Source organism: Streptomyces sp. WAC00040, from assembly GCF_056835925.1.
Genome location: NZ_JAKQZE010000002.1, coordinates 1,245,718 through 1,302,808 on the forward strand (window position 1 = coordinate 1,245,718; position 57,091 = coordinate 1,302,808).

The 57,091-nt window shown below is 70.3% G+C and carries 49 protein-coding genes (2 of these 49 running past the window's edge); 25 read left to right on the top strand and 24 right to left on the bottom strand.

Annotated features, from left to right (window positions below):
• The 3 genes from MDN94_RS25180 to MDN94_RS25190 form a co-directional block, all read left to right on the top strand.
• Window positions 1-1,106, top strand: partial view of a ribonuclease J gene (locus MDN94_RS25180; RefSeq protein ID WP_482728123.1) — the 3' portion only. The gene continues 580 nt to the left of window position 1, outside the view; only the last 1,106 of its 1,686 coding nucleotides appear in the window; the start codon falls outside the window, past its left edge; its stop codon occupies window positions 1,104-1,106.
• Between the two features lie 109 nt (window positions 1,107-1,215).
• A complete protein-coding gene (locus MDN94_RS25185) occupies window positions 1,216-1,944 on the top strand; it encodes a polyamine aminopropyltransferase (protein ID WP_482728124.1) in 729 nt (242 codons plus the stop codon).
• 164 nt (window positions 1,945-2,108) lie between these two features.
• Window positions 2,109-2,237, top strand: coding sequence for a hypothetical protein (locus tag MDN94_RS25190; protein WP_482728125.1), 129 nt, complete (start codon window positions 2,109-2,111; stop codon window positions 2,235-2,237).
• 139 nt (window positions 2,238-2,376) lie between these two features.
• Here MDN94_RS25190 and MDN94_RS25195 read toward each other — a convergent pair whose 3' ends face one another.
• Window positions 2,377-3,876, bottom strand: a complete 1,500-nt coding sequence (locus tag MDN94_RS25195; protein WP_482728126.1) for an FAD-dependent monooxygenase — start codon at window positions 3,874-3,876, stop codon at window positions 2,377-2,379.
• 80 nt (window positions 3,877-3,956) lie between these two features.
• Between MDN94_RS25195 and MDN94_RS25200 the strand changes: the two genes are divergently transcribed.
• The gene (locus tag MDN94_RS25200) at window positions 3,957-4,589 is read left to right on the top strand and encodes a TetR/AcrR family transcriptional regulator (protein ID WP_482728127.1); all 633 of its coding nucleotides are present in this window, start codon (window positions 3,957-3,959) and stop codon (window positions 4,587-4,589) included.
• Window positions 4,590-4,781: 192 nt separating this feature from the next.
• Here the strand turns inward: MDN94_RS25200 and MDN94_RS25205 are convergent, their stop codons facing one another.
• Window positions 4,782-5,222, bottom strand: a complete 441-nt coding sequence (locus MDN94_RS25205; protein ID WP_482728128.1) for a hypothetical protein — start codon at window positions 5,220-5,222, stop codon at window positions 4,782-4,784.
• A gap of 194 nt (window positions 5,223-5,416) precedes the next feature.
• Window positions 5,417-6,241 carry a class I SAM-dependent methyltransferase gene (locus MDN94_RS25210; RefSeq protein WP_482728129.1) on the bottom strand — a complete coding sequence of 275 codons (825 nt, stop codon included), beginning with the start codon at window positions 6,239-6,241 and terminating at the stop codon, window positions 5,417-5,419.
• 422 nt (window positions 6,242-6,663) lie between these two features.
• Between MDN94_RS25210 and MDN94_RS25215 the strand changes: the two genes are divergently transcribed.
• Complete coding sequence (locus tag MDN94_RS25215; RefSeq protein WP_482728130.1) at window positions 6,664-8,358, top strand: alpha/beta hydrolase; 1,695 nt, start codon at window positions 6,664-6,666, stop codon at window positions 8,356-8,358.
• Between the two features lie 25 nt (window positions 8,359-8,383).
• On the opposite strand, the gene MDN94_RS25220 is transcribed toward MDN94_RS25215, so the two are convergent.
• Window positions 8,384-9,076 (bottom strand): DUF4386 domain-containing protein, encoded by a 693-nt coding sequence (locus tag MDN94_RS25220; RefSeq protein ID WP_482728131.1) that lies wholly within the window; start codon window positions 9,074-9,076, stop codon window positions 8,384-8,386.
• A 172-nt stretch (window positions 9,077-9,248) separates the two neighbouring features.
• On the opposite strand from MDN94_RS25220, the gene MDN94_RS25225 reads away from it, so the two are divergent.
• The 4 genes from MDN94_RS25225 (at window position 9,249) to MDN94_RS25240 (ending at window position 14,765) form a co-directional block, all read left to right on the top strand.
• On the top strand, window positions 9,249-9,959 hold the full coding sequence (locus tag MDN94_RS25225) for a TetR/AcrR family transcriptional regulator (RefSeq protein WP_482728238.1): 711 nt from the start codon (window positions 9,249-9,251) through the stop codon (window positions 9,957-9,959).
• Window positions 9,960-10,462: 503 nt separating this feature from the next.
• Complete coding sequence (locus MDN94_RS25230) at window positions 10,463-11,710, top strand: choice-of-anchor Q domain-containing protein (protein WP_482728132.1); 1,248 nt, start codon at window positions 10,463-10,465, stop codon at window positions 11,708-11,710.
• Window positions 11,707-13,401 (top strand): carboxylesterase/lipase family protein, encoded by a 1,695-nt coding sequence (locus MDN94_RS25235; RefSeq protein ID WP_482728133.1) that lies wholly within the window; start codon window positions 11,707-11,709, stop codon window positions 13,399-13,401. Before MDN94_RS25230 ends, MDN94_RS25235 begins: the two co-directional genes overlap by 4 nt.
• Window positions 13,398-14,765 carry a phenylacetate--CoA ligase family protein gene (locus tag MDN94_RS25240; protein WP_482728134.1) on the top strand — a complete coding sequence of 456 codons (1,368 nt, stop codon included), beginning with the start codon at window positions 13,398-13,400 and terminating at the stop codon, window positions 14,763-14,765. Before MDN94_RS25235 ends, MDN94_RS25240 begins: the two co-directional genes overlap by 4 nt.
• On the opposite strand, the gene MDN94_RS25245 is transcribed toward MDN94_RS25240, so the two are convergent.
• From MDN94_RS25245 to MDN94_RS25265, 5 genes are all read right to left on the bottom strand, one after another.
• Window positions 14,749-15,405 carry a TetR/AcrR family transcriptional regulator gene (locus MDN94_RS25245; protein WP_482728135.1) on the bottom strand — a complete coding sequence of 219 codons (657 nt, stop codon included), beginning with the start codon at window positions 15,403-15,405 and terminating at the stop codon, window positions 14,749-14,751. The two genes, MDN94_RS25240 and MDN94_RS25245, sit on opposite strands and share 17 nt — an antisense overlap.
• Window positions 15,406-15,680: 275 nt before the next feature.
• Window positions 15,681-16,163, bottom strand: coding sequence for a potassium channel family protein (locus MDN94_RS25250; RefSeq protein ID WP_482728239.1), 483 nt, complete (start codon window positions 16,161-16,163; stop codon window positions 15,681-15,683).
• A gap of 636 nt (window positions 16,164-16,799) precedes the next feature.
• Complete coding sequence (locus tag MDN94_RS25255) at window positions 16,800-17,345, bottom strand: phosphatase PAP2 family protein (protein ID WP_482728136.1); 546 nt, start codon at window positions 17,343-17,345, stop codon at window positions 16,800-16,802.
• A gap of 459 nt (window positions 17,346-17,804) precedes the next feature.
• Window positions 17,805-18,758 (bottom strand): YihY/virulence factor BrkB family protein, encoded by a 954-nt coding sequence (locus tag MDN94_RS25260; protein WP_482728137.1) that lies wholly within the window; start codon window positions 18,756-18,758, stop codon window positions 17,805-17,807.
• A gap of 205 nt (window positions 18,759-18,963) precedes the next feature.
• Window positions 18,964-20,175 carry a phospholipase D-like domain-containing protein gene (locus tag MDN94_RS25265; protein WP_482728138.1) on the bottom strand — a complete coding sequence of 404 codons (1,212 nt, stop codon included), beginning with the start codon at window positions 20,173-20,175 and terminating at the stop codon, window positions 18,964-18,966.
• Window positions 20,176-20,474: 299 nt separating this feature from the next.
• Between MDN94_RS25265 and MDN94_RS25270 the strand changes: the two genes are divergently transcribed.
• From MDN94_RS25270 to MDN94_RS25280, 3 genes are all read left to right on the top strand, one after another.
• Entirely contained in the window at window positions 20,475-21,659 is a 1,185-nt protein-coding gene (locus MDN94_RS25270) for a PP2C family protein-serine/threonine phosphatase (RefSeq protein ID WP_482728240.1), read from the top strand.
• 201 nt (window positions 21,660-21,860) lie between these two features.
• Window positions 21,861-22,031, top strand: a complete 171-nt coding sequence (locus MDN94_RS25275) for a hydrophobic protein (protein WP_482728139.1) — start codon at window positions 21,861-21,863, stop codon at window positions 22,029-22,031.
• Window positions 22,032-22,366: 335 nt separating this feature from the next.
• The gene (locus MDN94_RS25280; RefSeq protein WP_482728140.1) at window positions 22,367-23,245 is read left to right on the top strand and encodes a SigB/SigF/SigG family RNA polymerase sigma factor; all 879 of its coding nucleotides are present in this window, start codon (window positions 22,367-22,369) and stop codon (window positions 23,243-23,245) included.
• 50 nt (window positions 23,246-23,295) lie between these two features.
• On the opposite strand, the gene MDN94_RS25285 is transcribed toward MDN94_RS25280, so the two are convergent.
• A complete protein-coding gene (locus MDN94_RS25285; RefSeq protein WP_482728141.1) occupies window positions 23,296-23,811 on the bottom strand; it encodes a MarR family winged helix-turn-helix transcriptional regulator in 516 nt (171 codons plus the stop codon).
• A gap of 322 nt (window positions 23,812-24,133) precedes the next feature.
• Here MDN94_RS25285 and MDN94_RS25290 point away from each other — a divergent pair, with 322 nt between their 5' ends.
• Window positions 24,134-24,580: an ATP-binding protein gene (locus MDN94_RS25290; protein ID WP_482728241.1), complete on the top strand. Its 447-nt coding sequence runs from the start codon at window positions 24,134-24,136 to the stop codon at window positions 24,578-24,580.
• On the opposite strand, the gene MDN94_RS25295 is transcribed toward MDN94_RS25290, so the two are convergent.
• Window positions 24,577-25,044, bottom strand: a complete 468-nt coding sequence (locus tag MDN94_RS25295) for a MarR family winged helix-turn-helix transcriptional regulator (protein ID WP_482728142.1) — start codon at window positions 25,042-25,044, stop codon at window positions 24,577-24,579. The two genes, MDN94_RS25290 and MDN94_RS25295, sit on opposite strands and share 4 nt — an antisense overlap.
• Window positions 25,045-25,318: 274 nt before the next feature.
• Here MDN94_RS25295 and MDN94_RS25300 point away from each other — a divergent pair, with 274 nt between their 5' ends.
• Both MDN94_RS25300 and MDN94_RS25305 read left to right on the top strand, forming a co-directional pair.
• On the top strand, window positions 25,319-28,813 hold the full coding sequence (locus MDN94_RS25300) for a HAMP domain-containing protein (protein WP_482728143.1): 3,495 nt from the start codon (window positions 25,319-25,321) through the stop codon (window positions 28,811-28,813).
• Window positions 28,810-31,299: a SpoIIE family protein phosphatase gene (locus tag MDN94_RS25305; protein ID WP_482728144.1), complete on the top strand. Its 2,490-nt coding sequence runs from the start codon at window positions 28,810-28,812 to the stop codon at window positions 31,297-31,299. The genes MDN94_RS25300 and MDN94_RS25305 overlap by 4 nt, the downstream gene beginning before the upstream one ends.
• Before the next feature lie 86 nt (window positions 31,300-31,385).
• On the opposite strand, the gene MDN94_RS25310 is transcribed toward MDN94_RS25305, so the two are convergent.
• Entirely contained in the window at window positions 31,386-31,985 is a 600-nt protein-coding gene (locus MDN94_RS25310; protein WP_482728145.1) for a DUF488 domain-containing protein, read from the bottom strand.
• A 388-nt stretch (window positions 31,986-32,373) separates the two neighbouring features.
• Between MDN94_RS25310 and MDN94_RS25315 the strand changes: the two genes are divergently transcribed.
• A complete protein-coding gene (locus MDN94_RS25315; RefSeq protein WP_482728146.1) occupies window positions 32,374-32,877 on the top strand; it encodes a hypothetical protein in 504 nt (167 codons plus the stop codon).
• A gap of 369 nt (window positions 32,878-33,246) precedes the next feature.
• On the opposite strand, the gene MDN94_RS25320 is transcribed toward MDN94_RS25315, so the two are convergent.
• Both MDN94_RS25320 and MDN94_RS25325 read right to left on the bottom strand, forming a co-directional pair.
• Entirely contained in the window at window positions 33,247-33,525 is a 279-nt protein-coding gene (locus MDN94_RS25320; RefSeq protein WP_482728147.1) for a hypothetical protein, read from the bottom strand.
• Window positions 33,526-33,646: 121 nt separating this feature from the next.
• Complete coding sequence (locus MDN94_RS25325) at window positions 33,647-34,372, bottom strand: TetR/AcrR family transcriptional regulator (protein WP_482728148.1); 726 nt, start codon at window positions 34,370-34,372, stop codon at window positions 33,647-33,649.
• 504 nt (window positions 34,373-34,876) lie between these two features.
• Between MDN94_RS25325 and MDN94_RS25330 the strand changes: the two genes are divergently transcribed.
• Window positions 34,877-35,437, top strand: a complete 561-nt coding sequence (locus MDN94_RS25330) for a hypothetical protein (protein WP_482728149.1) — start codon at window positions 34,877-34,879, stop codon at window positions 35,435-35,437.
• Window positions 35,438-35,700: 263 nt separating this feature from the next.
• Here the strand turns inward: MDN94_RS25330 and MDN94_RS25335 are convergent, their stop codons facing one another.
• From MDN94_RS25335 to MDN94_RS25345, 3 genes are all read right to left on the bottom strand, one after another.
• A complete protein-coding gene (locus MDN94_RS25335) occupies window positions 35,701-36,237 on the bottom strand; it encodes a GNAT family N-acetyltransferase (RefSeq protein ID WP_482728150.1) in 537 nt (178 codons plus the stop codon).
• Between the two features lie 9 nt (window positions 36,238-36,246).
• Window positions 36,247-36,822 carry a GNAT family N-acetyltransferase gene (locus MDN94_RS25340; RefSeq protein ID WP_482728151.1) on the bottom strand — a complete coding sequence of 192 codons (576 nt, stop codon included), beginning with the start codon at window positions 36,820-36,822 and terminating at the stop codon, window positions 36,247-36,249.
• A 154-nt stretch (window positions 36,823-36,976) separates the two neighbouring features.
• Window positions 36,977-37,888 carry an SDR family NAD(P)-dependent oxidoreductase gene (locus tag MDN94_RS25345; protein ID WP_482728152.1) on the bottom strand — a complete coding sequence of 304 codons (912 nt, stop codon included), beginning with the start codon at window positions 37,886-37,888 and terminating at the stop codon, window positions 36,977-36,979.
• An 86-nt stretch (window positions 37,889-37,974) separates the two neighbouring features.
• Here MDN94_RS25345 and MDN94_RS25350 point away from each other — a divergent pair, with 86 nt between their 5' ends.
• Together MDN94_RS25350 and MDN94_RS25355 are read left to right on the top strand one after the other, a co-directional pair.
• Window positions 37,975-38,514 (top strand): TetR/AcrR family transcriptional regulator, encoded by a 540-nt coding sequence (locus tag MDN94_RS25350; protein WP_482728153.1) that lies wholly within the window; start codon window positions 37,975-37,977, stop codon window positions 38,512-38,514.
• Window positions 38,515-38,673: 159 nt separating this feature from the next.
• On the top strand, window positions 38,674-39,165 hold the full coding sequence (locus MDN94_RS25355) for a hemerythrin domain-containing protein (RefSeq protein ID WP_482728154.1): 492 nt from the start codon (window positions 38,674-38,676) through the stop codon (window positions 39,163-39,165).
• 110 nt (window positions 39,166-39,275) lie between these two features.
• Here MDN94_RS25355 and MDN94_RS25360 read toward each other — a convergent pair whose 3' ends face one another.
• Window positions 39,276-41,849 carry an AMP-binding protein gene (locus MDN94_RS25360; RefSeq protein ID WP_482728155.1) on the bottom strand — a complete coding sequence of 858 codons (2,574 nt, stop codon included), beginning with the start codon at window positions 41,847-41,849 and terminating at the stop codon, window positions 39,276-39,278.
• Between the two features lie 214 nt (window positions 41,850-42,063).
• Between MDN94_RS25360 and MDN94_RS25365 the strand changes: the two genes are divergently transcribed.
• Genes MDN94_RS25365 through MDN94_RS25375 form a run of 3 tightly spaced genes read left to right on the top strand, consistent with a single transcriptional unit; the run spans window position 42,064 to window position 45,718 of the window.
• Window positions 42,064-43,083: an iron ABC transporter substrate-binding protein gene (locus tag MDN94_RS25365; protein WP_482728156.1), complete on the top strand. Its 1,020-nt coding sequence runs from the start codon at window positions 42,064-42,066 to the stop codon at window positions 43,081-43,083.
• 5 nt (window positions 43,084-43,088) lie between these two features.
• Entirely contained in the window at window positions 43,089-44,675 is a 1,587-nt protein-coding gene (locus MDN94_RS25370; protein WP_482728157.1) for an ABC transporter permease, read from the top strand.
• Window positions 44,672-45,718 (top strand): ABC transporter ATP-binding protein, encoded by a 1,047-nt coding sequence (locus tag MDN94_RS25375; RefSeq protein ID WP_482728158.1) that lies wholly within the window; start codon window positions 44,672-44,674, stop codon window positions 45,716-45,718. The genes MDN94_RS25370 and MDN94_RS25375 overlap by 4 nt, the downstream gene beginning before the upstream one ends.
• Window positions 45,719-45,912: 194 nt before the next feature.
• On the opposite strand, the gene MDN94_RS25380 is transcribed toward MDN94_RS25375, so the two are convergent.
• From MDN94_RS25380 to MDN94_RS25390, 3 genes are all read right to left on the bottom strand, one after another.
• Window positions 45,913-46,188, bottom strand: a complete 276-nt coding sequence (locus tag MDN94_RS25380) for a hypothetical protein (protein ID WP_482728159.1) — start codon at window positions 46,186-46,188, stop codon at window positions 45,913-45,915.
• Window positions 46,189-46,596: 408 nt separating this feature from the next.
• The gene (locus MDN94_RS25385) at window positions 46,597-47,487 is read right to left on the bottom strand and encodes a S1 family peptidase (protein WP_482728160.1); all 891 of its coding nucleotides are present in this window, start codon (window positions 47,485-47,487) and stop codon (window positions 46,597-46,599) included.
• A 568-nt stretch (window positions 47,488-48,055) separates the two neighbouring features.
• Window positions 48,056-48,439: a hypothetical protein gene (locus MDN94_RS25390; RefSeq protein WP_482728161.1), complete on the bottom strand. Its 384-nt coding sequence runs from the start codon at window positions 48,437-48,439 to the stop codon at window positions 48,056-48,058.
• A gap of 198 nt (window positions 48,440-48,637) precedes the next feature.
• Here MDN94_RS25390 and MDN94_RS25395 point away from each other — a divergent pair, with 198 nt between their 5' ends.
• Together MDN94_RS25395 and MDN94_RS25400 are read left to right on the top strand one after the other, a co-directional pair.
• Complete coding sequence (locus MDN94_RS25395; protein ID WP_482728162.1) at window positions 48,638-49,330, top strand: LuxR C-terminal-related transcriptional regulator; 693 nt, start codon at window positions 48,638-48,640, stop codon at window positions 49,328-49,330.
• Window positions 49,327-51,606, top strand: coding sequence for a sensor histidine kinase (locus MDN94_RS25400; protein WP_482728163.1), 2,280 nt, complete (start codon window positions 49,327-49,329; stop codon window positions 51,604-51,606). Before MDN94_RS25395 ends, MDN94_RS25400 begins: the two co-directional genes overlap by 4 nt.
• A 163-nt stretch (window positions 51,607-51,769) precedes the next feature.
• Here MDN94_RS25400 and MDN94_RS25405 read toward each other — a convergent pair whose 3' ends face one another.
• From MDN94_RS25405 to MDN94_RS25415, 3 genes are all read right to left on the bottom strand, one after another.
• Window positions 51,770-52,393 (bottom strand): hypothetical protein, encoded by a 624-nt coding sequence (locus tag MDN94_RS25405; protein WP_482728164.1) that lies wholly within the window; start codon window positions 52,391-52,393, stop codon window positions 51,770-51,772.
• A gap of 18 nt (window positions 52,394-52,411) precedes the next feature.
• On the bottom strand, window positions 52,412-53,410 hold the full coding sequence (locus MDN94_RS25410) for an inorganic phosphate transporter (RefSeq protein WP_482728165.1): 999 nt from the start codon (window positions 53,408-53,410) through the stop codon (window positions 52,412-52,414).
• A gap of 358 nt (window positions 53,411-53,768) precedes the next feature.
• Complete coding sequence (locus tag MDN94_RS25415; protein ID WP_482728166.1) at window positions 53,769-54,281, bottom strand: GNAT family N-acetyltransferase; 513 nt, start codon at window positions 54,279-54,281, stop codon at window positions 53,769-53,771.
• A gap of 1,165 nt (window positions 54,282-55,446) precedes the next feature.
• Between MDN94_RS25415 and MDN94_RS25420 the strand changes: the two genes are divergently transcribed.
• Window positions 55,447-57,091, top strand: partial view of an RICIN domain-containing protein gene (locus tag MDN94_RS25420; RefSeq protein ID WP_482728167.1) — the 5' portion only. 419 nt of this gene lie beyond the right edge of the window; the window shows 1,645 of its 2,064 coding nt (coding positions 1-1,645); it begins with the start codon at window positions 55,447-55,449; the stop codon falls past the right edge of the window.

Consider the following 57,091-nt stretch of genomic DNA (forward strand, 5'->3'; position numbering starts at 1 on the left):
TCGGTGAGGAGGGTGTGGACCTGTTCCTCACCGACTCCACGAACGCCGAGGTGCCCGGTTTCACCACGTCCGAACGCGAGTTGAACCCGGCGATCGAGCAGGTCCTGCGCACCGCGCCGCGGCGCGTGATCGTTTCCAGCTTCGCCAGCCATGTGCACCGCATCCAGCAGGTGCTCGACGCCGCGCACCAGCACGGGCGCAAGGTCGCCTTCGTGGGCCGGTCGATGGTCCGCAACATGGGCATCGCCCGCGACCTGGGCTATCTGAAGGTCCCCTCCGGCCTGATCGTGGGGATGAAGGACCTCGAACAACTGCCGGACCACCAGATCACCCTGGTGTGCACCGGATCGCAGGGCGAGCCGATGGCGGCACTGTCCCGGATGGCCAACCGCGACCACATGATCCGGATCGGCAAGGGCGACACCGTGCTGCTTGCCAGCTCTCTGATCCCCGGCAACGAGACCGCCATCTACCGGGTCATCAACGGGCTCACCAGGTGGGGAGCGAACGTCGTCCACAAGGGCAACGCCAAGGTGCATGTCTCCGGGCACGCCAGCGCCGGTGAACTCGTGTACTGCTACAACATCGTCAAGCCCCGCAACGTCATGCCCGTGCACGGCGAATGGAAGCATCTGCGGGCCAACGCCGACCTGGCGATCCGTACCGGCGTGGACCCGGACCGCGTGGTGATCGCCGAGGACGGTGTCGTCGTCGACCTGGTCGACGGGCGCGCCTCGATCACCGGCAAGGTGCCCGCGGGCAACGTCTACGTGGACGGTATGACGGTCGGCGGCGCCACGGAAGCATCGCTCAAGGACCGCGTCACCCTCGCGGAGGAGGGCGTGGTGACGGTGGTCGCGATCGTGGACGCCGACACCGGGGCGCTCACAGAGGCACCGGACTTCCTGGCCCGCGGGTTCGTCCACGACGACACCACCTTCGAGCCCGTCGTCCCGGTCATCGAGAAGACCCTCGCGAAGGCGGCGGAGGAAGGCGTCGGCGACGCCCACCAGCTCGAACAGCTCATCGCCCGCGCGGTGGCCAATTGGGCCTTCCGCACCTATCGCCGCAAGCCCCTCATCATCCCAGTGATCATCGACGCCTGACCGGCGCCGAGCGCGGTTGCGGGCGGCGAACCGCCCGCAACCTGGCCGGTCGCTGCGGGCCGACATGAACCGCCCGGCCCGGCCGCCGGCAACGAAGAAGGGAGCAGGGATGAGCGCGCGTTTCGCCGAGCTCGACTGGAAGCAGACGCCGATGGGAGACATCTCTCTGCGGCGCCGGCGGGACCCGCGGTCGGGTGACGACGTGTACGAGGTGAAGCTCGGCGACGAATACCTCATGTCCAGCCTGTTCACAGCGGGCGAGGTCGCGCTGGCCCGCCTCGGACTGGCGGCCCTTCCCGAGACCGGACTGGACGTGGCCGTCGGCGGTCTCGGCCTCGGATACACCGCACGGGCCGTCCTCGACGACGCCCGGGTGCGCTCGCTGATCGTGGTGGACGCGCTCGCCGAGGTGATCGGCTGGCACGAGCGCGGCCTCGTACCACTCGGGCCCGGCCTGGTGGAGGATTCTCGCTGTCGGCTGGTCCACGGTGACTTCTTCGCCGGCGTCGTGGGGGCGGGTGGTCTCGACCCGGAAGACCCGGACCGCCGTTTCCACGCCGTCCTGCTCGACATCGACCATTCGCCCCGTCAGGTCCTGCACCCCCGCCACGAGGCGCTCTACGGGCCCGACGGAATGCACGCCCTGGCCGGCCGTCTGCTGCCGGGCGGCACCTTCGCCCTGTGGTCCAACGACCCGCCCGACGAGCGCTTCCGCGCCGTGCTGGCGGACACGTTCGCCGAGTCCGAAGCCCATGTCGTCCCGTTCGAAAATCCGCTGCAGCACGGCACTGCCGCCAACACGGTCTACGTCGCACGGAAGGGACCTGCCGGGCCGTAGGCGGCGCAAGCAGGCGACCCGAGGTCCCGTCGAGGCGGGCGCTCGGCGCCGCGGTGCGACGACTCACCTGGTGGAACGACCTCTCGGGCCCATCGAGGGCTCGGTCCGTGCGTGGCGCGGCTGCGAATGCGCGTCCGTCGCGCCAAGCTGACCCGAATCAGCGGATGCCCGGGTTTGGTGGCGACTCCGACTTCTGCTTCAGCCAGTACCAGGACTTCATGGGGCCGGACATCGGCGCAGCAGCCGTCATGCGCATCTGCGGGCACCCGCGGGAGGCCCACGAGGCGATCTGACGACGCCCGCTCGACCTCCCCCGTCGCGACGCCGCCTCGGCGGTCATGTGAACGTTCCGGAGAGCGGTCCGCCGCTCGGGGGACGAAGGACTCCCGGGCTGCAGCGGGCGCCGCAGTGGACCACGTACCGTCCACCGGCTCAGTGCACCCTCGCAAGGCCACCGGCGATCGCGGCGAGCAGGGCGTCGCCGCGGGTGGCGGAGTCCGCGGCCCAGCAGATGTAGCCGTCGGGACGGATGAGCAGGGCAGCAGCGCCCAGATCATCGGCGCATGCGGCGCGGACGCGGTCGATCCGTGGCGGGAGCCGGAGGCCGGCCGGGACGGTTCCGGCCAGATCGAGCAGGACGGCGTGCCCCGGGCCGAACAGCGCCGACAGCCGGGTGGGGCCGGTTTCGGTCACCAGGTCGGCGTCCGGCACGCGTTGGCCGGTGAGCGGATGCTCCCCGGACGGCTCGTAGCGCAGCGAGAGGCCCGACACCAGCCCTGCCAGACGGCGGTTCGCGTCGGGCAGCCTCAGCAGGTCGATGAAGATGTCACGCAGGGCGGCCACGTCCTCGCTCGGGTTCGGATCGGCCAGGACCCGCTGGGCCGACGTGTGACGCAGGACCTGAGCCCCGACCGGATGCCGTTCGGCATGGTAGCTGTCCAGCAAGCCGCTCGGCGCCCGGTCCTGGACGACCGCGGCCAGCTTCCAGCCGAGGTTGAACGCGTCCTGTATACCGAGATTGAGCCCCTGGCCGCCCAGCGGCGGGTGGATGTGCGCGGCGTCGCCCCCGAACAGGACACGGCCCGTGCGGTATTGCTGCACCTGTCGAGTGGCGTCGGTGAACCGGGAGGCGTTCTCCACGGCGCCGAGGGTGGTCTCAGGGCCGTACACGGCCTGCAGCGCGGTGGTGATCTCCTCGGGGGTGACGGGAACGTCGCGGGTGGTGTCCGTCCGATCCGCGCGCCCGAAGGTGATCCGGTACCGGTCGTCGCCGAGAGGGACGAGCATGGCCCAGTAACCACCCGCATGACGGGTCAGGTTGCTCATGTGCCCCATCCGCTGCGGCACCAGCGACGACACGGCGGACAGGCGGATGTCTGCCAGGACCGCCTGATGCGTGCCGGGCCTGCCGGGAAACGGCAGGCCGAGCAGTTTCCGCACCGTACTGTGGCCACCGTCGCACGCAGCCAGGTAGCGAGCCCGCACCCGCAGCCCGCCCGCCGTCACGACCACTCCGTCGTCGTCCGAGTCGACTCCCGAGACGGCGGTGCCGCGCAGAATCCGCGCGCAGGCGGCGATCGCGTGCTCCTCGAGTACTTCCTCGATCTCCCACTGAGGGATCGCGATCGGGAAGGGGTGCCTGGTCCGCCACGGTGTGCAGTCCAGCGGCACAGGCAGGGCCGCGAAATGCCCGCTCGCCGGCTCACCGGGCACGGCCCGCGGCAGCAACGGGGCCAACAGGCCGCGCGACTCCAGCAGCTCGGCGGTACGGGGCTGGATCCCACCGCCCTTCGCTTGTTCGACGCGCTGATGCAGCTTCTCCAGCACCAGCGTCTCGACCCCGGCGAGAGCCAGTTCGTACGCCAGCATCAGCCCGGTCGGGCCGGCGCCCGCGACGACGACCTCGGTCTCGATCTCGGTCAACACCTTCACTCCGTCCTACTTTCTAGCCCTGGGTTAAATGTATACCAGGTGAAGAAATAGCCCCGGTGACTTTCTGTTACGATTTCGTCGTGGACGGCAAGCCAGGACTTCGGGAACGAAAGAAGCAGCGGACCCACGCGGCGATCTCCGACGCGGCGATCACGCTGTTCCTCGAACACGGCTTCAATCAGGTCTCCGTGGCCCAAGTGGCCGAAGCGGCAGAGGTGTCCAAGCGCACGCTCTTCGCCTACTTCCCCACGAAGGAAGACCTCGTGGTGCATCGCCTCGCGGACCACGAGACCGAAATCGCCCGCGTCGTGCGGGCCCGCCCGCCCGAAACCGCCCCGCTCACCGCGGTGCGTGAGCACTTCCTCGACGGGCTGCGGGAGCGGGACCCCATCACCGGGCTCAACGACCACCCCCAGGTGCGGAGGGTCCACCGGATGATCCTCGACGCGCCCTCGCTGGTGGCCCGGATGGAACGGTTCAAGACCGGCGCCGAACGCGCACTCACCCAGGCGCTGCGGGAAACCGCCGACATTCCGGAACTCACGGCAAGGTTGGCCGCCGTCCAGATCGTCGCGGTCCACTGGGCGCTGGCGCAGGACAACGCCGAGCGCTTGGCGCACGGGGAGCCGGCCGACGAGCGCTACGCGGGGGCGGTGACCGACGCGGAACACGCCTTCGCGCTCCTGGAGAACGGATTGCGGCTCCTGACCTGACCGGCAGCCGCGCATCCTCCGGCCCCCGGGCAGGCCCTGGCTGGCGTAAAGGCCGCTTGAGCAGGGCGAACCTTCGCCGGCCACCGTCCGTCACGGTCACCGGCTTGCGGGTGTCCGGCCAGGGGCGAAGCCGTGTCCCCGAGGTAGCGGTGGTGGACCCCGTACAGGGTGTCGTCATGGGGCCCGCAGGGATCACTCGTCAGGGTCGATGCCGCTGGCACGGGCGATGCCGTCCAGCTCGCTGTTGATCGCTTGCTGCTCGGTGGTCCACTCGTGTATCTGCTGGCGGATTTCTGCGAGTGCCGCAGGGTCGTTGGCGACTTCCGGGGTGACGACCGCGTAGCCGGGACTGCCGTCCGGTCCGGGCATGTCGATGACATGGTGGTCCATCCGCCCGGTGGTCGCGATCGCCATCACGGCCAGGAACTCGCGCTGGACCTCGCCTGCGAAGTTATCGCGGTCGCCTGCCTCCAGAACGCCTTCGTGTCCTTCTGAGATCAGACGGCTCATCTCGTTCACCGCCTGATGCAACGTGTCGAAGTCCTCCGGAGCCATCCGGGCCTTGACCGACTCCATGTAGAGCTCGACCTTCGCCATCCGTTCCTGCGGCGTCTCGTCTGCATCGTCGTTCATCACCACACCCTGGTGCCCACAGACCCGTCCGTCCAGTCCGGCCCCGCGTCCCTCGATGAGCCGGCGAACCGAATCCGGGGGTGCGAGCGGCCCGGCAGGGACTCCGCGACGGCCGGCGGTCACAGCACTCGCGAGGGGCGCCGCCCTCCGTGGAGGACCGTTGAGGTGCGCGGTCCCGGGGCCGCTGCCGACCGTTACGGCAGGCGGCCCCAAGCGGTGAGCATGCCGGGCGAAAGTCCGCAGAAGTCGGGGGAGTCGAGACAGCGGACGGCGTCGTCGATGGTGGCGTCGTCGACGAGCCGTGTCGCGGTCATCGCGGGACGGGCCCGTTGCCAGGTCTCGGTCCAGAACCGGTTGATGGGGCTGCCGGGCACGAGCGGCGGCACTTGGATCTCCGCCGCGACGGATTCCAGGCCTGCTGCCCGAAGCATCAGCGGGCAGTTCGGCACCCAGCTCACGTCGGTGCCGATGGTGTCGCGCAGCCCCTGCCACATGGCCCGCACAGTGGAGGTGAAGGAGCTCTCCGGTGCGGCGCGCGTGGTCAGGTCCACGGCGTCGCTGACGACCAGGACACCGCCCGGCGTGAGCATCGATGCCAGCCGGGTGATCATGCTCCCCGGATCCGACAGGTGCATGAGGACGAATCGGGCGTGCACGAGGTCGAAGTGTCCCGGTGCGAAGCCGTCCGAGGTGATGTCCGCTTCGAGCGGGGTCAGGCCCGGAGTCGGCTCCGCGGCCAGGAACCGTACGTCGCGGTCCACGGCCACCACCTCCGCGACGCCCGCCTCGCGCAGCAGCGCCCGGGCCACGGTGCCCGTGCCGGCACCGACGTCGAGACAGCGCCGGCCGGGCCCGACGCCCAACTCGCGCAGCCGGGCCATGGTCGTGCAGTCGTAGGCGAGGGCCCCCAGATCGATACGGCCGCCCTCGCCCTCGTCGTCGGGACGGAAGACATGCTCGCCGTAGTGCTGCTCGTCGGCCGAGCGTGCGTTCTCCCCGAAGGAGGTGCTCTGTGCCATGGCCCCATTGTCGTGCGGAGCACGGCCGCACACATCACGAGGCGGCTCGCCGCATGCCGCCCGGTCGGCTGTCGCAGGTGCCCAGTCGGCGGCGGCAGGTGGGGCCCGTCGGGGGTCCCCTCCCCATCGTCGGCCCGGTACGGCTCGCCGACTCGACGCGGCGCACCGGCCTCACACCCGGATTCGGCGCGGCGCCCTGCCCCGGCGGGACTTCTTTGCCGCCGACACAATGCGTTCCGTCGTGAGTCGCGGCACCTCTCAGAAGATCGAACCCTGCTGTGCGACGAGCGACGGTCGCCTCGCCGCACCATTCGGTTGCGGTCGGCTCGCGCGCGTTGCCGGTTCACGGTGTTGTGGACGCGAATGCGTCGCGACGTTCGTCGCATGGGGACATCGGGCGCTCAGCCGTGAAGGGACAAGGGATGAACATATCTGGGCCCGCAGGCGGACGTCGGCGTGGTGCCGCGCTCGTCGCCGCGGTGGTCACCTCCTCGACGGTACTGATAGGACCGGACATCGCCGTGGCCGGCGGAACGCCGACACCGTCGGTGCCAGCCCCGAAGCTGGACTGGAGACCGTGTGCCGAGGACGGCCGCTTCGACTGCGCGACCGCCGAGATGCCGCTGGACTACCGCAACCCCCGCGGGCGCAGCATCGAGCTGGCGGTCGTGAAACACAAGGCAACCGGTCCCGGACGGCGCATGGGCACTCTTTTCTTCAATCCCGGCGGACCTGGCGGACCGGGAACGGTGCAGATGCCACAGAACTACGAGCGCTTCCCGCGCGAGGTCCGTGAGCGGTTCGACGTGGTCAGCTGGGACCCCCGCGGAGTCGGCAACAGCACCGCGGTCAACTGCTTCGCGAGTCCTGAGGAAGCCGAAGCGTGGAGTGCGGGCAGACCGGTCGGCCTGCCGGTGGGCAAACAGCAGCGGACGGCCTGGATCACCGCGTACAAGGATCTGGCCCGGCGCTGTCAGCAGCGGGACCCTGAGCTCCTACGGCACGTGTCGACCGCCGACACCGCTCGCGACCTCGACCAGCTCCGCCAGGCGGTGGGCGACCCGCAACTCACCTACCTCGGGATCTCCTACGGCACGATCCTGGGCGCCACCTATGCCAACCTCTTCCCCGGCAAGGTCCGCGCCATGGCCCTCGACAGCAACATCGACCCGCAGGCATGGACGAACCGCGCCTCCGACGAGGAGGTCCGGCTCACCACATTCTTGCGCATGGGCGCGGACCTCGGCGCAGCCGGGATCCTGGACCAGTTCCTCGCCCTGTGCGGCTCCAGCACCACCGCCCGCTGCGCCTTCTCCGCCGGCAGCCCGCAAGCGACCAAGAACAAGTGGGAGGAACTGCTGCGGCGTCTCCGGGAGCGTCCGGTGAGTGGGTGGACCTACGGGAGGACGGTCGCTGAGGTGGTGAGCGGCCTCGACATCGTCCACCCCGGATGGACCGAGCTCGCCGGCAGGTTGCAGGACCTGTGGCAGGGCCGAGTCCCCGGGCCGCCTTCACCACTGCCCGCGCCACCGGTCCCGAATCCGTACACCGGAGAGGAACAAGGCGCTGCGGTGCTCTGCTCCGACAGCCCCAATCCGCGTGACTCCGGCGTCTACCACGCCCTGGAGGAGGCCGTCGCCGTCCGCGCGGGCGACGCCGGACGCTTCTGGAGCTGGGCCGCCGAGCCGTGTGCCGGCTGGCCGGCCGTTGCGGCCAACCGCTACCGCGGCCCGTGGAACAAGCCGACGGCGCATCCTCTCCTCGTGGTGGGCACCAGATACGATCCCGCCACCCCCTACCGGGGCGCGCAGGCCATGGCCAGGGAGCTGGCCGCCGCCCGCCTGCTCACCCATGACGGTTACGGGCACACCGCACTGCTCAACCCCAGCAGGTGCGTCAACGAGCACGTGGGCCGCTATTTCGTCGACGGCACGCTCCCTCCGGCAGGAACCGTGTGTCGACCGGACACGCCGCCCTTCGCCGCACCGAAGCCGAGCGGCGGCGTTGCCACCGGCGGAGGGGCGACGGCGGCTTCGGGTGATGGCCCGGCCGACCGCGGCGACGAGTCCGTCGGCCAGCCGTACTGCGAGAGAAGTGGCGAGTGGGTGGAGTCATAGCCTCCACCCACCTCGTAACGGTCCGTCACCCAGTGGCGGGGTGCGGAGTGACGCGGCTCCTCCCCTCGCCGTGCCTGTCGAGGTGGGCAGCCGGTTTGAACCCCTTGGCGATGAGCCAGACGGCAAGACTCACTTCCCATGCGAACACGGGGATCGCGGCGACGGACCCCGCCAGGGAGATCTGCTCGTACAGCCCGAACATCACTGCTGTCGCCGACGTACAGATCAACGCGCCTCCTGCGAGCCCCAGTACGGCGATGAAACGCGGCACGAGCCTGGCGCGGTACATCAGCCACGCCAGGACCAGCGAGTTCGCTCCCAGAATGACGTTGGGCCCCATGAGGAACGTCCAGTCGTGGACGGCCACCAGGGTCTTGCCGGCGGTCACGAGCGAGGCGGTGTCGCTGTCCGCCGCTCCCTCGCCGGCCCTCCGCAGCTTCACGACCGACAGAACGCTGATGATGCCGACGATGATGACGGCGGCTTCGAGGAGGCGGGCGCACACATAGCCCAGCGCCGCCCCCTCGTTCTGCTTCTTGAGGACCGGAAACAGTGTGACTCCCGTGCCGATGACGGCCGCCGCGAGAACGATCTCGGACAGTGCGCCGAGGAGCACCCGTGTGTCGGCGCCAGGACCGACGATGTAGTACGCGTCCTGCAGGACGGGACCGTACAGCGCGAGCCCGGCGATCGCCGCGACCTCCGTGAGAAGGAACAACGCACCTGCGACGACTGCGGTTTTTCTGGCTGGTACCACCAGGACCCACCCCCAAAGAAAGGTGTACGGCGTACACCGAAGCTTCCACGGTAGGTGTACGCCGTACACTCGTCAAGTGGTGTGCGGGTACGGTGGTCGGATGCGGCGGATCTTTGAGGGGGCTGGTCGCGACATGGCTCAGCAGACGAGGGCGGTGCGTCGCACCCCTCTGTCCAGGGACCGGGTGCTGCGGGCGGCTGTCGCGCTCGCCGATGACATCGGCATCGAAGCCTTGAGCATGCGCAAGCTCGCGCAGGAGTTGGGCGTGGTGCCCATGGCCCTCTACAAGCACGTCGCGAACAAGGAGCAACTCCTGGACGGCATGGTTGATGTGGTCATGAGCGAGGTCGACCCGCCGGCACCGGGGGCCGACTGGAAGGGCGCGGTGCGCCAGAGGATCCTTTCGGTGCGACGTGCTTTCCTCGGACACCCATGGGCGGCTCAGGTGATTCAGTCGCGAAGCAGTCCGACGCCGGTCGTGCTCGCACACATGGATTCTGTGATCGGCATGTTCCGGACCGGTGGCTTCTCACTCGATCTGACACACCATGTGATGCACGCTCTGGGCAGCCGGATGATGGGCATCACGCAGGAACTGTTCGACGCTACGCCCGGTCCCGATCCGCAATCGAGGCCGGCCGTGCCGCATGAGGGCGCGGGGGAGTTCCCGTATGTGATGGAGCTGGCCGGCGCGGTGGCTCACGACGAGGGATCCGTGGTGGGTCAGGGGTGTGACGACCAGTTCGAGTTCGAGTTCGCGTTGGATCTCCTCCTGGACGGGTTCGAACGGCTGCGGGAACAGGGATGGTCGTCCGAGGGCAGTTCGCGGGGCAAGGGCCAATGACGCGGGGCGGGTCGGGGTGGTGGTGTACGGAGCCACGAAGGGACGGCCGGGGGAAACGCGGCCGTTGGGGGAAGTGGTCAGCAGTCGGACGGTGACGACTCGGTCGAAGCCGACGGATGGTTCCCCGGTCCGGTCCGTGCAGTCGGATGTGACGACGGGTGATCGGCCGGCACGGGTGGGATCGGCGGTCGGCAGCACCGTTGTAGGGCGATCCGGGGTGCGTGGCGATCCGATGTGATGACGCGATCTGCCTGTCTCTCGCCAGTCCGGTTTTGTGTCCGGCGGGCGTGTAGACACGAGGCGGTCTGAATGGAACGCTCGCTACAGAGCGAGGTGTTCGCGTCCGGGTTCTCCGGTCTCGGCCGCCTCGCCGCTCCGGTGCAATCCCGCCGGCCCTTGCGCCGGCCGCTTTTCTCGTAAGAGCCGCAATTCCCAGCACCAGCGTGAAGTCCCCGCACAGCGCCCTCGCACGTCCAGATTCCTTGTCGAAAGGAGTTCATCGGATGAGGAACCCAAGCGCTCCGGCGGCACTGGCAGCCGTCGTCCTCGCCGTGGCGGCGAACCTCGCCGCTCCCGCTTCCAGCACCGCCGCGCCCCCGCCCGAGGGGCCGGCGGCGTTCACCGTGGACACCACGTCCGACGCGGTCGACGCCGACCCGTCGGACGGCCGGTGCCGCACCGCGTCGGGCGCGTGCAGCCTGCGTGCCGCGGTGATGGCCGCCAACGCCCGGCCGGGAAGCACCATCACGCTGCCTCCCGGCCGCTACCGGCTGGCCATCCCGCCCGACCCCCGACTGATCATCGGCGATCATCCCGACCCGACCACGGGCGATCTCAACGTCAATGCGCCCACCACGATCCAGGGCTCCGGAGCACGGAGCACCGTCATCGACGCCGACCGACTGGACCGTGTCTTCCGCATGCGGGCCGACACCTGGCTGTCCGATCTGACTCTCACCGGGGGATCGGCCAAGCAGCGAGAACTGCCCTTCACCGACACCGGTGGCGGCGCCATCGCCAACGAACAGCACATGACACTGCGACGAGTCGCCGTGAGCGGGAACTCCGCCGGCTACGGCGGCGGCATCTTCAACATCCCCGACTCCCACCTGGATCTGATCGACAGCACCGTCAGCGGGAACAGTGCAGGAGAGGCCGGCGGCATCAGGTTCGACGACAGCGGCACCGTGACCAACTCGACGATCGCCGACAACCGGGTGACGGACCCCGGTGACCGCCCCGGCAGCCTCGGCGGTTACGGCGGCGGCATCGACATCCGCGGCCTGGGACCGGTGGAGATTCTCAACTCGACCATCACCGGCAACCGTTCCAGCGACGGCGGTGGCGGAATCAACATCGCCCCCGCCTACCTCGACAGCCTGCCCCGGCCGATCCCCGACATCCTCGATCTGCCCCTGGGGCGTCTTACCCTGCGCAACTCCCTCGTCGCGAACAACACCGTCAACGGCACGGCAGCCGACTGCGAGAAGGCCTTCGCGACCATCGCGTCGCGAGGTCACAACATCGACAGCGACGGCAGTTGCCGGCTCACCGCCCAGGGTGATCTGCCAAGCCGTACCCCGCTGCTGGGACCGCTCGCCGACAACGGCGGCCCCACGGACACCGCCGCGCTGCTGCCGGGCAGTCCCGCCCTGAACGCGGCCGCCGACTGCCCGGCCACCGACCAGCGCGGTGTCGCCCGTCCCCAGGGCGGCGCCTGCGACATCGGCGCCTATGAGCACACGCCATGACCATGGCCATCAGCACCAGGAGCGATTCGAGGGGATCCACCGGCCTGCGCCACACCCTGGTCCGCGTCCTCACTGCCGCCGCGGCCCTGCTGCTGTCACTCACCGAACCCCCGACACCGGCTTGGGCCGACACCGGCCACGACCCCCTGGTCGTGCACACCTCCGAGGGCCGGGTGCGCGGCGCGGCCGGCCGCGACGGCGGTCGGGTCTTTCAGGGCATCCCCTTCTCCGCACCGCCGACCGGCGAGCGGCGTTGGCTTCCGCCCCAGCCCCCCGCGCGGTGGTCCGGCGTACGGGACACCACCGCACCGGCCCACCCCTGCCCCCAGCTCCCGCTGACACTCCTGCCCGACGGGGGCCCCGTTCTGCCCGGGGAGTCCAACCGGACCGGCAGCACGACGGAGGACTGCCTGTACCTCAACGTGTGGATGCCCGCCCGCACCGGCCAAGGGGCCCTCCCGGTACTGGTGTGGCTGCACGGCGGCGGCAATGCCTACGGCGCGGGCAGCGACTACGACGGCGCGGCGCTGGCCGCGCGCGGCATGGTGGTCGTGACCGTCAACTACCGCCTCGGAGCACTGGGGTTCCTCGCCCACTCCGCCCTGTCGGCCGAGAGCGCGGACCACGCTTCCGGGGACTACGGCCTGATGGACCAGCAGGCTGCACTGCGCTGGATACGGCGGAACATCGGCGCGTTCGGCGGCGACCGGAACCGGGTCACTCTGGGCGGCCAGTCCGCCGGGTCCGCGGACACCTGTCTCCACATCGCCTCGCCGACGGCGAGGGGCCTTTTCCACCGGGCCATCCAGCAGAGCGGAAGCTGCGCCTCGGACGGCGGTCTGGCACCGCTCACGCTCAGCGCGGCCGAGCGGAAGGGGAGCGTATTCGCGGCCTCGGTCGGCTGTGCCGACCCGTTTACCGCGGCAACCTGTCTGCGCGCCGTACCCACCACCGAGCTCATCCGCGCCACTGGGACGGGTGCCGCGTCCTTGTGGGGACCGAACACCGGACCGCGTGTCCTCCCGCGTCCTCCTCACACGGCGTGGGCCGAGGGGCGGGTGAATGCGGTCCCGACGCTGAGCGGCAGCACCCACGACGAATACCGCTACTTCACCGCGCTGTACGTGGATCTGCTCGGTGGCGGTCCGCTGACACCCGACTCGTACGCCGCCCTGATCAGGCTCCAGCACGGGGACCGGGCCGGCGCGGTCCTCGGGACGTATCCGGCTTCTGCCTTTCCGTCTCCCAACCTGGCCTATTCGGCAGTAGCCACCGACCAGCGGTTCGCCTGTCCGGCACGGGCCGACAGCCGCCTGTACAGCGGCCGGGTGCCCGTCTACGCCTACGAGTTCCACGACCCCCAGGCGCCGCCTTTCATCCCGGCGCCGCACACCCCGCAGGGTGCGTTCCACGCCTCCGAACTGGCCTACCTGTTCCCCATGGACTCCGTGCCGCCCCTGACGGCTGCCCAGCGGCGGCTGTCCGCCACGATGACCGCCTACTGGGCCCGGTTCGCGGCCACCGGCGACCCCAACGGGCCCGGCACCCCCGCCTGGCCGCGCTACGTTCCCGACAGGGACCGCATCCAGGTGCTGACGCCGGACCGCGTCACCCCGACCACGGGTTTCGTGACGGACCATCACTGCGCCTTCTGGCAGCAGTCCTCCGCCCGCCGAGGAGCCGTGCGATGAGATCCACGTTCGACTTGGTCAGGGACGGGCGCCGCGCTGTCCGGCGGGGCCCGGCCGCCCTGGCGGACCGACAGCGGGAGCGGCTCGCCGCCATGGTCGACTTCGCCCGTGCCCGCTCCCCGTACTACCGCGAGCTGTACCGGACGCTGCCGGAACGCGTGGAGCACCCGGCCCTGCTGCCGGTGACACGCAAGGAGGACCTGATGGCTCGCTTCGACGACTGGGTCACCGACCCGGAGGTGACCCTCGAGGGCGTACGGGATTTCATCGCCGATCCCGCCCGTGTCGGCGAGCCCTTCCTCGGTAAGTACCTGGTCTCCACCACCTCCGGGACCACCGGGCACCGTGGTGTCTTCCTGCTCGACGACCGGTCGGCGGCGGTGGTCAGGGCACTGTCGCTGCGCGCCGCCCGGCGCACCCTCACCCCCTCCCGGACGGCGCGGCTGCTGGTCCACCGGATGCGGACGGCGCACGTTGTCGCCACCAGCGGCCATCTGGCGGCAAACGCCGTCATCGCCCGCTCGCGCGCGTCCGGCCGCCTGCACACTCGGCGGAGCCGGGTCCTGTCGGTGCACAGCCCGCTGCCCGACCTGGTCGACGAGCTCAACCGGTATCGCCCTGTGCTCCTTGGCGGCTACGCCAGCGTGATCGCGCTGCTCGCCGGCGAGCAACTGGCCGGCCGCCTGCGCATCGCCCCGGCCGTCGTGTCCCTGGTTGCCGAGGGCCTCAACGACCGTGAGCACCGGCGCGTCGGCTCCGCCTTCGGGGCGCATGTCGTCAACACCTACGCCTGCAACGAGAGCCTCGCCCTGGGATACGGTTGCCGGCTCGGGTGGCTGCACACCCACAGCGACTGGCTGATCCTGGAGCCTGTCGACGCCGACTACCGTCCAGTGCCACCGGGCCAGGAGTCCTTCACCGTTCTGCTGAGCAGTCTGGGCCGGTGGGCGCAGCCGATCCTGCGCTACGACCTGGGGGACAGTGTCCTGTGGCGTCCGGACCCGTGTCCGTGCGGAGACCCGCTGCCCGCGATGAGGGTCCGCGGTCGCGCCGCCGACCTGCTGTCCTTTCCGCGCCGGGAGGGCGGCACCGCCCGCATCGTGCCCATGGCCTTCGAGACCCTCCTGGAAAGCCTTCCGGACATCGACAGGTTCCAGATCGTGCAGACGACGCCCACGACCCTGCGGGTGCGCATCCGGCCGGCCGCAGGAGCCGATCAGGAACGGTTGTGGAACGCGGTGCGGACGGGGCTGGCCGCCCTGCTCAGCGACCACGGGACGGACGGGGTGAGGATCGAGCGCGCCCATGAACCGCCCGAGCAGTCTCCAGGGGGCAAGTACCGGGTGGTCATTCCCTGCCCGTGATGCCCCGCGAAGGGTCCTCGGGCCGCGCGCCGTGCGGTGGAACGCCGTGGTGCGCCGCCAGTGCCAGCAACGCAACGCGCAGCGGACCCGTCTCCAGTGCGGCGGCCGGTTCGAACCAGCGTGCAACGGCGGTTCCGCTCGCCACCCTGAGTGTGAATCGCGCCAGATCGTCCGACACCTCCGGACGGTCGCTCAGGCCGAAGACGGCGCTCACAGAGTCCGTGGCCCAGGACAGCAGCGCGTCGCGGTAGTGGTGCACCTCGGCCACGGCCGCCGTGCTGGCATCCTGCTGCACCATGCCCAGCCCGAGGAGCAGCTTCAGGCCGTGCGGATGGCGCTGGAACGCGTCCTTGACCTCGGCGAGGAAGGTGTCCAGACGCTGCACGACGTCGGTGCCCGGCACCTCGACGGGGGGCAGGGCTGCCAGCAGAGCGGTCCTGGCGCGCTGCAGCACCGCGACGTAGATCCCCTCCTTGCTGCCGAAGTGCCAGTAGAGGGAGCTGACCGGCAGGCCGCATGCGGCGGAGATCATCGAGATGGACGTGGCGGCGTAGCCGTGCTGCGACATCAGGTCGCCGGCCGTGTCGAGAATCGCGTCACGGGACCGCGTGCCGCGGTGCTGGGCAGGTGCCTGCGTCATACTGCCGACTTTAGAGGAGCACCGGTCCCAGGCGCCCCGGGAAAGGGAAGTCCGGGCGGGGCCGGTCGTCCCCGGACCTCCGTGAAGAAGGCGTAGGGGATGAGCCCTTGCGCTGTTCGTGGTGTCTTGGGGGCGGCTCGATGTCTGCCGTCGCGGGTCGGCTTTCGGTCACCGGGCCGGGGAACATGACGGTCCAACAGGAACAGGAGGGTCGGTGGCTCCTCGCCCTGTGGGCGGGCGACACAGCAGCGGCGTCGTCGGCCGCAAGGGTCCGGTCACTGACGCTCGGGCCCATCCGGGGGTCGTCTGTTCTCTGTCAGTATCTGCTCCAGGCGATCGAAGCGCTCGTGCAGCGCGTGGGCGCTGTCCTCGCAGAGGAGATGGGCGGTGTCTTCGACCCTTCGGGCCAGGTGCCGGCGTCGCTCGGTCTCGCGGCCGACGAACCAGGTGGCCAAGGCGGCGGTGACGATGCCGAACGTGGTGATGCCGACGAACATCATCACCGCGCCGACGACCCGTCCCCACAACGTCACTGGATAGAAGTCGCCGTACCCGACCGTCGTCGCCGTCTCGACCGACCACCACAGGGCGCGTGGGTACGTCGTCAGATTCGCGTCGGTAGCGCCGCGTTCGGCGGCGACCACGGCCCATGAGCCCACCAGCATGGTGATTCCCAATACGACCGTTGCGCCGCCGGCAGCCTTCACGTGCAGCGTGCGGCCTTCCCGGCGTAGCAGGGAATCGATCGCCTTGACCATGAATGCGAGCTGCACGTTCCCTCCATGGGACTCGGACAGGTAGAGCGGACAGCCAGGCCGTGCGCGGGCACGACGGAGCGACAGCCGATCCCGTCGTCCGCTGCCCCATTTTTCCCCTGGGACGGCCACCGCGCACGGGGCCGGGGCAGACGCAGCAGGTACGAGCCGACCCCTCGCGTGCCCCACGGCCGCCCGCTGCCCGCGCCTCACGGCCGATCAACAGTTGCGGGTGCCGGCCTGTGCAGACCGCATGCGGTCGACCGCCCGCCGGGGCGACAGCCTCAGGGCTCCGCCGCATCAAGCCCACCGTGCCCGAGCCGAAGGGCCGGCGCGCGAATCGCCGGCGGCAGGGCAGCCATGGCGGCAGAACCACAGGCTTCGACCCCAGAACCGCCGGCGCCGGGCGCACCGTGCAACCGGCTGAAGAGCTCCCGCGCCGTCGCGACCGTTACGACGAACGGACCTACATCTGCCATGGCAGCCACACGGTGGACAACGAGGAGGTCACCGCCACGCTCAAGAAGTCCACCGGCACCGTCGTCGACACCTGCGCGCCCATCCCGGAACTTCAACTCGGGTGGGCGTCGCGGCGCGGTGAGGAGGTCCGATGTGGCAGGCCGATTCGTGAGCCGAGCGTCACACGACATGCCGCCGCAGCAGGCGCGGTGCGGCCCGTACCAGGGCGGCCGCGGCCACGCCGATCACGGCACCCACGGCCACGTCGGAGGGGTAGTGCGCACCTCTGTGCACCCGTTCCGCGGCGACCGTCACCGCGGGCACCGCGCAGAGGGCACCCGCGGCCGGCCATACAGGTGCGACAGCACCGGTGAAGGCGAACGCGGCTGCCGTGTGTCCGGAAGGAAAGGAGGAACTTTCCGGGCGGTCCTGGAGATCCTCGGCGGGGACCCAGTCCTGTGGCGGGCGGCGCCGCTGGTACAGCTGTTTGGCGACTCCGTTGGACAGCTGCGCCACCGCCATACCGCCCAGCCCCGCGGCGGCGGCCGTCCGGCCGCGCCATCCTCCGGCGGCGGCCATGACCACGGCCGCCGCCCACCACAGCTTGGTGTGCTCGGCCGACTCCTCCACCGCCGACAGCACCCGCCGCGCCCACGGCGAGCCCCACGAGATCGCCTTTCTGGTGAGCCGGCGGTCCGCGGCGCGTAGATCTGCCATCACTGTCATGACCAGCGGCTTCCCGTCCTGGGCCGTCTCACACCGCTGCTGTCGGCGCTGAGGGCCCAGCCGCCGCCTGACGCGCCCCGCGCGCGCCCGGACAGGGTCGGGCCGACGGTGCCGCTCGGGGAGTGCGGGCGGGACATCCGGCTCATGCCCTCGCTCGCGAACGCCCCGTTCGTCCCGGGCATGGTCGGTCGTGCCGCCCCGGGAGACCAAGGGCTCCGCGAACGATGCCCGCTACGGCAGCCTTGCCGGCGTGGAAGCGTGCGGTCCGACGCCCCCGGACGAACCGAACACCTTCCGAAGGACCCGCCCCACGGGCGGGGCCCGTGTCATGCCGGCAACCGGCGCCGCATCCGGACGAGCCTTGAGGCGGCATCAGCCGTCCACCGTGCCACGGCGTCCGACGACGACGTCAGGCACCACGCCGTTCGCCGGCTCAAGGAGCAGGAGCCGCCTGCCGCATCATGCGGGTTCGTCGTGGACGGGCTCCGCGTCGCCGGCGCGCGTCGCCTCGAGCTGCGCGGCGAACGCGAGGCCGAGGAACAGGGCGACACCGGTGATGTTCGCCCAAAGGAGCAGCGCCATGAACGCAGTGAGCGGCCCGTACACGGCGCCGAACGAGCCGCTGCGCTCTACGTAGAGGGCCAGCAGCCACGTCGCGGCGATCCACAGGGCCAGGTGGACGGCGGAGCCGAACGCGAGCCAGGTGTACCCGGGTTGGACCCGGCGGGGCGACCAGCGAAAGATCACGGCCGATGCCACCCAGGCCATGGTGATCCCGAGCGGAATCTGCAGCCAGTGCCACCACCCCGGCAGGGTGCCGCCGCCGAACGCGTCCACCGCGGCCTGTGCGATCGTGTCACCGGCGACCAGCACGAGGAAGCCGAACGCCATGGGCGCACCTGCCGCGACCGAAAGGAACAGGCTCCTGCCGTACTTGGCGGTGAAGGGCCGGTCCCGCTCCACGCCGTAGATACGGTTCGCGCCACGTTCCACCTGCGCCATCGCCGACACCAGGCTGACGACGGCGAACCCGAGCCCCAGCCACATCGCCACCGCGCCCCCGGTGTCCGCTCCGGCGCTTCGCCGCCCCTCGGCCAGCGCGTCCTCGATCAGCCGGGAGCTCGCGCCGGGCGCGATCCGGGTGAGCACGAGTTCTACGGTGCGGCCGACGCTCTCGGTATGGAGGGTTGCCGCCAGGCCGACCAGGGCGATCGTGAACGGCACCACCGCGAGGGCCACTTGGAAGGCCACCGCGCGAGAGTGGCTGAAGCCGTCGGCATACCGGAAGCGGACGAAGGCGTCGACGAACAGATCGCGCCCGCCGTACTGTCTCAGCGCCGCCCACGCCTCGTCCCCGGAGAGCTCCTCGCCGGCCATGTCCCGTGTCTGCGGGACATGCTTCGCACTGCCCATTCGTCTCCGCCCTCGGCTCCGCGGCTGCTTCCCGGCCAGGTCCGGGCCCCTTGGATCAAACTTCCCGGCAAGCGCCCGATTATCAGGGACCTGATCCGGGCCCCGGCTGCAGCAGTCCGCTCTCCGGGACCTGGTTCGGCGGATCCCCTGCCCGGCACTTGGTTCCAGGGAGCAGGCACGCGGGAGAGCGTGCCGGCACGACGAGTCACAGAAAGCGGCGTACAGGGGTGACCGCCGCTTCGCGGAGGCGCTGGACGGGGGAGCGGCGCTTCCAGCGGCCATCGACGATACGTTCGCTGACGGCCACGTCCTCGTCGAAGTCGGCGTCGAGACGCGCGGTGAAGGTCTCGTCGAGGACGGCGAGCATCACTTCCTCGTCGTGGTCGAGCGAGCGGCGGTTGAAGTTGGTGGAACCGACGAGGGAAGCCACGCCGTCCACCGTGATGATCTTGGCGTGCATCATCGTCGGCCGGTAGTGCCATATGGTGACGCCGCAGCCGAGGAGCTGCTCGTAGTGCTGCTGCCCGGCCAGTTGGCACACTCGCTTGTCGGTGTACGGGCCGGGCAGCAGGATCTCGACCTCGACGCCTCGCGCTCTCGCGGCGCAGATCATGTCGATGAAGAAGGGGTCGGGGGCGAAGTAGGCGGTGGCCAGGCGGACGCGCTCCTCCGCGGACTCCAGGGCCACCCGGATCAGGGTCTGCATGTCCTGCCAGCCGATGCTCGCGGAGCCGCGGACCACCTGCACGGTCGCGCTTCCGCTCGGCGTGTGCTCGACGAACCGGTCACGGTCGTCGAAGAGCCGGTCGTGGCACTCGGCCCAGTTCTGGGCGAACGAGGCGGCGATGCCGTCGACGGCGGGGCCGCGGACCTCGACGTGGGTGTCGCGCCACTCATGCTCGTTGCGGGCGTCGCCGCACCATTCCTCCGCGATGCCGACCCCGCCGGTGAAGGCGGTCTCCTCGTCGACGACGAGGACCTTGCGGTGGCAGCGGTGGTTCTGCTTGAAGGGCGACAGCCACAACGGTCTTCGGAACCACGCCACTTCCACCCCGGCGCGGTCCATCTCGTCCAGCAGGTCCCGCTCTATGAGCCGGCTGCCGAAGCCGTCGAGCAGCAGGCGGACGCGCACCCCGGCCCGGGCACGCCCGGCGAGCGCGGCGGCGAAGTCGCGGGCGATCTCTCCGCGCCAGTAGACGAAGGTCATCATGTCGACGGTGTGCCGGGCCGCACGGATCGCCGCCAGCATGGCCGGGAAGATCTCGTTCCCGTTGCGCAGGACCGTCAGTTCGTTCCCCTCCGTGGCCGCGATCCCGATCAGCCGCTCCAGACGGCGGCGGATGCGCTGCTTGCGCTCCTGCGTCGAGGAAGCGGGCGCTTCACGTCGGCGGTCCGGCTGATCAAGGGTGGTCGACATAGCTCACCTAGTCCGTACGGGCCATGAACGCGGGTCGTGGTCCGTCCACGGCCCTGGGGACGCGACGACTGTACAGACGGAGAGCGGAAGGCCGCAGTGGTGCTCACGTCAACCGCGCCGGCGGCTGCCGGACGGACACGGTCCGCCGGCGCCGGAGACCCCGGGGCTGCCCGGTCCGCGGCGTAGCGTGGGACCTGGGCATGAGGCCGGGCCCCCAGGGCAAGATCCCGGCGGCCGCAGCCGCGGCCGCACACCGCCGGCTTCCTGGGGTCGCCGGCCCGAACGAGATGCGGGACGACGTGGAGAAAATCGGTGCTGTCGAGAAGGCGCTGCGCACGGCCGCGCCCCATGAACTCGTCGACGTCGTGACAGCGGCGCTCGCCGACCACTACGGCGCCCGCCGGACGGAGCTGCGGCTCGTCGACTACGCCATGCGCAGCCTCCAGGCCGTGGAACCAGTGCCTCTCGTCACAGAGCCGGTGCCCGTCAACAGCAGTCCGCAGGGGCGCGCCTTCGGCGCCCAGGAGCCCGTTGTCACGGAGGATCCGGACCACCGGGCGGTCGAGGTGCACCTGCCGGTCACGGTCCGCGGCGGGCGGATGGGCGTGCTGTCCGTCAGCCTGCCGGAGGAGGCGTACACGGCGGCGGTCCTGCCCGAGATCCAGCACATCTGCGAGGCCCTGGGCCACGAGATCCTGGTCGCGGAGCGCGACACCGACCTCTACGACCTCGCCCGGCGGGCCGCGCGGCTCACGCTGGCCGCGGAGATGCAGTGGCAGTTGCTGCCCGGCCGCTCCTGCGCCCGTCCCGAGTTCTCGCTCGGCGCACATCTGGAACCGGCCTACGCGATCTTCGGTGACAACTACGACTGGTCCGCCTCCGCCGAACACCTCACGCTCACTGTCACCAACGGCATGGGGGAGGGCATCGAGGCCGCCCTGCTGACCAACCTCGCCGTCAACGCTCTGCGCAACGCCAGACGCGCCGGTCTCGACCTCCAGGGCCAGGCCATGCTGGCCGACCAGGCCGTCCACGCCCAATACCACGGCCGCGCCCACGTCGCCGTCCTGCTGCTCCGCTTCGACATCGCCACCGGTGAGGTGGAGGCGATCGACGCGGGCTCTCCCCGGCTGTGGCGGCTTCGCGACGGAACCGTCCATTCGATCCCCTTCGAGCAGCAGCTGCCGCTGGGCATGTTCGAGGACACCGTGTACACGCCGCAGCACTTCACGGTGCGGCCGGGCGACCGGCTGCTCATCGGCAGCGACGGGGTGTACGACGCCGCCTCTCCCTCCGGCGTGCGTTACGGCGAGCGGGCGTTGGCACGGTCGCTGACCGGCACGAGGCTCCTGCCGCCCACGCAGGTTCCCGGCGCGGTGCTGCACGAACTCGCCGGGCATCACGGGGAGGTCCCCCTCGAGGACGACGCACTGGTCGTCTGCCTCGACTGGCACGGACGGCCCGACGCGGAGCACCGGGACTGAGCACCGGCTGCCGGCCCCGGTCGTACGGCGCCTGGTTACGTCCGTTTCCGCAAGGACGATCCGCCGACCGGTCCCGGGGACAAAGGGGCGGCGCCTCATCGCGGGCGAATTCTTTTACCCGGACTCTTCCCGAAGAAACAACCCCATCGTATGAATGTCAATTCGGGTGAGGGGCACAAGGAATTCCGGAGGTGATGAGAAATGGTTCCCCTGCTTCTCGTCCTACTGCTTGCCCTGGTCCTCTTCGGAGCCGGTTTCGCGCTCGAGGCGCTGTGGTGGATCGCGGTGATCGTGCTCGTGGTGTGGTTGCTGGGATTCGTGATCCGGCCTGCTGCCTCAGGCGGCCGACGGAGCCGCTGGTACCGCTGGTAGGAATCCGTCCCCTGGCTGCGCGAGCGGCTGAGCGGCCGATGTCCACGTGATCCGCGTATGAAAGGAATTCCCATGGAACCGAACCCTTGGGCCCAGTTCGACGACCCGGCGCGCCGGGAGGGGCCCGGGAGCCCGTACGGCGGCTTCATGGGGTGACCTGCTCGCGGAGGCGGGGCGGACCGGAACGGTGTTCCGGTCCGCCCCGCCCGTCGTTCCGGCCCGTTCGGATCCGTAGGTCTGCGCCGTCCCGCAGAGAGCCGAAAATTCTTGCTTTAGGGAAACTGTTGTCGGGTAGGGAAGATCACGACGGCGTACGGACGACCAGAGGAGACGTCATGGCCTTCGCGGCACCGATCCAGGAGCAGTTGACGGAGCGGGGCAAGGGGGAGAGCCCCCTCGACGGTCCCGGCGGGACCGTTCTGCCGCGCGTCGACGAGGCCTCCGAGATGGCGCCTGCCGACGCCCGCAGGCTCTCCGCACTGTTCTTCGACAGGCTCCAGCATCTCGAGGAAGGCACACCGGAGTACCAGTACGCGCGCAACACGCTGGTCGAGATGAACATCTCCCTGGTCCGGTACGTCGCGCGGCGGTTCCGCAACCGCGCGGAGCCCGACGAGGACATCGTCCAGGTGGGCACCATCGGACTGATCAAGGCCATCGACCGGTTCGACCTCAGCCGTGAGGTCGAGTTCGCGACCTTCGCCGTCCCGTACATCCTCGGGGAGATCAAGCGCTTCTTCCGGGACACCAGCTGGGCCGTCCACGTCCCACGCCGGCTCCAGGAACTCCGGCTGGAACTGGTGCACGCGGTGAACGAGCTCTCCGGGAGGCTGCACCGGACCCCGACGGCAGCGGAGCTGTCGGAACACCTGGGACTGCCCGTCGAGGAGGTCACCGAAGGGCTCGTCGCGATGAACGGCTATGTGGCGAGCTCCTTCGACGTACCGAACACCCAAGGCGGCCCGAACGCCGAGGCCCCCTTCGCGGAGCGATTCGGCGACCTCGACCCGGCGCTGGGCCTCGTCGAGGACCTCCAGGCGCTCAAGCCGCTGATCGAAGAGCTCGACGACCGGGACCGTCTGATCCTCCGGCTCCGATTCGGCGACGAACTCAAGCAGGCGGAAATCGGCGAGCGGCTCGGGATCTCGCAGATGCAGGTCTCGCGTCTGCTCACCCGCACACTCTCCAGGCTGCGGCAGAAGATGCTCACCTGAGGCCCCTCGGTCCACTGAATCGCTCCTCCGCCCGTGCGGCGACGCCGGGGTCAGGCGGAGCGCGCGTCCCCGGTCGGCGGTTTGCGCCACGGCGCCGGACCCACGTCGTCCACCGCGTCCTGGAAGCTCGTCAGCCCGTTCAGCAGAGCTCTCCGGTCCGAGGGCGTCATCGTGGCGATCACTTCCTCCAGCGCCTCCTGACGCCTGGCCCTCAAGTCGTGCAGATACGCCCGGCCCCGGACGGTCAGCTGCAGTTCCAGCTCCCTCCGGCTGTGGGGGCTCGGGAGCCGCTGCACGAGCCCGAGGGCCTCCAGCCGGTCGCACAGCCGGCTCACGGACGGCGGGGCGGCGTCCAGCAGCTCACCCAGCGTGCGGAGGTTCATCCCCTCCTCGTGGTCGAGGCTGTAGAGCACGCGCAGCTGGGAGGCCGACACGGGGGCCGGGGGCACCAGGTCCCTGCCGCGCTCCCAGAGCACCTCCAGAAGCTCGATGAGTTCGCGCGCCCCCCCTGCGGCCCCGGCGGCGGCCTGCCCCCGGGGCCGCGAGGGTGTCCGGTTCGCGTCCATTTCTGGTGACACTCCGTCTCAGAAGTCCTCGGTTCGTGGCGTCGCTCCCGTGCCGCGCGCCATGAGCGGAGCGCTGTCCCCGTCCGCCGGCCTGTGTGAGCGGCACTCGGGAAGGCCGCTCGGCCCGACAACCATATCTTTTCGAGCGTCGCTCCCCTTGGTCCCCACGTGTAAAGCTCCCCGGCGGCGGCCGTAGAACACCCGATACGTATCCGGGAATTGCGCGACGATATTTCCGGCCCGCGGGCGGGAATGTCCGTGGCTTCGCGTTTTTCCGGCCCTGGTGTCATGTACGGGAACAAGGGAAAGCGAGTTGAGGACCGTGCTGCGCGAAAAGCAGGGCGAGCCGCAGGATGCGCAGCGACACCTCAGCGGAAGAGGAGGACCGCACGTGATGATCATTACCTCGGCGGAAGCGGACATCGGGGATGCCCGTCGCGCCGCCTCGGAATTCGTCGAGCGGGCGGGCCCGGAATCGGCCGTCGACGACGTGGTGCTGGTGGTTTCCGAACTGGTCACCAATGCCGTCAAACACACGATCGGCTGGTGGCGGCTGCGTGTCAGCGTGCACAGGCGGCGACTGGTCGTGGACGTGGAGGACGCCAGCTTGGCCCCGCCCGTGCCGCGGAATCCCGACGAAGGCGCGGTGGGCGGCCGGGGCTGGCAGATCGTTGAGCAACTGGCCGACAGCATCGAGGTCCTTCCCGACTCGGGGGGCAAGACCGTTCGCGCCGTCTGGTCGTGCAGCCGGCCCGGAACCTCGGCCTAACGCCCCTCGCCGGGTTCCCTGAGAAGCCTCCCCAGGCCGCGCAGGCCCTGCAGCAGGTCCGCCCGCCGCGTACCGGACATCGCGTCGAGCGCCTCCGTCAGCTCCAGCTCCCGCAACTCCCGCAACTCCCGCAGATACGCCCTCCCGCGCGCGCTCAGGCGCAGCTCCAGCTCCCGGCGGCTCGCCGGACTCGGCGTACGCTCCACGAATCCCAGGCTCTGGAGCCGGTCGCACAGGCGGCTCACCGAAGGCGGGGCGGCTCCCAGCATGTCACCCAAGGTCCGCAGATTGATGCCCTCCTTGCGTTCGAGGGCGTAGAGCACCCGCAACTGCGAGGCGGACACCGGTGTCGACGCCGCGTCCCGGCCACGCTCCCAGATGACCTCCAGCGCTTCGATCACGTCACATGCCGCCCGTGAGGCTTCGCGGGTACGCGGCGGCGGCGACGCGGGGCTGGAATCCATGCTGCTGTCTCCAGGGGCGGGCTCGGCGGGATCACACGGGCCGGGCAGCGGAACCGGTGAGGGTGGCGGCGCTGAGCCCATGGCGGAAGCCTATCCGCCGTCCCGGTCGCACTTTGGTGTACGCCTCGAGCCGGGGTAGTCTGCGGCGTAATTTGCCGTACGACAACCGTCGTACCGAGCGATGAGACGTCGTGGGGGGCGGCCCGCCGGTCGGGGGCCGCGGGGAGGGCGCCGCTGCGGCAAGGCGCCCGGCGAGGGGTAGCGAGGAATGGGCATGGCTGAGACTTCTGCCGACAGCTCGAACACGGTGCCGCGCTCACGCGCGCGCGGCGCCGGCAAAGTCGGCGAGTCGGACCTGCGGCAGCTCCTGGCCGGTCTCACGGCCGTGCGTGACGGCGACTTCGGCACCCGGCTGCCCGACGGGGCGAACGGACTCCTCGGCGAGATCGCGACCGTGTTCAACGGCATGGTGGACCAACTGTCGCTGTTCACCTCTGAGGTGACAAGGGTCGCCCGCGAGGTCGGCACCGAGGGCACGCTGGGCGGTCAGGCCGAGATCCCCGGAGTCTCCGGCACCTGGGCGGACCTGACCGACTCCGTCAACGCCATGGCGGGCAACCTCACCGCCCAGGTCCGCAACATCGCACAGGTCACCACGGCCGTGGCGCGGGGCGACCTGTCGCAGAAGATCACGGTCACCGCGCGGGGCGAGATCCTGGAGCTGAAAGAGACCATCAACACGATGGTCGACCAGTTGTCGTCGTTCGCCGACGAGGTGACCCGGGTGGCCCGCGAGGTCGGCACCGAGGGCAATCTCGGCGGCCAGGCCGACGTCAAGGGCGTTTCCGGTACGTGGCGCGATCTGACCGACTCCGTGAACTCGATGGCCGGCAACCTCACCGGGCAGGTGCGGTCCATCGCACAGGTGGCGACGGCCGTCGCGCAGGGCGACCTGTCGCAGAAGATCACGGTCACCGCGCGGGGCGAGATCCTGGAGCTGAAGACGACCATCAACACGATGGTCGACCAGTTGTCGTCGTTCGCCGACGAGGTGACCCGGGTGGCCCGCGAGGTCGGCACCGAAGGCCGGCTCGGCGGCCAGGCCCGGGTGCCGAATGTCGCCGGAACCTGGAAGCGGCTCACCGAGAACGTCAACGAGCTGGCCGGCAACCTCACCCGTCAGGTGCGGGCGATCGGGGAGGTCGCCAGCGCCGTCGCGGAGGGCGACCTGACACGGTCCATCACCGTCGACGCCTCCGGCGAGGTCGCCGAACTCAAGGACAACATCAACGCGATGGTCGGCTCGCTGCGCGCGACGACCCGGGCCAACCAGGAACAGGACTGGCTGAAGTCAAGCCTGGCCCTGATCTCCGGACTGATGCAGGGACACCGTGACCTGGCCCAGGTCGCCGAGCTCGTCATGGACGAGCTCACTCCGCTCGTCTCGGCCCAGTACGGTGCGTTCTACCTCGCGGAGGAGACCCCGGACGGCACCGAACTCCGGCGCGTCGGCTCCTACGGGCGCCCCGCCGGCAGCGCCGGCCACGATTGCTTCCAACTGGGTGAGTCCCTCGTCGGCCAGGCCGCCCGCAGCCGGCGGACCATCGAGGTCGACGGCGTTCCCGCCGACTACGTGAGCATCTCCTCCGGGCTCGGCCGGGCCACACCCGGAAGCCTGATCGTCCTGCCGATCGTCGTCGACGACCAGATCCTCGGCGTCATCGAACTGGCCTCCTTCACCCCCTTCACGCGCATCCACCGGGACTTCCTCGAACAGCTCATGGAGACGGTCGGCGGAAACGTCAACACCATCGTCGCCAACGCCAGGACCGACGAACTCCTCGGCGAGTCGCAGCGCCTCGCGAGCGAACTACAGGCCCGTTCCGAGGAGTTGCAGGTCCAACAGGACGAACTCCAGCGCTCCAATGCCGAACTGGAGGAGAAGGCCGCCCTGCTGGCCGCCCAGAACAGGGACATCGAAGGCAAGAACCTCGAGATCGAGCAGGCGCGGCAGGAACTGGAGGACCGCGCCCACCAGCTGTCGCTCGCCTCCAAGTACAAGTCCGAATTCCTGGCCAACATGAGCCACGAACTGCGGACCCCGCTCAACAGCCTGCTCATCCTCGCCCAGCTACTGGCCCAGAACCCGACCCGCAACCTCACCGCGAAGCAGGTCGAATACGCGGGCATCATCCACTCGGCGGGCTCCGACCTGCTCCAGCTGATCAACGACATCCTCGACCTGTCCAAGGTCGAGGCGGGCAAGATGGACATCAACCCGGAACGTGTCGCACTCGCCCAGCTGCTGGACTACGTCGACGCCACCTTCCGCCCGCTGACCACGCAGAAGAGCCTCGACTTCACCATCCACACCGCACCCGGCGTACCGGTCGACCTCCTCACCGACGACTCCCGGCTGCGGCAGGTCCTGCGGAACCTGATCTCCAACGCGGTCAAGTTCACCGAACGCGGCAGCGTGAGGGTGCGCATCGAGCCCGCCGCCGACGGCGAGCTCCCCGCCTCCGTCCACCGCGGCGGTGCCGTGGTCGCCTTCCGGGTCGAGGACACCGGCATCGGCATCCCGGAGCAGCAGCTCGAAGCGATCTTCGGCGCCTTCCAGCAGGCGGACGGCACGACCAGCCGCAAGTACGGCGGCACCGGGCTGGGGCTGTCCATCAGCCGCGAGATCGCGCACCTGCTCGGCGGTGCGCTCACCGCAAGGAGCACACCCGGCCGCGGCTCCACCTTCACCCTGTACCTGCCGGTGGCCCGCGCCGACTTCCACGACGCCCCGGACGGCGGCCACGAGGGAGCTGCCGCCGATGCGGCCCCCCAGGACGGTGAGCCGTCGGACGCCCACCGTCAGGCCGTCGACGCCGAGGCGCGAGGACCGCGCCGACTGCTCGTGATCGAGGAGCGTCCGCGCGGGCTGCTGTCGCTCGTCGCCGAGAGCGCGGTGGCCGAGCTGACCGGCCACGAGCTGGGCGACCGCGACGACATCGAACTGGTCGCGGTGGTCGGCCCGCAGGAGGCGGCAGAGGCACTCGCCACCGCACCGTTCCACTGCGTGGTCCTCGAGCTCGACATGGCGAACAGCGAGGCCCTGCACTTCCTGGACGCCATGGACGGCGACGCCGCGCTGCGGACGGTCCCCGTACTGGCACACAACAACCGCCGCCTCGACGCGGCCGACGAGCGGACTCTCGAGTCGCGTGCCCGCACACGGCCGCTGGAGCTCCTCTCCAGCCTGGACGAGCTGCGGGAACGGATCGCGCTGCACCTGTCCGCCGACCAGCCCGGCGACGTCGTTCCCCTGCGCCGCGGCGAGGAGACCCGCCACCTCACGCCCCGGAGCGTGGACGACTCCCTCCACGGCCGCACCGTCCTCGTCGTCGACGACGACGCCCGCAACCTCTTCGCCCTCAGCGGCATCCTGGAACTCCACGGCATCCAGGTCCTGCACGCCGAGAACGGCCGGAAGGGGATCGACGCCCTCGCCGAACACCCGGACATCGACCTCATCCTGATGGACGTGATGATGCCCGAGATGGACGGCTACGCCGCGACCGCCGAGATCAGGCGGATGCCCGCCCACGCCGACCTTCCCATCATCACGGTCACGGCGAAGGCCATGCCCGGCGACCGGGAGAAGAGCCTCGCCGCGGGCGCCAGCGACTACGTCACCAAGCCGGTCGACGCCGACGACCTCATCGCCTGTGTCCGCCGCTGGCTGAACCCGAAGTCGGGCGACGGTCTGGTGGTGTCATGACCCCCTCCGAGGACGCGCTCGGTCGGCACGGGGGCCTCGGACCGGCCCCCTGCGGTCACCAGGACGATGCGCCCACCGCCGCGATCGGCGGCTGCGTCGACGCCGGCGCCCGGCGAGTGATCACCACATCGGAGGCAGGGGCGCAGCAGACCACCCCCGTCGGCCGCCTGGCGGCCACCGTCGAAAGGCTGCGTGCACAGGTGCGCGACGCGCACGCCGCCGCCGACGGCAGGGCGCTGGTCGAACTCGCCAAGGGCATCCTGATCGAGCGACTGCGATGCGGCCCCGTACAGGCCGCGCGCCAGCTCGCCGAACTCGCCGACCAGGCTCACCTGTCCCAGCTGGAACTGGCGGCGGACATCATCAACCAGGCCGCCCGCGACCAGGTCACGGAAGCGGCGGGCGAGTTCGTCCGACAGGTGAACCGCGGACCTGGTACCGGCGGGGACACGGGCTCGTCCGTCTCCGTACGGCTGCGAACCGCAGAGAGCGCCGCGCTGGCCGCCGGCGACACCCAGGCCGTCGCCGGGTCCCTGCTCGAGCACGCACTCGCCCCGCTGGGCGCGACGGCCGTGGCCATCTGGACCGCGGGTTCCGACTCCTCCCTCACCCTGCGCGGCCACGCCGGATTCAGCGCCGACGAGGCCGGACGCTGGCGATATGTGCCGCCCGGTGTCGCGACCGTCGCCCGCCAGGCACTCATCGAGCGGCGTGCCGTGCGGTTCGCGTCCCTGGCCGAGGCCCAGGTGCCCTCCATCGGGCAGAAGCAGGCACCCGGCGGTGGCCGCGTCGCCCTGCCCGCCGGTACCGGCGGCCGGATCCTCGGGGTGCTCGAGATCTGCTGGCCCCAGCAGCCGGCCCCGTGGTCACCGGCGGTCGCCCGCCAGATGGAGGCCCTGGCCGAGCTGTGCGCCCACACCCTCGACAGTCTCCCCGCCACCGGCACGGAACTCCCGGCCGTACCGGAGCCCGCCGACGTGGCCGAGCTAGTCGATCTGGCGGACGGTCTCTACGACCCCGCGCTGGTGCTGACCCCGCACGTCGACGCGGAGGGCCACCTCACCGACTTCCGTGTCCGCCACGCCAACAGCAGCTTCGTGGACCCCGCGGGACGCCCCCGCAGCGCCGTCAGCGGGGCCCTCCTGTTGGAGGCGTACCCCATGGCGGCCGGTGACAGTGAACTCTTCGAGAAGATCGAACGCGTCTACGCCACCGGTGAGCCCTTCCGCGCACAGCGCATGACGCTCACCGCGCTCGTGGACCAGGTCCCCCTCGCGTCCGTCGCCGACCTCAGCATCAGCCGGCACGGCGCCAGCGTCCTGCTCATCTGGCGCGTCGAGGACGAGACCGCGCGGCTGGCCAGCCTGCTGCAGCACGCCCAGCGCCTCGGACGCATCGGCGGCTTCGAGGAGAACCTCGTCACGGGCGACATCACCTGGAACGGGCAGCTCTTCGACCTGTACGGACGGGCCGTCACAGAGGACCCGGTGTCGCTGCACGACCTCGCCGAGCACGCGCACCCCGACGACACCGTCGCCATCGGCCGGTTCCTGCGGACCGTGCTCCACCACCGCAGACCCACCTCGACGGCCTTCCGCCTCCAGCGTCCCGACGGCGTGACCCGCCACATCCGGGTCATCGCGGAACCGGTCCTCGACGCCGACGACCGTCTGCTCGCCCTGCGGGGGGCATACCAGGACATCTCGTCCCAGCACTGGACCGAGGTGGCGCTCGCCGCCACCCGCGACCAACTCGCCCACACCGAACAGGAGTCGGCCGAGCGCAACCGGCTGGCGCTGCAGCTCCAGCACGCCATCATGCCGCCGACCCGCAACCCCCTCGACGCCCCCGGGCTCCAGGTCGCCGTCCGGTACCGTCCGGCGGAGGCCGAGTCGCTGGTGGGCGGCGACTGGTACGACGCGGTCGTCCTGCCGTCCGGGCGGATACTGCTCTGCGTCGGCGACATAGCGGGCCACGGCATCAAGGCCGCGACCGGGATGGTCATCCTGCGCAACGCGCTGCGCGGCCTCGCCGTAACCGGCGCCGGGCCCGGACAGCTGATGTCCTGGCTGAACATCGTGGCCCACCATCTCACCGAACAGGTCACCGCCACCGCCGTGTGCGGACTGTACGACCCGCGGACCCGCGTACTGCGCTGGGCCAGGGCCGGTCATCTCCCGCCCGTGCTGGTGCGCGGACAGCAGGCCGACACCCTGCCGCTGCTCGGCGGGCTGCTGCTGGGCGTCATGCCGGACGCCCCGTACCAGGAAGGTGAGGTCCAGCTCGAGCCCGACGACACGCTGCTGATGTACACCGACGGCCTGGTCGAACGCCGGGACACCGCCGTCCAGGACTCGCTCTCCCAACTGCTCACGGCCGCCCGGACGCCGGCCGCCACTCTCGACCGCCGACTGGACCTGCTGCTCACGCACAGCAAGTCGGACACCGACGACGACACCTGCCTCATCGGCATCCAGGTGTCCTGATCGCGTATTGAACGCGGCCGTGCCCGCCGGTGCGCGTCCGGGGCACCGGATGAACCTGTCCGGCCGGAGAACGGGCATGAGGGCTGTCATGGCGGCGTACCGACGTCGTCATACGTACCGGCGTCGTCGTACACGAGGAGGCCGTCGTCGCGCAGTCGCGCACCCGGGGTGGGGCTGTGCGGGGTGAGGCGTCCGTCGTGCATGAGGTGGCGGACGTGCACGCCGCGGGCCATGACGGCGAAGTCGGCGATCAGACGCCGGTGGCAGCGCCACCACACCGCCTCGCTGCACATCACCGCGGTGCGCTCCCGCTGCGCCTGGTCCAGGAGGGCGTCCACGGCCGTGACGAATTCCGGGCTGCGTGTGTGAGCGGCGTAGCCGCGGAAGGAGGCGTTGCGCCAGACCGTGTCGGGCGAGTCCGGGGATGGTTTGCGGAAGCCGCCCAGGCGCGGCTCCCACCGGTAGGCGATGCCCTCTTCGGGCATCCACCGGCCCAGCCGCTGCCGTGACACGTCCGGATCGCGGCGGCTGCCGGGAGCGGTCCGGACGTCCACGACGGCGGTGACGCCGGCTCCCCGGAGCAGCCGCGCCAGCGTTCCCCGGTCCGCGGTGCCGTGGCCGAAGGTGATCAGTTCGGGCAGGGGCGGCGGAGCGGCCTCCGCCGGGTCGGTGCGGTCATGGTCCATACATCGAGTTCAACAGTTCCTGGACCGCCCGGCACGGTCCGACAGGCCGCGCCTGCTCATACGCCGAGTGATCCGTGACCCGGCTACCTGGCAACGGGAATCCGCCCCTCGCTGGACTCGTCGCGGAGACCAGCCGGTTCGAACCACTTGGTGAGGAGCCTGACGGCAAGACCGACTTCCCACGCGGACATGGGAGTTGCCGCGACCGACCCGGCCACGGAGGCCTGCTCGTACAGGCCCGACATTCACCCCGATCGCCGAAGCGCAGATCAACGCGCCCCCGTACAAGTCCCAATACGGCGAGAACCGTGGGACCAGTCCGGCGGGGGCACCCCGAGGGGTGCCGGCCGATCGGTGACCAGGCTCGGAGGTTCGGCATACTCCCGGCATGGACACTCGAGCCGTTGCCCGCGCGCACATGCTGATCACCGCTCTGCTGGCGCTCGCCGCGGCCGCGCTGGCAGCGTTCGGGGGCCTGCTCCTCGGCGGGCCGGCGATGGCGGCCCTCTCGAGCGTCGTGACCGGTGCAGGCGCCTGCGCCGGGTCGTTACTCGTCCGGCGCCGTGTCTTCGCCGACCTGCACAAGGCCGAGGGCCAGGCCGCTGTCGAAGGTTTCGCCGAGGGACTGTCCCAAGGGGTGCTGCTCGGTGTCGCGACCTACCAGGCCGCCGTGTTCCCCATCGCCGGTCCCGGCGGCGTCACCGTCGAAGAGCGCGCGGCGCGCCGAACCCTCGCCTACCGGATTGCCGCGGACGACGGCCTCCCGCACGCCGTGCGGACGGCAGCGGCCGCCGCGCTCGAGGCGATCGACGACGGCCTGGACAACGGACGTGCGCAAGATGCCGTCCAGCAACTGGCGCTGGTGGTGTACGAGCAGCGCAGGCACCGCTGACCCGGCACGGGCGAGGGCGCAGCCTACGGCGCGACGGTACTGCCGCGGTGTTCGCCGTTGCCGACATGCGGCCCGAGGAAGACGTCGATGACTTCGGACCCGGCGACACCCCTCCGGATCAGGAGGGGAGTCATGCCGAGTCCGAAGGCCGGAAACCCGTTGCGGAGCCGCGCCATGGTTCGACGTGGGCCAGGGCCCGACGGACCGTATCCAGCGACGCCGTCCCAGCGAGGACCGCGGCCGCAGTCACCCCGGGCCGGGCAGCGAAACGCCGCCGCACCTGCGGGCAGTCAAGGCCCGCTGCCACGGCCCAGCAACGATCGTCCACCCCTGCCGGTCCGACCGGACGAGAATCACGCCCGCGTCGGCTCAGGGGCGTACCTGCTCGATCAGGCGGAGATGGCAGGAGGCGTGGCCCCGGCCGTTTTTCGGCAGTACCCAGAAGGAACCGTCGCTGTCACGGCCCACCACCGTCGACGTGCCCTTCAGCGAGTCAGGGGTGTGGCTCCTGGCAACCTTGTGCAACTCGACGAGAGCCTGCTCGCGGGTCTTGTTCCCCGTCACCGGCCGTACGACCTTCACGTGTCTGTGGGCTGCCGACCCATCGGCAGTGACCGTCTCCTCTGCGATGATCAACCACGTTGACATCCATCAGCCTCCCTGTAAATGGCTCCGCGTCGTGCGGACATGACGAGGGACGAGCTGCACCGGAGCGCCCGCCGTGCTGCCGAGTCGGCCGTGCCCTCGGCGGGCAATGGCCGGCGAGGGCCTACCGCGTCGGCGGCTGGTACTGGTCCTGCAGACCCAGGCCGCGCATCAGGTCGAGCATCAGCAACTCGAACATCGGCTCCTGATCGGAGAAGAGCGGAGCGAAGTGCCCGAAGACCTCCAGCGCGATCTGCCCGTAGAGCGACCGCCAGCAGCTCAGCATCACGACCATGGCGCCGGGGGGAAGATCCACACCGGTATCGATCCGATAGTCCTGCATCTGCTGCCGCAGTCGTGGCTCCATATCCTCTTCGGCGAGGACCGGGTAGGGACGTTCCGTCCACAACTCCACGAAGATCGGGCCCCAGACGGCGGCGAGTCGCCGAACCCAGGCGCTGGTCAGCTCGCCGTGAGCGTCGCCGGCGGCCGCGGACGGCGAGCCGAACAAAAGATTGAACTCCGGCTGGTGTCTGATGGCCCACTTGCGGAGTGAACGCACCGGTTCGATCAGCCGCATCGCGAAGTTGTCCGCAGGACACGCATCGGCAGCAGACCGAAGCTCCGCCACCAGGTGATCGACGATGTCCTCGGCGACACGGCACACGATCTCCGGGAGGCCGCCGGGGAAGTGGTGGTAGAGGGCGGCCGGAGTCACTTCGACACGGCGGGCGATCTCGGCAAGGGTGAGCGTCTCGACTCCCTGGCGCCTGATGATGTCGCGTGCGGCCGATCGCACCTCTGCCGACATCTGTGCGCGCAGCCGCTCACGACGCCCCGGTTTCGCCATCCACACCCCTCCCTCGCCCCCATCCTCACACCGCAGCGGAGGAACGTGACCTTCAGGGTGGCGTGCTTCTCGTCGACCTCGGCGGGCTCCGGCGAGGAAGTCGCCGGTGATGCCGCCCGCCGTCCCCACCAGGATCCGGGGTTCCACCAAGGTGCTGCCTCCTTGCGCTGTTTGACAACTGCCGTTCTGATAAAGGAGCTTTAGAAATTAGCGCACATTTAAGATCCTTCTCCAGACCTCTGCGTCAGGATGGCCTCTTTCGTGTGCCTCCTCGGCCGCTGCAGCAGCGCATCCTGCTACTCGGCTGCGGCGGAGCAAACTTGGTCCCCCGACTTCCCGCGGCCGGTTTCGTGTTCTTGCCGAGGCGGGGGAGAGCGGGTAGCGGGGCGTGGTGTGCATTCGCTGCGCGCCGCAACGCGTAGCGGCGCAGGGCGGCTCGGGAACCATTCACCCGGATCCAGCGTGACCTTTTGACGTGTTGTCGGCCGGAGGTGAGGGGACCCGATGAGAGTGCGGACGATGGTGGGCGTGGCGGTGTCGGCCAGCGTGGCGCTGGTGGCGTGCGGGTGCGGTCCGGAGGACTCGAAGGAGGACGCGGCAGCGACCTCTTCGCGGCCGTCCGCGTCCGCGGGGGCCGAAGAGCCGTCGGCCATGCCGTCCGTGTCAGCCGGGACCGAGAAGCCGTCGGCCGGGCCGACGGGCGAGCAGCCCGGGCCCAGGACAGAGGAGGGCGCGATCCAGCGGTACGAGCAGTACCTCCACGCCTTGGGCCGTGAGGACATCGACACGGTCTGCGAAGTGGCCGGGCCGGCCGCGAAGAAGGCAGAGGACCAGGGGTTCGGACCGTGCACGTCGACGTACGTCGCCGTGTTCCAGATGATCTCGCCCGAGCAGAAGAAGGCCCTGCAAACCGCGACGGTCGACCCGCAGCGCATTGCTGTGCTCACGCCGGAGAAGATCGAAATGCCGGTCGAAGCGGTCAGGGCCTCCGTCACCTTTTCCGAGAGCGACCTCGGCAGCAGCACCCTGGAGTACCTCAAGAACGACTGGTACATCACCGACTGAACCCGACGCGCCGTACAGGGGAGCTGCCCGACAGACGGCTCCGCGCGCCGCCCGGCGGGCCGGTCGACCGCCCTCCCGCCGGCCCGCCAAGACCTTCAGGCCGCACCGTGCCTCCGCGCCCCTGGTGGGTCGAGGGCATGGGGGCCGGCCGAGGAGCCCGGTACCGACCGGGCCGGCCGGTCCGGCGAGGGTGCGCCGATGACCTCGTTCGACGGGAGATGTCGCCGCCGGTGGTCGCCGATCGCCGATGTATGGCCGGGCCGTCAGCGGACCCGCCGGGCCAGCACCTGCCCCGGCCAGGATCCGGACAGGAAACGGTCGGTGGGCGTGAACCCGTTGCGCTCGTAGAAGGCGACCAGTTCGCCCCCGCCGCCCGCCCAGCAGTCGACCCGCAGCAGATCCACACCTGCCCGCCGGGTCTCCTCGGCGGCATGGGACAGCAGCGCCGCCCCGATGCCCCGGCCGGCGTGCCGCCGGTCGGAGACCAGCAGCCGGACGTAGCGCTCGGGTTCCCCGGCCGGCGCGATCGGCATCTTCGGACTGGGCCCGGAGTCGAGCACCAGGGCCCCCACGGGCGTACCGTCCAGCTCCGCGATGTACGGAGTGTTCTCGGTCGTGTACCGCTCGACCCGTTCCACCCCACCGGGGTTCTGTGAATACGGTGTCGTGCCCCACTGTTCGGTGTTGCCGCGATCGTTCATCCAGGCCACCGCGGAGTCGAGCATGTCGAGAACGGCCGGTGCGTCGGCCGGACTGCCCGGTCTGATCCGTATGCCGTGCGATGTGGTGTCGTCGTTCACGGCGGAAGCCTACGACCGGGTCCGCGACCGAGGTCGGCCCGGTGGTCGGTCAGGGGCCGGCTCCGGGGCGGATGGCGTGGGCGGACGCACCATGAAGACATCGATCGGGTCCTGGGATTCGACGGCGAACCCGTGGCGCTCGTAGAGCCGGCGGGCAGCACTGCCCTGCAGGACGTTCAGAGCCACGGTCACGCCCTGCTCGTCGGTCCGTTCCAGCAGCGTGCGTAGGACGGCGGACCCGAGCCCGCGGCCCTGATACCGCGGAGCGAGGTAGAAGTGCTCCAGCCACTGCCTGTCTCCGGCGGGCCGGACCGTGACGCACCCTGCGAGTCCATGCTCGATCACGAGGATCGACGTGTGCTGCGCGGAGAAGGAGTCCCGCAACCGCTGCCGGACCCGGTGCTCGTCGTAGCGGCCGAGGCGTTCCAGATCCGCACGCATGACCCTGGCCCGCAGCTCCGCGATCTCCTCGACGTCCGCTGCCACCGCACGGCGCAGCACCCAGCCGGCGCCGGGCGGCGACGCGGTCCGTTCCGGCACCGGCACGTCCGCGCGTGTTCCGTTCCGCGTGACCCGGGCATCCATGGCCGGAGTATGTCAGCCGCCTGCTCCGACCAGGCACTTGGGTGTCTCGCTCGCAAGCGCCCGTTGCCGTGACGCTTTTCCACGCGAACGGGCTCGTGAGCAACTACCGGGCGGACAGGGCCCTGCGGCTGCGCGGAGAGCCGGCACACCCGCGTCACGCCAGCGGGTCGGTGACCTTCGCGGGCGAGAGCAGGTCGAGCGAGAGGTCCCAGAGGCGGCCGGCGAGGTCGGCGCGGCGGGCCGTGCGGCTCGGCGTTTCACGGACGGCGCTGCCCGACACCAGGCGACGGGGGCCGTACAGGGCGCCGTTGACCGCTGCCGGGTCGGTCGCGGCGCGCAGCGTGGGCCATGCCCCGGCGGCGGAGGGCTGCGCGGCGATCCTGTCGGCGACCGAGAGCAGACGCGCCTGCAAGCCGGTGTCCTTGCCGAGTTCGGTGACGGCGTAGCCGGGGTGGGCGGCGAGGGACAGCGCTCCCCGGCCCTCGTTGCGCCTGGCGAGTTCGGCGGCGAAGAGCATGTTCGCCAGCTTGGACTGGAAGTACGCCGTCCAGCGGTTGTAGCGGCCGCGCCGGAAGTTAGGGTCGTGCAGACGAATGCGGCCCGGACGGTGGCCCATGCTGGTGAGGGTGACCACCCGCGCGCCGGGCGTGCTGTTCAGCCGGGGCAGCAGGCGCAGTGTCAGAGCCATGTGGCCGAGGTGGTTGACCCCGAACTGGGTCTCGAAGCCGTCGACGGTGCTGGACCGGGGGACCGCCATCAGGCCCGCGTTGTTGATCAGCAGGCCTATGCGGTCGTCGGGCAGTGCGTCGGCGAAGCCGGCGATCGACGCCTGGTCCGCGAGATCCAGGGGGGCCGTGCGCAGACGGCCGGGGTCGATGCCGCCGTCGACGAGTGACCGGCGGGCAGCGGCGGCCTTGTCCTGGTTGCGGCACGCCATCACCACGGTCGCTCCGCGCCGCGCGAGTACGCGGGTCGTGTCGAGACCCAGCCCGGCGTTGGCCCCGGTCACCACTGCGAGGGTGCCCTCGGTGAGGTGGGGCACGTGTTCTTCGGTCCAGCCGGTCATGGCACATCTCCCTAACCTGAACTCCGGTTCACCATTTATAGTGAACCCAGGTTCATGTTTGGTCAAGCGAAGGCGAGGAGAGGTCCATGGTCCGGGCCGACTCGGCACGCAATCGGCAGAGCATCCTCGACGCCGCAGGGACGCTGCTCGCCTCGCACGGCGACGCCGTCGGGATGGACGAGATCGCCGCCACGGCAGGAGTGGCCGTGGGGACGCTGTACCGGCACTTCCCCACCAAAACCGACCTGATCGCCGCCGCGGTGGCCGGCCTGACGGAGCGGCTCGTCGCCGATGTCCGGGCCGCGGCCGACCGGGTCGACAGCGGCGCCGACCCGGTCGCGGAACTCAGGGGTCTCCTCGAGTGGCTCATCCGCAAGCCGGCCGCCGACAAGGCGATCAAGGCGGCAGCCGCCGGCCTGGCGGCCGATGCCCTGCAGGAGATGGAGAGCCGCGGTTTCGCCGAGCTCGACCGCATCACCGTCGCCGCCCACGCCAGAGGGCTCCTCCGTCCGGACATCACCACCGCGGACTTCGCTCTCATCGCCGCGACCGCACCGGACGACTCGCTGCCGGAGGCGGCCCGCGACCGCTGGATCGAGCTGGCACTGCGCTCCGTGGTCGCCTGAGGCCCCTCCGCCCGCGGCTGCGTTCGCGCGCAACCCGCCCGCCGCAGTGTTCGCAACGGCCTGCGGGCGGCGCCGTGCTGCCCGCAGCGGTACGTCTGACGTGCGCGGACGGGGGTATGCGAGCGGGCGGACAACACTTCAACGACCCGAGGAGCCGATATGCCGTCAGCGACCGACGACGTCGTCGAGCTGATTCTCAGGGACCACCGCCGGATGGAGGAGCTTTTCCGCACCCTGCGCAGCGCAGAGGCGGACCGCGCCGCCGCTCTGCGCGAGTTCTCCGCCCTTCTCGTCGCCCACTCGGAGGCGGAGGAGGACGAGGTCTATCCCGCCCTGCGGCGCTACAAGAACGTGGACGGGCACGACGTGGACCACGGCGTCCACGAGCACGAGGAGGCCAACGAGGCATTGCTCGCACTGCTCGAGGTGGAGGACACCCGATCCGAGGAGTGGGAGGAGAAGCTCGAGGCGCTCGTCGCTGCGGTCAACCACCACGTGGACGAGGAGGAGCGCACGCTGCTCAACGACACACGCGAGAACGTCGGTGACGAGCGCCGGGCCGAGCTCGGCAGGGCATTTTGCGAGGCACGTGCCAAGCACCTGGACGCCGGCTGCGGCAGCGTCGACCACGTACGCGAACTGGTCGCCTGACCTGCCGGGCCGGGCTGTTCGTACCGCCGGACCCGGGTGCGTGCGCCCTGTGGTCCGTACCGCCGGACCGTCCGGTGAAAGCCGTCAGGCGGGACGTACGGCCTGCATGATCACTGTGCACGCCTGACACGCATGACGCGCCTGACATGACGCAGGGCGTTCGGCACCTTCATCAGGCGGCTCGTGCCGGCGGCGTAGGCGATGCCGAAGAGGAGCGCGGCGAGGAAGGCCAGGTGCCGCGAGAAGCCGTCGATCAGCGGAAAGATCTGCCAGTGGGTCAGGTAGATGTAGAGCGAGCTGGTGGCCAGGAGCCCTGCCAGCTGGTTGAGGCGCTCGCCGCTGGGCAGGGTGGGCACCCACACCAGAAGCATGAAGCCAACCAGGATGATTGCTTCCCGGCCCGGGTCGCCGGGGAAGAAGCCCGGCACGGTGGCCAGTGCCACGGCGGTGACCAGCATTCGGCGGCGTACATCGCCGGCCTTCGCCGCTGCCCAACCGAGTGCGAACAGCCAGAACACGGTGACCGCGTCGGGCATCTCGGTGCGAGGGGGCAGGCCGACGAGGTCGTATCGAGTGAGGAGCCCCAGGGCCGCGAGGCTCAGCGGCAGGGCATAGGGGAAGCGGCGCTCCACCCGGTCGCCGACGGGGAGGCAGATCAGGGCGAGGACGGCGATCAGGATGTGGACCAGGGCCTCGATGAACCAGAAGTGCATGCCGGTCTTGAGGTCTTCGGGCCCGAAGACACTGTCGAGCAGCAGGAGGTTGGCCAGTGTGTAGTCGTCGTTGAGGAGAAGGACGAGGCCGATCCATGTCATGCTCGGCAACGCGATGCGGGTGATGCTGGTCCGGACCCGCCGCACGCGGACGCGCCGGTCGGCGGTGGTGAGGTGGAAGCGGGCGAAGTTGTAGCCGGCGACCGCGAGCAGGATGTGTGCTCCGCCCTTGATGCCGAACACGTGGATGTGCGAGCCGACGATGCAGAAGATCGCCAGGGCTCGGAGGGCGACGCTGGTCTCCAGCCTTCGCGTGCGAGAGGGGAGTTCCGACGGCTCGGACGCCCGGAGGTCTTTGATCGGCGTCGTGTGCCAGTGTTCCGGCAGGTGACCGAGCCGCTCTTCGAGGAGGAGTGACATCTCCACGTACGAGAGCGAATCCCCGCCCAGGCTGACGAAGGAACAGTTTGCCGTCACGTCTCTCCGGTCGAGCACCTCGCCATAGAGCAGGCACAGGTCCTCAGGGCTGTCACCCGGGGGAAGAGCGCGTTCCGTGCGGACTGCGGCCGCCGGCTTGCTCAGTGCACGCACCCCTCGGTAGTCGGGCTTGCCCGTGGGCAGGCGGGGGAGGTCCGCCACGATGTGTACGTGGACGGCCCTGGTCGGCAGGCCGCACTCTTCGGCGACGAACGTGCGTATTCGGCGGGCCTCGGAGGTGTCGGTTCCGACGGCGGCTACGGACAGCCCTTCGTCGTCACCGGTGCACAGGGCGGTGACGCCGTCGCGTGCGAGCATCGCCTCGATCTGTTGGGGGTCGATGCGCAGGCCGAGGATCTTGGTGAACCGGCCGAGTCTGCCGGTGATTTCGTAGAGCCCTTCGGGGGTGCGGCGCGCGATGTCGCCCGTGTGGAGCTCGTGCACGGTCCGGCCGAGCCGGAGGTCCTCCCGTGTGTGCGCGTAGCCGAGCATGACGTTGGGGCCGGTGTAGACCAGCTCGCCGGTGTTCTCATCGGGTTGGTCGGGCAGCGGCTGGAGCCGGAAGGAGCCACCGGGGATGGGGATGCCGGCGGCCGCGGGGTGGGTCTCGGCGAGGTGCGGGGGCAGGTAGGCCATGCGGGCGGTCGCCTCGGTCTGGCCGTACATCACGAACAGCTCCCAGCCGGCGGAGCGGCCCATCGCGGCGTAGCGCTTGACCCGCTCGGGGGTGAGGCGTCCGCCGGCCTGCGAGATGTAGCGCAGGTGGGGGAGTTCCATCGAGGCGAAGCCGACGCGGTCGAGGAGGTCGAAGGTGTACGGGACCCCGGCGAGAGACGTGCCGCGGTGGGTCCGGAACAGCTCCCAGAAGGAGGTGTCGGCGACCGACAGGTCGGTCAGGATCAGACCGGCGCCGCGCAGGAGATGGCTGTGTACGACGGACAGGCCGTAGCAGTAGTGCAGGGGCAGGGTGGTCGCGGCGCGGTCGGTGTCGCGGATTCCGAGGTACTCGGCGATGGATTCGGCGTTGGCCTGGAGGTTCTCGTGGGACAGTCGCACGAGTTTCGGTGATCCGGTCGAACCCGAGGTGCTCAGCAGGAGAGCGAGGTCGGTGTGCAGGTCGTGGACTGAAGCCGGGCGACGCTCGTCGAGCACCCATGCGCTGCCCTCGGGGTGGGCCACGACATCCGGGTCGTACGCGTCGATCAGGGACTTGACGGCTTCGTCATGGCCGCCCGGCACCAGGAGGAGGGGGTGCCCGGCCGCGAGGGCGGCGAGGTGGACGACGAGGGCGTCGAGGGTGTTCGCGCCGACAAGCATGACCAGACGGCGTTCGCTGCCCAGGCGGCGGACCATCACGTCCACCCGGTCGGCGAGTTGGGCGTAGCTGACCCGGCGGTTGGCCGTGATGACCGCAGTCTGGTCGCCGTGGGCGGCGAGGCCGAGCACGAACGGGACGGACTTGCTGCCTGAACGCAGGCCGGGAAGGGGTGTCACGAGCGCATCTTAGGAAAGCCTTACTTGGCTGGATAGTCACAGAAAAGTCACAGGTGACCCATTGAAGATCCACAAGAAGTCAAGCGGTAGGGTCGGCTCCGCCGATGCGTCGGCGGAGCCGGATTGTTGTGTGTATCACCCTTGACCTTTAAGTTAGCCTTGCCTTACTTATGGGGCGTTCACGTTCTCTGCTGCTGTTGCAGGAAGGCTCCCCATGCGACGCCCCTTGGCCCGACGCTTGACCGCGCTCTTCGCGGCGGCACTTCTCCTCCCCGCCATCGCCGGCTGCGGCGTCGACGAGGACGACGCAGGGCTCGTGATCTACTCGGGCCGCAACGAGAAGCTGGTCAAGCCGCTCCTCGACGAGCTGGAGAAGGCCGTCGGCACCACGGTCGCCGTCCGGTACGGCGAGAGCGCCGAACTTGCGGCCCAGATCCAGGAAGAGGGCGCCAAGACCAACGCCGGCCTCTTCTTCTCTCAGGACGCGGGCGCGCTCGGTGCCCTCTCCACCAAGGGCCTGCTGCAGAAGCTGCCCCAGGAGTCGCTCGACAAGGTCGACCCGGCCTTCCGCGGCGGCGCGGGCGACTGGGTGGGCACCTCCGGACGGGTCCGCGTCCTCGCCTACCACCCCGGCCAGGTCGCCAAGGTCCCGGACACCGTCCACGACCTGGTCAAGCCGGAGTGGAAGGGCAAGATCGGCTACGTCCCGACGAACGCCTCCTTCCAGGCGTTCGTCACCGGCATGCGAGTCCTGGAGGGCGACGACGCCACCCGCGCCTGGCTCAAGGGCCTGAAGGCCAACGAGCCCAAGGTCTACGACAACAACCTCAAGGTCCTCGACGCGGTCGGCGAGGGTGAGGTCTCGCTCGGCCTGATCAACCATTACTACTGGTACGAGCGGGTCGCCGAGGAGGGCGAGAACAAGGTCAAGGCGAAGATTCACTTCCTGCCCGGCGGAGACCCCGGTGCCCTCGTCAACGCCGCTGGGGTCGGCATCGTCAAGGGAAGCGACCAAGCCCCCGCCGCGCAGAAGGCCGTCGACTTCCTGCTGTCGGAGAAGGCGCAGAAGTACTTCGCAGAGGACACCAAGGAGTACCCGCTGGCCGCGGGCGTGACCAGCACGGTCGAGGGCCTGCCGCCGCTGGCCTCCCTCGACTCGCCCACGATCGACCTCGGCAAGCTGGAATCCCTTCAGGAGACCCTGAAGATGCTTCAGGACGCCGGGATGGTCTGACCCATATGTATCCCACGGATCCCGTCGCGCAGACGGATCCGGCCGCCCGCCCGACCGGCGCCACCCCGCCGGCCGGGCGAGCGCGTGCCGGACGTCCACCGGCTGCCCTCCTCGTCCCGGCGTCCGTCGGCGCCGTCTTCGCGCTCCTGCCCCTCGGCTACCTCGCGATCCGCTCCCTGGAACGCGGCCCGGCCTTTGCCTGGGACGTCATCGCCGACGAACGCACCGCCCAACTCCTCGGCCGCAGCCTGGGACTGGCCGCCGTGGTCGTCGCCGCCTGCCTGGTTCTGGGCGTCTCGCTTGCCTGGCTCACCGTCCGCACCGCCCTGCCCGGCGCCCGAGCCTGGTCGGTGCTGGTGACCCTGCCGCTGGCCGTCCCCAGTTATGTCGCCGCTTTCGCCTGGCTGTCCGCCTTCCCCGCCCTCGCGGGCTTCGAGGGAGCAGCCGTTGCCCTGACACTGGTGAGCTTTCCGTACGTCTACCTCCCCGTCACCGCCGCCCTGCGCGGCACCGATCCGGCACAGGAAGAGGTCTCCCGCTCGCTCGGCCACGGCCCGCTCAAGACCTTCCTGCGCGTCACCCTGCCGCAGCTGCGCCCCGCGGCCGCCGGCGGAGCCGTACTCGTCGCGCTGTACGTGTTCTCCGACTTCGGCGCCGTGTCCCTGATGCGCTACGACACATTCACCCGTGGCATCTACACCTCCTACCGGGCCAGTTTCGATCGCACCCCGGCCGCCGCTCTCAGCGTCGTCCTCGTCGTGATGACGATCGCGCTCGTCGCCGCGGAGGCGCGTACTCGCGGCCGTGCGGGCCACGCCCGGACCGGGAGCGGCACCGCGCGCCCGGCCGTAGCCCTGGCCCTCGGCCGGTGGCGACTCCCCGCGCTCGGCTGGTGCGTGGCGGTCACCGGCACCGCCGTCCTCACACCGCTGGTCACCCTCGCCTACTGGCTGGCTGCCGGCAATTCCGCGACCTGGGACCCCGGTACGCTCGCCGACACGGCCGCCACCACACTCGGCGTCGCCGCCGCGGGCGCCGCGCTCACCACGCTCCTCGCGCTGCCTGTCGGAGTGATCGCCGCCCGCCACCGCGGCCGCACAGCCACCTTGCTGGAGCATTCCGCCTACGCGGGCCACGCCCTCCCCGGCATCACCGTCGCGCTGTCCCTGGTCTTCTTCGCCGTCCGCTACGCCGAGCCCGTCTACCAGGAACTGCCTCTCCTCGTTTGCGCGTACGCGGTGCTGTTCCTGCCCGTGGCCGTGGCCGGCACCCGCGCCGCCGTGCTCCAGTCGCCCCCGGTGCTGGAGGATGTCGCCCGCTCACTCGGGCGCAGTCCGCTGAAGGTGCTGCGCGAGGTGACCGTGCCGCTGGCCGCCCCGGGCGTAGCCGCCGGAGCCGCCCTCACCTTCGTGGTCTGCATGAAGGAGCTTCCCGCGACCCTCCTTCTGCGGCCCACCGGCATGGACACCCTGGCCACCCGCCTCTGGACCGAGACCGGCACCGGATCGTTCGCCGCCGCGGCCCCCTACGCCGCCGCCTTGATCCTGCTGGCCGCCGTCCCGTCCTACCTTCTCGGAAGGCACCGCACATGACCGACCTGCAGATCAGTGGCCTCACGAAGGCGTACGGCCCCGGTGCCCCGGTCCTCGACGGCCTCGACCTCACCGTGCCCGGGGGCGCTCTGGCAGCCGTGCTGGGCCCCTCCGGATGCGGCAAGACCACCCTGCTGCGCATCATCGCCGGCTTCCTGCGCTCCGACGCCGGAACCCTCACCATCGGCGGACGCACCCTCAGCGGCCCCGGCGTGCATCTTCCCCCTGAGCAGCGCCGCATCGGCATCGTCCCCCAGGAGGGCGCGCTCTTCCCGCACCTCAGCGTGGCCCGCAACGTAGCCTTCGGCCTCCCCCGCTCCGACCGCTCCACCCGGCGGCGCCGCACCGAGGAAATGCTCGAACTCGTCGGCCTGTCCGGCTACGGCGACCGCATGCCGCACGAGCTCTCCGGCGGCCAACAACAGCGCGTCGCCCTCGCCCGCGCGCTGGCTCCCGAGCCGGCCCTCGTCCTGCTCGACGAGCCGTTCAACGCCCTGGACAGCGCCCTGCGCACCGGCGTACGGGCCGACGTGCGCGCAGCCCTGCATGCCACCGGCGCCACGGCGCTGCTGGTCACCCACGACCAGCAGGAGGCACTCTCCACCGCCGACCTCGTCGCCGTCGTGCGCGGCGGCAGGGTGGCCCAGTGCGACACACCGCACGAGGTCTACCGCCGGCCCGCCGACCCCTGGGTCGCGGCCTTCGTGGGCGACGCGGTAGTCGTGACCGGCACCGCGGACCACAACAGCGTGACGACCGCCCTGGGCAGCATCCCGCTCACGGCACCCACCGGCGATATCCGCCGGGGCATGGTGGTGCTCCGTCCCGAGCAGCTTCGTCTGGTCGACCCGGATGCGGCCGAAGCCTGTGGCACGGTGACCGACGTCCGCTTCTACGGCCACGATGCGATGGTCACCATCGCTGTGGACGGCCTCGACGGGGCCATCGACGTCCGCGTCCCCGGCCGGGCCGGAGCACGCCCCGGCGAGCGTACGGGCATCGAGGTGACTGGGGAGGCGACCCTCCACCCCGCTGCCATGTGATCCCTGTGGTCAGTCGCAAGGCGGCCGATCCGGTGTGCCCGGCGGCTTCTTCTCCCCGCCCTCCGCCGCGCCAGCTGCGGAGCCCGCAAGCCGTCGCCCCGGCCGGGCAGGGCACAGGGGCGCTGACCTGAGGGCCGATCCACTTGTCTCAGGTCGGGAGATCAACTCCACGCAGCGCTCCGGCCCGACCGACGCTAGACGCTGAACGCGGCCACGGCGGTGATGCTGCTGCCGAATGCAGCGACGCCGAGGATGGTTCCGGTGATGCCGGTCCAGAGGCGGCCGGTGCCCTGATGCGCGTAGTGGATGCCGGCGACGCCTGCGACGAGGGCGAGCGGCCCGGCGATGACGGCGAACGCGAACGCGGGCGTCCACACGCCGACGACGGCGAATACCCCGAGGACGACGGCGGTGGGGCCCAGCGCGGTTGCGGGTGTGTCCGTCTGGTCGGGCGTGGTCGGCTGAGGCATAACGCGACTCCCTGTTTGAACGAGTTCAAATCGTGGGCATGAGCGTACCAACTCGAGGGACCGCGACCTCGGTTGGGGGCAATCAGCCATCCGGCAGTGGACATCGGAAGGTCCGGATTCCGCCCCTGCTTCACGTGGGGTGCGATGGCCGGCTCCGAGAGGCGCAGGGGGCGGCGCACCGGCGCAGATTGGGCCGAGGGCGCCACTCTGCGCGATGAGCCGTCCCCGGTGCGCTTCGCCAAGGCGCTGCCGCCCGGTGAGCGACCGTCAGGCGCTTGCGCCATCGGATCGACTACGCCGGCCACCTCGGGTGGTCGGCCATGTGCGACTTCGGTCGCCCCGGCCATGCGCGTCAGAAACGCGGCACGACCGGGGCGCCCGGGGTGAATCCGGCACCGCCTCGCTGTGTCAGCGCCGCAGCAGCTGCTTCATCCGCTTGCCCTCGGGGGACTCGGCGAGGGTGTCCCAGAGCTTCTTCGAGCTGGTTGAGGTGTAGACGCCGGGTGCACCCTGCTCACCGCAGCCTTCGCCGTACGACACGATGCCGATCTGGTACGTACGGCCCGCGACCTTGCGGAACAGCGGTCCGCCGCTGTCGCCCTGGCAGGAGTCCTTGCCCTCGACGCCCGCGCAGACGTTGACGGCCTTCTTGTAGCCCGGGTACGTCGCAGTGCACTCGGCGTGCGAGAGCAGCGGCACCTTCACACCGCGCAGCCGGTCGGGGAAGTCGGGCAGCTCGGTGTCGGTGTTGCCCCAGCCGATGACTGTCGCCTGCGCGCCGGGGCGGAGCAGGGCGTCGGTGCCGGCGGTCGGCATCTTCACGGCGGCGATGCCGGTGACCGGCCTGGCCAGCTCCAGCAGCGCCAGGTCGTAAGCCTCGTCCCCCTTGACGTAGCGGGGGTGCGAGACGATGCTCCGCACGTTGCGCAGCTGCCCCTGTCCCTTGTCGGACAGCACGGTCCGGCCGACCGTGACCTCGAGCTGCTTCGGCTTGGTGCCCGTCACACAGTGCGCGGCCGTCAGCACCACGGTGTCGCTGACGAGGCTGCCGCCGCAGAACTGGCGATCGGCCGGATTCTTGGAGCCCTTGTTCAGCAGGGCCGCCATCCAGGGGTGGGCGCCATTGGGCTGCTCCACCCCACCGATGATCCTGACGCTGGGCCTCGTCCGCTCCCCGTCGGGTGCGGTCTGCGCCGAGGCCGTGGTGACGGCCGATCCGACAAGGGCCAGCGCCGCGCTCGCAACCAGCCCGGCGGAGGTTATCCGGCGAAGGCGGTGGCGGCTCGGGGAAACGCTCATGGGGGTTGGTCTCCACTTCTGATTACGGACGCCGAAGGGCCTGACCTCGCAAGGTCGTTGACCCTTCGGCACTGTCGAGTCATCAGAGGGGCAAATCACGCGGGAGGTTCACTCGAATCCGGAGGTTTTCCGGTGCCGGGCCCTCAGATCGGCGGGCTGGTGGTGCCGGACAGCACCGCCCCGTTGTCGGTCGTAGTCCGTAGACCAGGCCGCACACGGCACACCGTTCGCCGCGTCAGCGGCCCGGCGGGTGGTCACTGCCAGAAGCGGCCGTGTGTCGGACAGGTCTGCCCGGTCCCGCCGCAGGTGCTGCATGTTCTGCCTGATCGTCCATTGCAGTGAGGGCAGTTGACCACTGGCGTGTGATCCCTCCGGCATCTGGCACCACTGCCCGTGCGGCCGGAGCTGAACAGGCCGCCGCCGGTCGTGCGGGCCCAGTCCTTGCCATGTGTCGAGCAGCGGTATCCCGAGGTGCAGCGGCTGCAGCCGCGTGTGCAGCACCTTTCCAGTGCCTGACCGCACCTGCACGTGACCTGGCTCATGTTCGTTCCTCCTCCGCCTCGGCGAATCAGGCGACGGTCCAGCCGCGCGTGCGGATACTGCACTGCTGGAAGGTGAGGGAGAGGCCGCCGGTGAGCCCCATGGCGTTGCCCATCCAGCGGTTGATCGCGCCCATGCGCCGGTCGAAGTACGCCTCACCGATGCAGCCGGTGCCGTTGGACGTGACGTCGACCATGAAGCGGAAGTACGTTTCGATCCTGTTGCCCGCGGTCACCGTCAGGCCGCTCTCGTCGAAGCGGGTCAGGTAGATCGAGGCGGCCAGGCCGGGCTCCGAGACGGACGGCGTGGCGTTGCTGAGCTGTTCGGACACGCCGTTGAAGAGGATCGTCATCGTGTCGGCGACCGAGTGCGGGGACTCGAAGGCGCCGACCCGCTTGGTGAACCTGCCCATGGTCTGCTCCTGATCTGTGGGTGTGTGATGCGCCGGTACCGCGGCCACTCGCCAAGTGGCTTCGCGGACCGGCCGGTTCACCTACCTTCGCTTCGGCGGGACGTCACTGTATGTCCCCGGGAAAGGGGACATACTCGCCCGCCTCGCGGTGGTAGACCCTTCCTCAGGCTTTCAGGGGCGTCATCATGAGGGAGAAGCATGAACGGTACGCAGGGTGCGAGCGCTGAGGGCACAGCGGCCGGGGCGCTCCTGGCCGCCGTCGACGACCACGCGGTGATCCTGCACGGTATTCGTGCCTGCCTCACCGAGTTGGCACCCGAGGTCACATGGGTCGGCAGTGCCGAGACCGTCACGGACCTGCCATCGAGGGTGACGGTGGTTCCCACCGTCGTACTGCTGGACATCGAGCTGAGCGACGGAAGCGAGGTCGGCGAGAACGTCAGGCGACTGCGGGAGTGGGGCCCGCACGTCATGCTGTTCAGCCGTGAACACCGCCCCGTGGTGGTCCACAGAGGTATCGAGGCAGGGGCCTTGGGGCTGGTGCTCAAGGAGGACCCGGACGCCCAGCTCGTCGAGGCCGTCGGCGCCGCGCACAGCGGGAAGGCGTACGTCTCCAGTCGGCTGGCCCACCAGATCGTCAACGACCAGCGGGGGAAGGTCCGTCTCAGTGCGAGGCAGCTCGAGGTGCTGGAGCTGCTGGCCCGCGGACTGAGGCCGGCGGACATCGCCAAGCGCTTGTACATGTCGGAGGACACCGTGAAGACCCACCGCAGGCGTGCCATCGACGCGTTCGCCAGGGGCGGCGGCAAGAAGCTCGACCAAAACTCCCAGTTGGTGTGGCGTTCGGTGGTGGACGGGCACATCGACATCGGCCCGGACGTGGCGGAGTGACGGGACGCGGCACCTACCGCTTCGGCGTGGAGAGCGCCCTCCGGCGGTCGTTCGCCGGCATGGCCCTGCTGTTCGGCGTCGCCTGGTGGTTCGTGGCGGCGTCGTTGGTCGCCTCCGACTCGGTCGCGCTCCATCCGTTGACATCGGCCGCCGCGGTGCTCTTCGCGGGGTGCACCGCGGCATGGGCCTACCGGGGTGCCTTCGTACGTATCGGGCGGAACGACGCCCGGACGGCGGTGGCCGTGGCACTCGCCGTGCACGCTGCTTACGCGCTCGAGCAGCCCGCCGAGATCGTGACGGGACTGCGTTGCATGGTGACGGTCACGGCGGTTCTCCTCGCCGTGGCATACCTTCCCGGCGTGTGGGGCCGGCCCTTGGCCGTGGTTTCTCTGGCGGCACAGGTGGCGGCCGGGTGGCAGGAGGGCATGTGGACGGCTCTGGAGGGGATCTGGCCGCCCTTCGCCGGGGGTGTGGCCGCGGCCGTGCTGGCCCCGGTCATGCGTGGCGCCGGGGACCGGGCCGACGCCGCCGTACGCGAGGACCTGGACGCGAGCGAGGCCGCCGCGCGGCAGCAGGCCGCACGAAGAAGCCAACGGGACTTCCAGCGCCTGCTTCACGACGACGTCGGTGCCGCACTGCGAGCAGTGGGTACCCGCGGCGTCCCCGTCGACGAGCAGCGCGCGGAGGCCCGTCGTGCGGTGGCCGGGCTCACCGCCGGGTCGGCCCCCGGGGAGGACGGCTCCGAGACCGACCTCGTGTCGTTGCTGTCGGGGCTCGTGGCGACCTCCGTCGGCGGCCTCCCCCGCCCGCGGGTCTCGACCGACTTCCCGTCGGGTGGATTGCAACTGCCGCATGAGGTGGCTGCCGCGTGTACCGGGGCGGCCGTCGAGGCGCTGCGCAACGTGCGGTACGCAGGCGCCTCGCACGTCCACGTCCGTCTGAGCGGAGACCGGCGCGGCCTGGAACTGGCCGTCTCCGACAACGGCAAGGGGTTCTCCGTTTCCCACGTCCGCAAGACGGCCGTGGGACTCAAGGACTCGGTGCGTCAGCGCATGACGGACATCGGCGGGGAGGCCGACGTCCACAGCGAACCCGGACACGGAACCACGGTGCGTCTGCGGTGGAGATCGCCGGTGGCCACCCCGTGCGGAGGTGTGCCGGCGGGCCGACGCGGTCGGCTGGAGACGCTGCGGGCAGCCGTGGGCGACGTCCGTGCACCGCTGGCCGCGGTGTGTCTGCCGTATCTGGCGGTCATGGGCGCCGTCGCGGTGGTCAGGACCGTGCACATGCCCCAGATGGTGGCGCATCTGGTGTGGTACGCGGCCCTGACCGCGGCGACGTGCATCCTGCTCGGCTGGGCACACCGCCGGATCAGCGCGAAGGTGGCCGCTGTGCTGCTGGTCGTGGCGACTTCCGGCGCGGTGAGCAGCCTGCTGGTGATCCCCTCGGAGGGCATCACGGACTATCGGTCATGGCCGATCGGCGCGGTGACGCCGCTTCTGACCCTGCTCGTCGTCGTGCGTCCGCTGCGGCAGACGGCGCTGGCGCTGGCCTGCGAGGAGGCGGGCATCGTCATCCTGATGGCCGTCGATCCGCCGGCCGCCGCGACGCCGACGAGTGCGGTCGCGATGGCGCTCCCGGCGATGCTCGCTCCGGCGATGGGCGTCGTGATGGGGCTGGTCATCAGACGCACACTGGTCACTCTGGGCGGCGCGGTCCTGGACGCCCACCGGCACCGCATGGTCGTCGTCGCGACCGAGTCGGCGGCCCGGGCGCGAGCGGCGCAGCATCGCACACGGCTCGCCGAGATCGACGAGCAGGTGCTGCCGTTCCTCCGCTCGGTGGCCACCGGCGAAACGCACGATCCGGGTGCCCTGCGGAGGCGGGCGGACCGGCTGGCCCAGTCCATCCGCGACGAACTTCACCTGCCGGGGGTGTTCCACCGGCCCCTGCGTGAACTGGTCGGCTCAGCCCGGGAGTCGGGCTGCGTGGTGACCGTCCACGCCCATGCGGACCTCGACGCGCCGCCCGTGGACGCAGCGGCCCGGACGGCACTGCTGCGCAGCGTTCTCACCGCGGCTCTTCACGGGCAGGAGACCCCTGCTGAGTTGGTGCTCAGCATCCAGGACGGAGCACGACGACCAGGCCTCAGCCTGGTCGTCATGCCCGGAGACACGCTCCGGGCCGACGCGCTGCGCGCCGTTCTTGAACCCGGGACGTACACGATGGAGGACACCGCCGACCTGACGTGGGCCGAGGTGAGCTTCCGCTCGTGACAGCGGCCTCGTCTCGCACAGCGTCCTCCCATTCGTGTGTTCCGGTCATGCGCGGATCGCAGCGTCTTCCGGCCGCGACTCAAGGATCGAGTCAGAAGCCGACGGAGCGAGGGAGCCGCACCACGGTGCCAGGCCCAGCCGGCCCGGCTTCGCAGGCCGGGATTCATCCGCGCTGCGGGGAGCTCTCCGCGTGGGTCGGTGCCTGTTCCCCGGCGGTTCGGACCCGGGCCTCCGTCACAGCCCGGTGGAGGAGCCGGGACAGGCGCTGGTCGGCGTCGGGGGCTGTGAGCAGGACGCGGAGGGAGTGTTCGAGGTGGTGGTGGCCGGGGCCGTGCCACCACAGCACGTCGGCGATGCGGGCCGTTGTCGTCGCGGTACGGGCTCCGGCGAGCCGGTGGGCGCGGGCATGGCAGGCCGCGCTGCGCCGTTTAAGGCGCCGCGAGTCGGGCCGCACGCGGCGGGCGGCGTCCACGACCGTGCCCACCAGGAGCGGACCGTAGGCACGGTCGGCGGGGTCCGCGTCGGCGAGATCGGCGGCCAGCGGCCACAGGGTGTGGCGGGTGGCGTCGTCGACGGCGTCGTTGACCGCACGGGCGAGCGCGGCGAGTACCGGATGGGTGCCGGGCGGTCGGTCGGTGAAGCGGCCGGTCGCCAGCAGGGAGGCCTCCTCCATCAGGCAGGCGCCGTCGTCGGGGTGCAGATGGCTGAAGCGGCCCGGCACGGGGAGGCCGTCGGGGAGTCCGGCGCCTGGTGGCCTGCCCGACTTGGGAGTGGGTGAGGTGGGCATCGTGGGCCTCCGCTACGGTCACAGGCCAGTGAGGGCTTGCAGGATCAGGTAGAGGGCGGCGGCGGGCAGCCCGGCTCCGGGGAAGGTGAGGATCCACGCGGTGCCGATGGAACGGGCCACCTGCCAACGCACAGCCGAGATGCGCCGGGTCGCGCCGGCGCCCAGAATGGCCGCGGTGATCGTCTGGGTGGTCGAGATCGGGGCCTTGAAGACGAACGCGGTGGTGTAGAGGACGCCCGTGGCTGCGGTCTCCGCGGCGAAGCCGCGCGGCGGGTCGAGGTGGACGATGCGCCGGCCCAGGGTGGTGATGATGCGGCGCCCGCCGCTGTAGGTGCCCGCGGCCATCGCCGCTGCCACTGCCGCGATCACCCATAGGGGTACGGAGAAGTCGTCCTGCCATCCCGCCGTGACCATGGCGAGGACGATGACGCCCATGGTCTTCTGGGCGTCCTGCAGCCCGTGTCCGAGGCCCATGGCCGCGGCTGACATGGTCTGCGCCATACGGAAGCGGCGGGTGGTGGGGCGCGGGGCGGCGCGGCGGAACGCCCACAGGATGATCGTGTGCAGTGTGTAGCCGAGGGCCACGCCGACCAGCGGGGACAGCAGCATGGGCAGCAGGACCTTGTCCACAATGCCGGTCCAGTGCACGGTGGCGGAGGCGGCGAGGGCGGCACCGACCAGTCCGCCGATCAGGGCGTGGGAGGACGAGGTCGGAAGCCCACGCCACCATGTGAAGACGTTCCAGCCGATCGCGCCGATGAGCGCACACAACACCAGCAGCAGGCCGGACAGTTCCTGAGGTGCACCGATGATGCCGCTGCCGACGGTCTTGGCCACCTCGGTGCCCAGGAAGGCGCCGAGGAAGTTCATCACGGCGGCCATGGCCAGGGCGATGCGGGGCGTGAGGGCCCGGGTGGAGATGGAGGTGGCAATCGCGTTCGCGGCGTCGTGGAAGCCGTTTGTGAAGTCGAACGTCAGCCCCACGATGATGATCAGCACCACCAGAGTGAGCTCCATGGCCGGATCACCTTTCGCCACGTACACGGTCACGGCATCGGACGGCCGCAGGCGCACTCGCCCTGTCCCCATCCTGCCGCGAAGCCCCCGCGGGAGCCGGGCACGGACAAACGACACGCACACAGCCGACGAAAACGTCGCTCCGCATGGACCGCAGCAGGTCACTGGGTGCCACTACACGGTTGCGCGCCGGGCGCGGGCCCGGCGCCATGCCGGGGCACCCAGCTGCTTATGAGATATGCCGATGATTTCGTCGTGCTCTGCCGCGCCGTAAGAAGGGACCCGGCGGCCCGTGACAGGTCGGCCACCGAGGTCTCCCATGGGGCGTGAGAAAAGGAAGTAGGTGATCTCCCCGGTGCTAAAGCGGGACGTCGATGTCGAGGACAGGCCCGACGGCACGAGGGGGCGATGCGTCCAGACTCTCCAGGACGTGGAGCATCGGTACGTTCTGCGCAGCGACCGCCGCGGTCAAGGTGTGGTGGCCCGCCCGGCGGGCCACTTCGGCCGCGTGTGCGGCCAGGGCGGTGCCCAGCCCCTTGGACTGCCAGTCGTCCTCCACCAGAACGGCGAGCTCACCCACCCCTTGCCGGTCGGTGCGCATCACGTTGGTCATGGCGATGATGTGGTCCATGCGCTGGGCCGGGGTTGTCACCAGCGTGGTGCCGCGCTCCGGGTCGGACAGCAGGCGCCATCCGGCGGGAGAGAGCTGAGGTTTGCCGGCGTGGTAGCGCAGTGCCCGGCTGCCTGGCGAGCAGCGGCGGTGCAGTGCCTGGATCGGTTCGAGATCGGCGGGCGTCACTTCGCGGGTCCGGGTGGCGGTGCCGTCGGTCAACGTGATCGGGTGCGCGGTGTCTTGGCCGACGTCGGGCATGCGATGGTCTCCTGACAATGGCATACGTGACGGGCGTGCGGGCGGACCCCTCGGGGATGTCCGCTTCGGCACACGAGCAGTCTTTTGCCACTCCCGGCCCGACTCAAGGCGGGTTTGCGCCAAAGCGACTACGCTTCGCACTTAGTACGTCACTCAACGGAGTCGGTTTCGGTCAGGCGGACCGCTGCTGACTGTCACCGCTCACCAAGGCAGTGCCTTGGCAGGCCCTCCGTTGCAGGGCCGGGGGAAGCCCGCTGGGTCATCCATGGCACAAACAGGGTCCGGTCCTTGCGGGCGCAGCGGTCGCTGCCATTTCCGCGGGGCGGACGCGGTTCAACCGTGGCGGCCGAGTCCGGTGCGGCGGTTGAGCGGGGCAACCGGGCGATGCTCACGTCGGATCTCGTGGCCCTCGGTGCGGAACCGAACGACCCCGGCTGGCGGTGTCGGGGGACTCCGCCATCAACCGGCCTCGGCCGGCGCGCTGTTGGGTCGGCGAGGGGCAGCGAGGCCGGGATGAACGGTGGTGGGCGAGGCTCTCGTCGGGTCAGCCGGATGCACCTTGTTGGTCAGCCACTCCGGGATTCAACCGGTTCAAGCAGTTCCGCGCCGTCGCCGCCCGTTCGGGACAAGCTCGCAACACGCGACGGGCGCTGTCGCGACCCTTCACCAGGGCAGAAGCGCGCCGCGTGGAACAGGGGGAGAGGACCGAGAGCACGGAGTCGTCCTCTGTACGGATACAAGGGTCCCCAGGGCGCCGCATCGCCGCCCCCCATGGGCTGGGTGAGCAGCTCACCGATGTGGGTGAGCAGTAGCGGATCGGTTATTCGTCTTAATCGCCGGGGCGGCGTTCTCCTCCCTTCGGCAGGAAGATGGCCGCACTGTTTGTGATCACGTCAATTCGCCGCGTGAGAAGCGCAGTTGACGAGCACTCAAAAAGGACCGGGCCATATCTCGATCAGATCACGACATCCTTAAATGGGACTAGACCACCGCCGCTCAACGCGCGTAACTCGCTTGATTGCACAACAAGTTGACTGATCATCAATTTCGGAGCGTTGATAACAGAACAACTCCCGGAAAGCGGACCCTATTTGTCTGAATTTTCCTCTCATTTGGTCTGGCAAGCTTTCGCGCACCCATCCCCTGACCAAGGAAGAGGTGCAGTTTGTCCGGACGCAGAAGACTCAAGAAGCCCCCGCGTCGCAAGTCCCGCCGGCTCATACTCGGCTCGGCCGCGGTCGCCGTCATGGCGGTCGTGGCCGGAGTGGCCTACCAGGCGACCCAACCGGCATCGGACGCAACCCGACCGCTGTCGCTCGCCCAGGGAGAGGCGCTCGCAGCGACCCCGGAGCCTGCCAAGGGGCCGGCTCGCGACAAGGACCCCGAGCCGCTCAAGGACGTGCCCGAGAGCGAGCCCGAGCGGGGCATGATCTACAAAGGGCTGAAGCCCGCGCACGAGGGGGATCCGTGCGCGGGGGTGTACCGCACGGCCGGCGGTCACTGCACTCATGGCCCTGACGCCCCTCCGAAGGGCGTCGACATCAAGAAGGACACCCCGCCCGCGGTGAAGGCCGCCGCACCCGCGGAGGACCCGACCAAGGCGGAGAGCGGGAAGCCCTCCGGGGGAGGGCTTCCGCGCACCACCGCACCCGCACTCGACGCCGCGACCCCGGCCGGTGAGGTGAGCAGCCCTCCCTCTGCCGGGGCTTCCGCCTCGCAGGCTCCCGCGGCGAACGGGCCCGCCGGGCAGACCGTGCGCTGCGACGGCGACGGCAACAGCGGCAACCGTGTCCAGGTGGTGTACGTGCACGCCCCCGGACGCGACCGGTACGCGGAGTACTTCCCGTCGTTCCGCAAGTGGGCCGCCGACGCCGACCTCATCTACTCGGAGAGCGCCAAGGACACCGGCGGTGTGCGGAACATCCGCTATGTGACGGCCGCCGACTGCACGCCGACCGTGCTCAACATCGAGCTCCCGGCCTCCGCGCTGTCCGAGTTCAGTGCCACGAACAGGGCCCTCGCAGCCAAGGGACTCGACCGCCGTGACCGCAAGTACATGATCTTCGCGGACGCGCAGGTCTACTGCGGCATCGGCTCCTTCGCCGGGGACGAGCGTCCCGGTCAGAACAACCTCAGCAACTTCGGCCCGTCCTACGGCCGTACCGACACCGGCTGCTGGGGCGGACACACCGCGGCGCACGAACTGGGCCACAACCTCGGCGCGGTGAACAACAGCGCACCCAACACCAGCCGGGGCGCGCACTGCACGGACGAGTACGACGTCATGTGCTACTCGGACACCCCGTACTACCCGAAGATGCGCTACGTCTGCCAGGGGCAGGAGTACGAGAACCGTCTGGACTGCAACCACGACGACTACTTCCACACCAACCCAAGGCAGGGCAGCTATCTCGCCACGCACTGGAATATGGCGGACAACCAGTTCCTGATCAAGGGCAGCACCGGGGGGCCCGACCCGAACCCCAGTCCGACCCCGACGCCCAAGCCCACCCCGACGAACGGCTCCGGCACCGGGCCCGCCGTCACCGTGGGGCAGATCGGCCCGGACTCCGCAGTCGCCGGCTGGAGCGCGGTCAGCGGTGCGGCCTGGTACCAGATCTTCCTGAACGACCAGGCAATCGGCTGGGTGCAGGGGACCAGCGCCCGTATCTACAACCTGAAGCCAGGAACGAACTACACCGTCTCTGTCTCGGTGCGTGACTCCTCGGGCCGCGACAGCGGCCGGGGCAAGGCGGCCTCGTTCCGCACCTCGGGCGGTGGTGACGGCGGTGGTACGACCCCCACGCCCA

Coding starts and splice junctions, on each gene's coding strand:
- MDN94_RS25285 (WP_482728141.1), bottom strand. CDS start 23,811: ATGGACGCGAACCGGACACCCTCGCGGCCCCGGGGGCAGGCCGCCGCC.
- MDN94_RS25250 (WP_482728239.1), bottom strand. CDS start 16,163: ATGGTCAAGGCGATCGATTCCCTGCTACGCCGGGAAGGCCGCACGCTG.
- MDN94_RS25370 (WP_482728157.1), top strand. CDS start 43,089: ATGTATCCCACGGATCCCGTCGCGCAGACGGATCCGGCCGCCCGCCCG.
- MDN94_RS25405 (WP_482728164.1), bottom strand. CDS start 52,393: ATGCCCACCTCACCCACTCCCAAGTCGGGCAGGCCACCAGGCGCCGGA.
- MDN94_RS25415 (WP_482728166.1), bottom strand. CDS start 54,281: ATGCCCGACGTCGGCCAAGACACCGCGCACCCGATCACGTTGACCGAC.
- MDN94_RS25355 (WP_482728154.1), top strand. CDS start 38,674: ATGCCGTCAGCGACCGACGACGTCGTCGAGCTGATTCTCAGGGACCAC.
- MDN94_RS25205 (WP_482728128.1), bottom strand. CDS start 5,222: ATGAACGACGATGCAGACGAGACGCCGCAGGAACGGATGGCGAAGGTC.
- MDN94_RS25395 (WP_482728162.1), top strand. CDS start 48,638: ATGAACGGTACGCAGGGTGCGAGCGCTGAGGGCACAGCGGCCGGGGCG.
- MDN94_RS25240 (WP_482728134.1), top strand. CDS start 13,398: ATGAGATCCACGTTCGACTTGGTCAGGGACGGGCGCCGCGCTGTCCGG.
- MDN94_RS25245 (WP_482728135.1), bottom strand. CDS start 15,405: ATGACGCAGGCACCTGCCCAGCACCGCGGCACGCGGTCCCGTGACGCG.
- MDN94_RS25375 (WP_482728158.1), top strand. CDS start 44,672: ATGACCGACCTGCAGATCAGTGGCCTCACGAAGGCGTACGGCCCCGGT.
- MDN94_RS25230 (WP_482728132.1), top strand. CDS start 10,463: ATGAGGAACCCAAGCGCTCCGGCGGCACTGGCAGCCGTCGTCCTCGCC.
- MDN94_RS25215 (WP_482728130.1), top strand. CDS start 6,664: ATGAACATATCTGGGCCCGCAGGCGGACGTCGGCGTGGTGCCGCGCTC.
- MDN94_RS25260 (WP_482728137.1), bottom strand. CDS start 18,758: ATGGGCAGTGCGAAGCATGTCCCGCAGACACGGGACATGGCCGGCGAG.
- MDN94_RS25300 (WP_482728143.1), top strand. CDS start 25,319: ATGGCTGAGACTTCTGCCGACAGCTCGAACACGGTGCCGCGCTCACGC.
- MDN94_RS25315 (WP_482728146.1), top strand. CDS start 32,374: ATGGACACTCGAGCCGTTGCCCGCGCGCACATGCTGATCACCGCTCTG.
- MDN94_RS25225 (WP_482728238.1), top strand. CDS start 9,249: ATGGCTCAGCAGACGAGGGCGGTGCGTCGCACCCCTCTGTCCAGGGAC.
- MDN94_RS25410 (WP_482728165.1), bottom strand. CDS start 53,410: ATGGAGCTCACTCTGGTGGTGCTGATCATCATCGTGGGGCTGACGTTC.
- MDN94_RS25320 (WP_482728147.1), bottom strand. CDS start 33,525: ATGTCAACGTGGTTGATCATCGCAGAGGAGACGGTCACTGCCGATGGG.
- MDN94_RS25190 (WP_482728125.1), top strand. CDS start 2,109: ATGCCCGGGTTTGGTGGCGACTCCGACTTCTGCTTCAGCCAGTACCAG.
- MDN94_RS25380 (WP_482728159.1), bottom strand. CDS start 46,188: ATGCCTCAGCCGACCACGCCCGACCAGACGGACACACCCGCAACCGCG.
- MDN94_RS25185 (WP_482728124.1), top strand. CDS start 1,216: ATGAGCGCGCGTTTCGCCGAGCTCGACTGGAAGCAGACGCCGATGGGA.
- MDN94_RS25385 (WP_482728160.1), bottom strand. CDS start 47,487: ATGAGCGTTTCCCCGAGCCGCCACCGCCTTCGCCGGATAACCTCCGCC.
- MDN94_RS25265 (WP_482728138.1), bottom strand. CDS start 20,175: ATGTCGACCACCCTTGATCAGCCGGACCGCCGACGTGAAGCGCCCGCT.
- MDN94_RS25275 (WP_482728139.1), top strand. CDS start 21,861: ATGGTTCCCCTGCTTCTCGTCCTACTGCTTGCCCTGGTCCTCTTCGGA.
- MDN94_RS25365 (WP_482728156.1), top strand. CDS start 42,064: ATGCGACGCCCCTTGGCCCGACGCTTGACCGCGCTCTTCGCGGCGGCA.
- MDN94_RS25330 (WP_482728149.1), top strand. CDS start 34,877: ATGAGAGTGCGGACGATGGTGGGCGTGGCGGTGTCGGCCAGCGTGGCG.
- MDN94_RS25390 (WP_482728161.1), bottom strand. CDS start 48,439: ATGGGCAGGTTCACCAAGCGGGTCGGCGCCTTCGAGTCCCCGCACTCG.
- MDN94_RS25235 (WP_482728133.1), top strand. CDS start 11,707: ATGACCATGGCCATCAGCACCAGGAGCGATTCGAGGGGATCCACCGGC.
- MDN94_RS25310 (WP_482728145.1), bottom strand. CDS start 31,985: ATGGACCATGACCGCACCGACCCGGCGGAGGCCGCTCCGCCGCCCCTG.
- MDN94_RS25350 (WP_482728153.1), top strand. CDS start 37,975: ATGGTCCGGGCCGACTCGGCACGCAATCGGCAGAGCATCCTCGACGCC.
- MDN94_RS25340 (WP_482728151.1), bottom strand. CDS start 36,822: ATGGATGCCCGGGTCACGCGGAACGGAACACGCGCGGACGTGCCGGTG.
- MDN94_RS25345 (WP_482728152.1), bottom strand. CDS start 37,888: ATGACCGGCTGGACCGAAGAACACGTGCCCCACCTCACCGAGGGCACC.
- MDN94_RS25295 (WP_482728142.1), bottom strand. CDS start 25,044: ATGGATTCCAGCCCCGCGTCGCCGCCGCCGCGTACCCGCGAAGCCTCA.
- MDN94_RS25255 (WP_482728136.1), bottom strand. CDS start 17,345: ATGACAGTGATGGCAGATCTACGCGCCGCGGACCGCCGGCTCACCAGA.
- MDN94_RS25280 (WP_482728140.1), top strand. CDS start 22,367: ATGGCCTTCGCGGCACCGATCCAGGAGCAGTTGACGGAGCGGGGCAAG.
- MDN94_RS25305 (WP_482728144.1), top strand. CDS start 28,810: ATGACCCCCTCCGAGGACGCGCTCGGTCGGCACGGGGGCCTCGGACCG.
- MDN94_RS25210 (WP_482728129.1), bottom strand. CDS start 6,241: ATGGCACAGAGCACCTCCTTCGGGGAGAACGCACGCTCGGCCGACGAG.
- MDN94_RS25325 (WP_482728148.1), bottom strand. CDS start 34,372: ATGGCGAAACCGGGGCGTCGTGAGCGGCTGCGCGCACAGATGTCGGCA.